Genomic DNA, 57,671 nt, shown 5'->3' on the forward strand with positions numbered 1-57,671 from the left:
CAGCGCCTCGGCCGCGATCGCGCGCACGCGATCCTCGTCGTCCAGCACCAGCACCGTGCGCCCCGCCACGGACATCGACGGGGGGGGCTGTGCCGGCTCCGCCGCCGTCGCCGCGACGCGCGCCGCACGCGGCAGGAATACGCTGACCACCGTCCCCTGCCCCTCGACGCTTTCGATCCGTACCCCGCCGCCCGATTGCTTGGCGAAGCCATAGACCTGCGCCAGCCCCAGTCCGGAACCCTTGCCGACCTCCTTGGTGGTGAAGAACGGCTCGAACACGCGTGCCAGCACCGCCTCCGACATGCCGGTGCCGGTATCGGTCACCGCGACGCGCACGTAGTCGCCGGGCGGCGGCTCCTCGGGGGATCCCGGCGCGTCGCAGGTGACGTTGGCGGTGGAGACGGTCAGCGTGCCGCCGCCGGGCATGGCGTCGCGCGCGTTGATCGCCAGGTTGAGGATGATCAGCTCGATCTGCGTCGGATCGACCAGCGCGGGCCACACTTCCGCGTCCAGCCGCGTCGCGATCGCGATCGACCGTCCCAGGGTGCTGGCCAGCAACTCGGTCAGCCCGCCGACCGTCTCGTTCAGGTCGACCACCTTGGCCTCCAGCCGCTGACGGCGCGAGAAGGCCAGCAATTGCGAGGTCAGCGTCGCGCCCCGCTCGGCGGCGATGCGGACATGCTCCAGCCGCTGCCGGACGCGTTCGTCCTGCGCGGCCGCGGTCAGCGCATCGACATTGCCCAGCACGACCGTCAGCAGATTGTTGAAATCGTGCGCGACGCCCGACGTCAATTGCCCGATCGCCTCCAGCCGCTGCATCTGGTGCAGCGTTTCCTCGACCCGCTCGCGTTCGGCGATCTGACGCGTCAGCTCGGCGGTCCGCTCCGCCACGCGCGCCTCCAGCCGCTCGCCCGCCAGATGCGCCTCGGTGACGTCGATCGCGCAGCTGGTATAGCCCTGGAAGGTCTCACCGACGAAACGCGGGCGCGCCTCGACGTGGAACCAGCGCTCCTCGCCATTATCGGTCATCAGCGGATAGTCGCCGTCCGCTCCGGCCGCGTGGCGCAACCACCCGTCCGCCTGCAGGGCGGATGGATCGTGGAAGCCCGGCCGCAGCAGATCCTGCCAGCCCCGTTCGACGATCCGTTCGACCGGCACGCCCAGGATCGTCTCGAACCCCTTGCTGGCGAAGGACACCCGCCCGTCCGGCTCGGTCATCCACACCAGCGCCGGCAGGCTGTCGGCGATCAGGCGGAACCGCTCCTCGCTCTCGCGGCGCGCCTCCGCCTGCAACTTGCGGGCGGTCACGTCGACCAGCGTGCCGATCACGCGGACGCAGCGATCCGCCTCGAAGATGCCGCGTCCCCGTGTCAGCAACCAGCGCATGTCCGCGCCGGCGGCCGGGAGCACGCGATATTCGACGTCGAAGCGCGCGCGCACCACCGGATCGATCGTCGCCTGGAACGACGCGCTCATCGCCGGACGGTCCTCGGGATGGATCAGGGTGACGAACCCGGCCAGCGACTGCGGCGACACGTCCGCCGGCAGATTCAGCATCGTCAGCCCGCGTTGCGAACAATGGAAGCGGTCGGCGCGCATGTCATAGTCCCACGTCGCCACCTCCCCGGCCTCGGTCGCCTGTTCCAGAAAGGCGCGGCTTCGCGCCAGCGCCACCTCGGCATGATGGCGCTCGGTGCGATCGATGCCCTCGATGAAGATCGAGGTCACGACATTCCGCTCGTCGACGATCGGCTGGCAGACGAAGTCGATCCAATAATCGCGCGTGACGCCGGGGGTGCCGGTCGGCAACCTGACGGGCATGTCGGTCCCATGGAACGGCTCGCGGGTGCGCACCACCTCGTCCAGCCGGGCGATGAAGCCCTGCGCCGCGACCTCCGGCAACACCTCGGCATAGCGTCGCCCGACCAGCGGACGGTCGCCGGTCATCCGGCGATAGGTCAGGTTGGCCAGCTCGATCACATAGTCCGGGACGCGCAGGACCGCGATGAAGCCCGGCGTATGATCGAACATCTGCCGCAGCCGGCCGCGCTCGTCCGCCAGCCGTTCGACGGTCTGCATCCGCTCCGTCATGTCGGAGATGATGCCCAGCACGCCGCCCACGCTGCCGTCGTCCAGCATCACCGCCGACAGCGACAGGTCGAAATGCAGCGCGATATGCTGCCCGTCACGCTCGATGTCGAACCGGCGGTTGCTGGCCGACAGCGTCTCGGAGGTTTCGAAGACGCGGTCGACCATCGCCGCGACCTCGGTCCAGGCGCGGTGCCAGCGCACGTCGGCGGGCTGCGCCAGCGCGGCGGGATGCCGGTCGTGCAACAGCGTGGAATAGGCGTCGTTATAGAAGACCAGCCGCTCCGCGCCCCAGAACAGCACGATCTGCGCTCCCGCCGGCAACAACAGGCGCAGCGTGTCGTGCAAGGCGCGCGGCCAGTGCTCCGGCGGGCCCAGCGGCGACCGCGACCAGTCTGCGTCCCGCAGCAGCCGTCCGACCTCTCCTCCACGCGCGAACGGCGATTCGGCCCGGGACGCGGAAGAAAATGGCAAGTTCATCGACAGCCGGTCTAATACAGGCTGCGAATTTGGAACAGTTGGCAAAGCCGGAATTTCATCGGTATCCCGGCGGTCATGAACCCGGCCTTCCGCTCCATTCACCACCACGGCCTCTTGCGGGTCGCCGCCGCGACACCGCTGGCGACCGTCGGTGATCCGGCCGCGAACGCGGCGGCGACGATCGCGATCGCGCGACAGGCGGATGAGGCGGCGGTCGATCTGGTCGTCTTTCCCGAACTGAACCTCAGCAGTTACGCCATCGACGACCTGCACCTGCAATCCGCCCTGCAGCGCGCGACCCTGCAGGCGGTGGCGGCGGTCGCGGCGGCGAGCGCCGATCTGCGCCCGGTGCTGCTGGTCGGCGCCGCACTGGAGCGTGGCGGCCGGCTGTACAATTGCGCCATCGCCATCGCGCGCGGCCGCGTGCTGGGCGTGGTGCCGAAGACCTTCCTCCCCAATTATCGCGAATATTACGAGAAGCGCTGGTTCGCGAGCGGCATGGGCCTCGCCGGCCTGACGATGGCGCTGAACGGCGAAGAAGTCCCGTTCGGCGCCGACCTGATCTTCGCCGCCAGCGACCTGCCGCACTTCGTCTTCCATGCGGAAATCTGCGAGGATTACTGGGCGCCCACCCCGCCCTCGACCCACGGCGCGCTGGCGGGGGCGCTGATCTGCGCGAACCTGTCCGCCTCCAACGTCGTTATCGGCAAGTCGCGGGAGCGGATGATGCTGTCCGCCTCGCAATCCGCGCGCGCCGCCTGCGCCTATGTCTATTCCGCCGCCGGGCCGGGGGAGAGCACCACCGACCTCGCATGGGATGGTCAGGGGACGATCCACGAACTCGGCGAACTGCTGGCGCAGTCGGAACGATTCTCGCACGACCCCGGTCTGATCATCGCCGACGTGGATGCCGAACGGCTGGTGCAGGAACGGCTGCGCAACGGCACCTTCAATGACGCCGCGATCCACGCCGGTCACCCTGAAACCCGCTTCCGCCGCATCGCCTTCGCGCACCGGCCCGACTTCGCCGACGTCGGCCTCCACCGCGAGCTACGCCGCTTCCCGTTCGTACCCAACACGCCCGGCAAGCTGGACGAGGATTGCTACGAAGCCTTCAACATTCAGGTCGAGGGGATCGCCAAGCGCCTCGTCGCCGCGCGCGCGAAGCGACTGGTGATCGGCGTGTCGGGCGGGCTGGACAGCACCCATGCGCTGATCGTCGCCGCCAAGGCGCTCGACCGGCTCGACCGCCCACGCACCGACATCCTCGGCATCACCATGCCAGGCTTCGCGACCAGCGAGGGGACGAAGGGCAATGCGTGGAAGCTGATGCGCGCGCTCGGCATCACCGCCGAGGAGATCGACATCCGCCCCGCCGCGACGCGGATGCTGGAGGACATGGGCCATCCGTTCGGGCGCGGCGAGCCGGTCTATGACGTCACGTTCGAGAATGTGCAGGCGGGGCTGCGCACCGATTATCTGTTCCGCATCGCCAACCAGCGCGACGGGATCGTCGTCGGCACCGGCGACCTCAGCGAACTGGCGCTCGGCTGGTGCACCTATGGCGTCGGCGACCAGATGAGCCATTACGCCGTCAACGCGGGCGTGCCCAAGACGCTGATCCAGTTCCTGATCCGCTGGGCGATCGGCACCGATCAATATGATCGCGAAACCGACGCGGTGCTGGAAGCGATCCTGGGTCAGGAGATCAGCCCCGAACTGGTCCCCGGCGAGGAGATGCAGAGCACCGAGAGCAAGATCGGTCCATACGCGCTCAACGACTTCTTCGCGCATTACGTGATCCGCCACGGCCTCGCGCCCTCGAAGATCGCCTTCCTCGCCTGGCACGCATGGCACGACGCCAGCGCGGGCCGCTGGCCGCTCGGTTATCCGGAGACGGCCCGCACCGCCTATGATCTGGAGACGATCAGGACGTGGCTGGAACGCTTTCTCGTGCGCTTCTTCCAGACCAGCCAGTTCAAGCGGTCGGCGATCCCCAACGGGCCGAAGGTATCGGCCGGCGGCGCACTGTCCCCACGCGGCGACTGGCGCGCGCCCTCTGACGGCACGGCTGCGGCGTGGCTGGCGGAACTGGCGGTCAATGGCCCCTGACCAGCGATCTGTCCTACGGCACGCGACCGGTGATATGATCCGTTCGGCTCTTTGACATCGTCGGTCTCAACATTCGCCTTGCCCCCGCTATCGTCTCAACATTCGCAACATTCGCGTCGGCACGGACACAGCGCCGCGCTCACCCGTTCGGGCGAAAACCCTCGGGAGAACAGCGAAATGGACGACCAAGGCACCACGCGCCGCACGATCCTGGGCGGGGCGGCCGCCGCCGCCGGACTCGGCCTCGCGCCGGGCGCCGCCGCCGCGCAGACCGGCACCGCCGCCCCCGCACAGCTTCGCGACCCGCGCACCAAATACACCAGCCAGCCCTTCCCCGAACAACGCCAGCCTTGGCCCGCGCTTCAGGGCAAGATGACCCCGCGCCCCGACAGCGGCGAAACCAGCTATCGCGGCTCGGGGCGGCTCGCCGGCCGCAAGGCGCTGGTGACGGGCGGCGACAGCGGCATCGGCCGCGCCGCCGCGATCGCCTTCGCCCGCGAGGGCGCGGACGTGGCGATCAACTACTATCCCACCGAGGAACCCGACGCGCGAGAGGTCAAGGCGCTGATCGAACAGGCCGGGCGCAAGGCGGTGCTGCTCCCCGCCGACATCCGCACCGAAAAGGCGTGCACGAAGCTGGTGACGGACGCGGTGCGGCAATTGGGCGGGCTGGACCTGCTGGTCAACAACGCCGCCTATCAGCAAAGCAAGGCCGACATTTCGGAGATTACCGACGAACAGATGGTCCGCACCTTCGAGACGAACATCTTCGCCATGTTCCGCATCTGCAAGGCCGCGATCCCGTCGATGCCGGCCGGGTCGGTCATCATCAACACCGGCTCGGTCAACAGCTACGATCCCGGTGAGGAGTTGCTCGATTACGCCAGCACCAAGGGCGCGATCCTGATCTTCACCAAGGGGCTGGCCAAGCAGCTCGCGAAGAAAGGCATTCGCGTCAACATGGTCGCGCCCGGTCCGATCTGGACGCCGTTGCAGGTCGCGGGCGGCCAATTGCCGGGCACGATGGGCGAGTTCGGGCAGTACACGCCGCTCGGCCGCGCGGGCCAGCCGGCGGAACTGGCGCCGCTGTACGTCGCGCTGGCGGAGGACGGCACCAGCTTCTCCACCGGCACCGCCGTCGGTGCGCATGGCGGCAAGGGTAATCCGTAACCCCCCGCCCTTGCCGTCATTCCCGCGCAGGCGGGAATCCAGAACCTCTGACGTGCCGGCTCACGCGGAAACCTGCGCGTCTGGATCCCCGCCTGCGCGGGGATGACGGTAAGGCCAACCTGACTGACCCACATCAAGCCGCTGGTTTTTCTTCGGAACGCCCTCACCCGACCAGCCATTGACCGCGCGACAGGAAAGGAGCCGACATGGCCGATGACGCCCCTCTTGCCGCCACCAAGAACGACAAGCCGACCGGGCTCGCCGCGCGCGCGGTGACGATCAATTTGCCCGTCGACGAGGTCTATTCCCGCTTCCGCGACTTCGCTGCCTGGCCCTCCTTCATGGAGAATGTCGTCCGCATCGACGTGCTGGACGAGCGCCGCTCGCACTGGGTGGTGAAGGCGCCCATGAAGGGCAGCGTCGAATGGGACGCACGCATCACCGAGGAAGTGCCGGGAAAATCGCTCGCCTGGGAAAGCGAACCGGGTGCGGAGGTGCCCAATCGCGGCCATGTCACCTTCCGCGACGCCGGTGCGCGCGGGACGGTGGTGGTCGTAACCATCGACTATGATCCGCCCGGCGGCGTGATCGGCAAGGTGATCGCCAAGATGTTCCAGCGCGAGCCCGCCATTCAGGCGCGCCGCGACCTGCGCCGCTTCAAGCAATTGCTGGAAACCGGCGAGATCGCCACCCCGGCGATGAACGCGAAACAATTCGAGGAGATGGGGCTGTGAAAGCCATCGCCTGGCACGGCAAGCATGACGTGCGCGTCGACACCGTCGACGATCCCGGCATCGTCAATCCGCGCGACTGCATCATCAAGGTGACGTCCACCGCGATCTGCGGCTCGGACCTCCACCTGTACGACGGCTACATCCCGACAATGCAGTCGGGCGACATCCTGGGCCATGAATTTATGGGCGAGGTGGTCGAGGTCGGCGCGAAATCGACGCTGAAGAAGGGCCAGCGCGTCGTCGTTCCCTTCACCATCTCGTGCGGCAGCTGCTATCATTGCACGAAGCAGCAATTCTCCGCCTGCGACAACGGCCTGCCCGCCGACAATCAGGATATCGCGCAGGAACTCTATGGCCAGCCGATGGCCGGGCTGTTCGGCTACAGCCACATGACCGGCGGCTATGCGGGCGGGCAGGCGGAATATGTCCGCGTGCCGTTCAGCGACGTCGGCCCGATCGTCATTCCCGACGGCGTCGAGGACGAGAAGGTGCTGTTCCTGTCGGACATCCTGCCGACCGGCTGGATGGCGGCGGAGAATGCCGACATCGAACCGGGCGATACGGTCGCCGTCTGGGGCTGCGGCCCGGTCGGACTGTTCGCGATCCAGTCGGCGTTCCTGCTGGGAGCCGAGCGCGTGATCGCGATCGACCATTTCCCCAACCGCCTGAAACTGGCGGCGAAGTTCGGCGCAGAGACGATCAATTTCGAGGAAAGCGCGGTCTATGAGGCGCTGATGGTGATGACCGGCGGGATCGGCCCCGACGCGGTGATCGACAGCGTCGGGCTGGAAGCACACGGCTTCTTCGTCGACAACGTTCTCGACCAGATCAAGGTCTCGACCTTCACCGGCACCGACCGCGCGCACGCCAATCGTCAGGCGATCATCGCCTGCCGCAAGGGCGGTCGCGTGTCGATGCCGGCGGTCTATGGCGGGTTCGTCGACAAATGGCCGCTGGGCGCGTTCATGGAAAAGGGCCTGACGCTCAAGACCGGGCAAACCCACGTCCAGCGCTACCTCAAGCCGCTGCTGACCGCGATCCTCGAGGAGAAGATCGACACGACCTTCCTCATCTCGCACCGCCTGCCGCTGGAACAGGGGCCGGAGGGGTATCGCATGTTCCACGACGAGCAGAACGAGGTGACGAAGATCGTGCTGAAACCGGGGATGTAAGCGTTCTCGCCGCTCACGCACCGTTCGTCCTGAGGAGAGGCTGAGCTTGTCGAAGCCTCGTCTCGAAGGACCGATGCTTCGAGACGGCCTTTCGACAGGCTCAATGCCTCCTCAGCACGAACGGATCAGCAAAAGGATTAGGTTATGCCCAACCCCTTCGCCATCATCACCGGCGCCTCGACCGGCATCGGCTTCGAACTCGCCACGCTCGCGGCGCAGAACGGCTACGACATCCTGGTCGTCGCCGACGAACCGCTGATCGACGCCGCCGCTGCCGACTTCAAACAATTCGGCACACAGGTGCAGTCGGTCGAAGCCGATCTCTCCACGATCGAGGGCGTCGACACATTGCTCGCCGCTGCCGGAGACCGCCCGATCGACCTGCTCTGCGCTAATGCCGGCAAGGGGCTGGGCCGCGCGTTCCTAGATCAGGATGTCGCCGACTGGCGGCGCGTGGTCGACACCAACATCACCGGCACGCTCTATCTGCTCCAGAAGGTGCTGCGCCAGATGACCGAGCGGCATCAGGGCAAGGTGCTGGTCACCGGTTCGATCGCCGGGTTCATCCCGGGAAGCTTCCAGGCGGTCTACAACGGCACCAAGGCGTTCGTGGACTCCTTCACCGATGCCTTGCGCGACGAATTGAAGGATCATGAGGGGATCACCCTCACCACGCTGATGCCCGGCCCGGTCGATACCGAATTCTTCGACCGTGCCGACATGATGGACACCGATGTCGGCACCTCCGATACGAAGTCCGATCCGGCCAAGGTGGCGCAGGACGGCTGGGACGCGCTGATGGCGGGCAAGCATTCGATCGTCTCGGGCTGGAAGAACAAGCTGCAGGTCGCCGCCGCGCATATCCTGCCGCCGGAAGTGACCGCGCACCAGCACCGCAACATGGCCGAACCGGGCACCGCGAAGAAGTAGGCCCGGCGCTCAATCGCCCGCGAACGTCCATCCCGAGACGGCGCGTTCGCGGTCGTTGATCAGCAGCGCGCGGCCGCCCGGCGGCGCGGAGCGCTGCGGACAATCGGCACGGTGGCAGGCGCGACAGCCGGGCCCGACCGGCGTCGCCGGCCCGGTGAGATCCAGCCCCCGGGCAGCGGCCAGACCGCCCGCCACCTCCGCCGGCACCCCGAGTGCGAGCGCGAAGGCGCTCTCGACCCGGTTCGCCCCCGCCCCGACCGCCGCACCCGTCACCGCTGCCGCCATCGTGAACCAGCGCGTGCCGTCCTCCAGTTCCAGCACCTGCGGCACGACGCTGCCCGATCGATCGAAGGCATGGTGGATCCGCCAGAGCGGGCACCGTCCCTCGCCCGCGAGCAGCGGCGTATTGCTGGCGCCGGTGAAGCGCTTCGACGCCTGACCGGAGCGGTCGATGCGCAACAGGAAGAACGGCAACCCCCGTGCCCCGACGCGCTGCAAGGTGGTCAGCCGGTGCGCGACCTGCTCCAGCCCCGCGCCGAACCGGCGTTGCAGCACCTCCAGATCATAGCCGCTGGCCTCGCACGCGCGCATGAATCGGGCGTAGGGCATCATCACGGCGGCAGCGAAATAGCTGGCGAGGTGCCGGCGGAACAATCGCTCCGCCACCCGGTCCAGTGCGGCCCCCCGCGCGAGCGCGTCGATCTCGGTACGCGCCTCCAGCAGCCCGCATTGCACCGCCAGCGCAAAGGTCCGCGACCATGGCGCGAGCCGCTCGGCGAGTTGCAATTGCCGGGCGTGCAGGTCGAGCCGACGGAGTTGGCCGGGCAGCGCCTCGACCGGCAGGATGCGGATCGCCAGTCCGTGCCGGACGCGCAGCCGCTCCACCAGCGCCCCGTACAGGTCCGCGCCGACCAGCCGGAGTTCGTCGGCCAGCGCCTCGGCCGCGGCGTCCAGATCGGGAAAGTGGTTGCGCCAGCGCTCGATCTCGCGACGCACCGTCGCCGCCGGATCGTCCGGCAGCGGCGCGGTCGCCCCGCCACCGCCGGCGCCGCGATCGAAGGCGCGCGCGAACGCCTCCGCACCGCCGGGCGCGGCGGCCAGCCATTCCTCCACCTCGCTCCGATCGACCTCCAGATCGGCGAAAAGCGGATCCGCCAGCCGTCGACGGATCGCCTCCGCCCCGCCACCGGGCTCACCCGCCGCCAGCACGCGCGGATCGAAGTCGAACCGGTCGGCGAGCGTCACCAGCAGCCCGGCGGGGATCGCGCGCTGGTTGCGCTCGATCAGGTTCAGATAGCTGGGCGAAATCGCGAGCAGTTCGGCCATCGCCGCCTGCGTCATTCCGTGGCGACGCCGCAGCCGACGCACCGCATGTCCCGCGAACAATTTGTCCCGGCTCATCCTCGCCTTCTGTCAAGAACTTTACAGAACGACACCCTTTACCATGCCGCAACGGACGGCACGACATCAATCTTCCGTGATTTTGTGACGAAACACGCAATCGCGCTCGTACGATGACGGCATCACCCCAGCAGCGAAGGAGCCGTCATCATGCCGAACACCGAACCGCAACGCAGCCGCGCGGTCTTCTCGACCGAGGATTTCGGGCTGATGAAGGAGGCGGTCGCCCACTACGTCCGGCAGATCGCCGACGACCCGCGTTCGTCCAAATTCTCCAGCCTGTACCACCGTCTCGGCCGACTGGGCTGACCCGCACGCGCACGAAGGAAGGATCGGTCATGAGCTATCAGGACACCGTCATCGCCGCCGACCGGCTGGTGACGCGAGGCGGCCCGGCGTGGGACGGCATCCGGCCGGAAGCGGTGGCGCGGATGCGGTTGCAGAATCGCTTCCGGACCGGGCTGGACATCGCACGGCATACCGCGGCGGTGATGCGCCGCGACATGGCCGCCTATGACGCCGATCCGGCGGCCTACACCCAGTCGCTGGGCTGCTGGCACGGTTTCATCGCACAACAGAAGATCATCAGCATCCGCAAGCATTTCGGCACCACCAGGGGGCGGTACCTGTACCTGTCGGGCTGGATGGTCGCCGCGCTGCGCAGCGAATTCGGCCCGCTGCCCGACCAGTCGATGCATGAAAAGACCAGCGTCCCGGCGCTGATCGAGGAGTTGTACACCTTCCTCAAACAGGCCGACGCCCGCGAACTGGGCCTGATGTTCCGCGACATCGACAAGGCACGCGCCAGCGGCAACGAAGTGGAGGCGCAGCGGCTGATCCATGCGGTCGACCAGTATGAAAGCCACGTCGTTCCGATCATCGCCGACATCGACGCCGGTTTCGGCAATGCCGAGGCGACCTACCTGCTGGCCAGGAAGATGATCGAGGCGGGCGCCTGTGCGCTCCAGATCGAGAATCAGGTGTCCGACGAGAAGCAGTGCGGGCATCAGGACGGCAAGGTCACGGTGCCGCACGAGGACTTCCTCGCGAAGATCCGTGCGTGCCGCTACGCTTTCCTCGAACTCGGCGTCGATGACGGAATCATCGTCGCCCGGACGGACTCGCTGGGCGCGGGGCTGACCAAGCAGATCGCCTATTCGCGCGAACCCGGCGACCTGGGCGACCAGTATAACGCGTTCCTCGATGCCGAACCGGTGGAGAATGCCGGGCGCGGTGACGTGCTGATCGAACGCGACGGGCAGCTGCTGCGTCCGAAACGGCTGGCATCGAACCTGTTCCAGTTCCGCGCCGGTACCGGCGAGGATCGGTGCGTCCTCGATTGCGTCACCGCGCTGCGCAACGGCGCGGACCTGCTGTGGATCGAAACCGAGCGCCCCGACATCGCGCAGATCGCCGGGATGGTCGACCGCATCCGTGCGGAGGTGCCCGACGCGAAGCTGATCTACAACAACTCGCCCAGCTTCAACTGGACGCTCAACTTCCGCCAGCAGGCCTACGACCGCTGGGCAGCGGAAGGGCGCGACGTCGCGGGCTACGATCGCGCGCGCCTGATGGATGCGGCCTATGACGACAGCGAACTGGCGGCGGAGGCCGACGAGCGCATCCGCACGTTCCAGCGCGATGCCGCCGCGCGCGCCGGCATCTTCCACCATCTCATCACGCTGCCGACCTATCACACCGCGGCGCTCAGCACCGATCTGCTCGCCCGCGATTATTTCGGCGAACAGGGCATGCTCGGCTATGTGCGGGGCGTGCAGCGGCGCGAGATCCGCGAAGGGATCGCCTGCGTCCGGCACCAGAATATGTCGGGCAGCGACATCGGCGACGATCACAAGGACTATTTCGCCGGGGAGGCGGCACTGAAGGCGGGCGGAATCCACAACACCATGAACCAGTTCGCCGCCTGACGCTCCCGCGGCCCGGCTTCCACCCCGATCCGTCGCATTGTAATATTACTGCCGTTGCATGATGCGGCGCGGCATGAGAGTAGCCGGAGACCTTCGAGGGAGATGGACTATGAAGAAGTTTCTGATGGCGGCCGCGGTCGCCTCGCTCGCCACCGTTCCGGCGGTTGCGGCTCCGGTGAATTCGGCTGCCAGCCTGTCGGTCGCCAAGGCGGCGCGCGCGTCGGCTCCGACCGCGAAGAAGAACGAACTGGCCGGTGGCGGTCTGATCGTCGCCGCCGTCGCGGCTGCCGCGGTGATCGCGGGCATCGTCATCATCGCTGACGATGGCGACAACTCGGACAGCAACTAAGCTGTTGTGAGCCACGGAAAAGGGGGCAGCGACGCCAGCGTCGCCGCCCCCTTTTTCATGCCCGGAACGAACCGGGTCAGCCGGTGACGGAGGCCGGCGCACAATGCTCTGTCCCGGCCGGAGCATCGGTGACGAAGATGCCCCGCTTCGCCAGCCGCCGTCCCCAGCGCTCGCTGGCGGTCCATTGCACGATCAGCGGTGACAACAGCAGCCCGGCCGTGACCGGGGACAGCCAGAGCGCGGCGGTCGGCATAAGCGGCGACAGCGCCAGCAGGACGATGCCGAGCACCATGTGCCAGCGATAGCGCGGCAGGATCGCCGCCATCGCCAGACTGTCGCCCCGCCGGTTCTGCGGTTGCCACTCGGCCTTGCGCTGGCGCGTGATGCCGATCAGGTCGATCGTCTGCGTGACCGCGATCGCGGGGGCGGCCAGCGTCGACAGCGGCACGTCGATCAGGATCGAGCGCAGAATACCCCAGCCGCCGCCCAGCGACCGCCGCCGCCGCGCATCCGCCAGCGCATGGATCACCCCCAGCAGCTTCGGCCCGAACAACAGCGCCAGCGTCGTTCCCAGCACGATGCCGGACGGATCGCCGGACATCAGCCCCGCCTCCCCGCGCACCGCCTGCGCGACGCTGACCACGATCAGCAGCAGCCACAACGGCGATGCCAGATAGCCGGCCGCGCCCAGCAGCAGTTGCAGCCGGTTGACCCAATGGAAGCCGGACGCGCCGAGCAGCCCCAGATGCTGGAGATTGCCCTGCGCCCAGCGCCGGTCGCGCACGGCCGCGTCGATCAGCGTCGGCGGATATTCCTCGAACGTCTCTTCGGTCATCACCATATGGACGCGCCAGCCGCGCCGTCGCAGCAGTGCCGCCTCCACCACGTCATGGCTCATGATCGTGCCGCCGAACGGCGGTTGCCCCGGCAGTGCCGGCAATCCGCAACTCTCGGCGAAGGCACGAATGCGGATCAGCGCGTTATGCCCCCAGAAGGTCGCCTCCGCGCCCGACCACCATACCAGCCCCGCCGTGGCGGCCGGGCCGTAGATGCGGCTGGAGAATTGCATCCAGCGCTGGAACAAGGTCGTCGCGCCGATCACCTGCGGCACCGTCTGGAGCAGCGCCACCGCCGGACGCCGGTCCATGATCTGCGCCATGCCGACGATCGTGTCGCCGCCCATCAGGCTGTCGGCGTCGAGCATCAGCATATAGTCATAGGCGCCGCCATGCGCGCGCAGCCAGTCGGCGATATTGCCCGGCTTGCGCCCGATATTCTCGCTGCGCCGCCGGTAGTAGATCGCGCAGGCGCTGCGCGCCGCCAGCACCCGCCATGCCGCGACTTCCTCCGCCTCGTGTCCGGCGCCGGAATCGCTCAGGATGAAGATGTCGAACGCCCGCTCGGTGCCCGCCCGTGCCAGTGCGTCGGCCATTGTCGCCAGCCGCCCGCACACCTCGCCGATATCCTCATTGTGGACCGGCATCAGGATCGCGGTGCGGCCCTGCAACGGTTCCGACCAGCGCGGCATCGGCGTGAAGCCGGGGTGCAGCCCGGTGGCGAGCACGATGTATCCGACCACCGCATTGACGAACCCGAACGCCAGCAACGCGAACAGCGGGAAGAACACCGTCAGCAACAGCATGTCGCTGACCGCCAGACCGTCCTCCAGCACCGATTCCTTCAGCGTGGTCGACGCCGCGAGCGCCAGCGCCAGCGTGAGCAGCACCAGGATCGCGCGCCGTGCGAACAGGTCGGTGGACGATCCGATCGCCCCGTCGAACGGCTCCGGCGCGCGGCCAGGCGGCGGCGGCCCGTCGAACCGCTGCTCGGGCATGTCGATCGGCGCGGCCGCCGGCAGGCGCGGCGGCGTGTCGGTCATGCGCCGTACAGCGGCAGGAGCAACGTCTCGCTGAGCGCCGCGTCACCCCGCTTCAGGTACAGCCGCACATCGGCCGGGCCGTTGCCCTCCGGCGCGATATCGGCGGTGACACGCCAGCGATTGCGCTGCCCGACAACCGGATAGGCGGCGCTTTCCAGCACTTTGCCGCGCGTCACCCCGATGTCGGCGCGTACCCCGCTGTCGCGGGTCAACCCCGCCAGATTGTCGCCGGCGACATCCACGACCAGCTTCACCGCGCCCGCCGTCACCGGTCCGCCGGGGCGCCCGGCGCTACCGATCCACGTATCGACGACATGTGCCACATTCGCGAGACTGGGATCGTCCGATCCCCAGGTCAGCCGGTAATCGAACGCCAGCCGCTCCCCGGCCTGCACCGGCCGGGCCGGCGTCCAGAAGCACACCACATTGTCGGTCGTCTCGCCGCCGGTAGGGAAGGCGTAGAGCATCACGCGGCCGTCGCCCCACTGCCCCTTCGGCTCGATCCAGAGGTTGGCGCGGCGATCATAGAACGCCCCGTCGTCCTGATAATGGTCGAACTGGCGATCGCGCTGGAGCAGCCCGAACGCCCGCACGTCATCGGCGGCGAAGCTGTCGGTCGTCGGCTGCGCCGGATTGCGCAGCGGGCGCCAGATGCGCTCGCCACCGGCGGTCCACATCGCCAGTCCGTCGGAGTCATGGATTTCGGGACGCCAGTCGCTGGCCCCTTTCTGACTACGATCGTCGTACCAGAACATGCTGGTCGCCGGCGCGATGCCCAACCGCGCGACCGGCCGGCGCAGGAACAGCACCGACGATACGTCCTGCACCACGGCCCCCGGGTGCCGCGACACGAACCGGAACGCGCCCGTCAGGCTTTCCCCATCCAGCAGGGCGTAGATCGTATAGCCGCCCCCGCCGATCGCCTCGATCCAGAAGTGCGTGAAGGTCGGAAACTGTTCCTTCTCCAGCCCCGTATCGACCGCGATCCCGCGCGCGGACAGGCCATATTGGTCCTGCGACCCCGCCGACCGGAAATAGGACGCGCCCATATACGCCAGCCAGTCGCTCTCGCGGCCCGGCTCCATCACGCGGAACCCCGCAAAGCCCGGCGCCGGAGTGACGCCGGGCTTCGTTTCGAACAGCGCAGGCGTGTAATCGACCGGCGTCGCGCGTCCGTTCTCGACGATGTTGAGCGTCACCGGCACCGGCGCATATTTGCCGAGCGGGAACGGGCGGATGCCCCCCGCCAGCGTCCTGTCGGGGCGATAGCGGATGCCGCCGACCGCATCGTAATCGAGCGCCTCGGCCGCCTTCACCGGCTGCGGCGCGCGATACGGCTGCTTCGCCAGCGCCTGCGCCTGCTGCTGGAGCAGCACCCAGGAAAAGGGCGCGGCGACGCCGGTGCGGGGCCGGGCCTTCGCCAGTGCCGGCCATAGCGCCGCCGCGCCCGTCGCCAGCATCGCATCTCGTCGACTGAAGTTCGTCATGGCTGCGAAACCAGTTACGCGGCCGATTGTTGCAGCGCAAAAGCCACGCGATAACCCGGCGCGCTGCCGGGACGGTCAGATCGATACCGCCGCCCTGATATGCGGCTGCGCTTCATAGCCGCGCAGCACGAAATCCTCCGGCGCATAGGCGTCGATCGAGGCCGGCCGCCGCGCGATCTCCAGTCGCGGCAGCGCGGTGGGCGTCCGCGCGAGCTGCATCTCGGCCTGTTCCAGATGGTTCAGGTACAGGTGGCAATCGCCGCCAGTCCAGATGAAGTCGCCGACTTCCAGGTCGCATTGCTGCGCCAGCATGTGGGTCAGCAGCGCGTAGCTGGCGATATTGAACGGCACGCCCAGGAAGATGTCGGCCGACCGCTGATAGAGTTGCAGCGACAGTTTGCCATTGGCGACATGCGTCTGGAACAGGCAATGGCACGGCGACAGCGCCATGGCGTGCAGTTCGCCGGGGTTCCAGGCGGTCACGATCTGCCGTCGCGACGCCGGCTTCGTGCGGATTTCCTCCACCAATGCCGTGATCTGGTCGATATGCCGCCCGTCCGCCGCCACCCAGTCGCGCCATTGCTTGCCGTATACGGGGCCGAGATCGCCGTCGGCATCCGCCCATTCGTCCCAGATGCTGACCTTGCGCTCCTGCAACCAGCGCACGTTGGTATCGCCGCGCAGGAACCACAACAGCTCGACGATGATCGAGCGCAGGTGGAGCTTCTTGGTCGTCAGGACCGGAAAGCCCTGCGCCAGGTCGAAGCGCATCTGATGCCCGAAAACGCTGAGCGTCCCGGTGCCGGTCCGGTCGTCCTGCCGCGCGCCCGAATCGAGCACGCGGCGCATGAGGTCGAGATATTGCTGCACGGGCGCGGTGGTAGCGCGAAGGGAGAGCGACTGCCACCAGCGTAACGCGCCGCCAGCCACGTTACCGTTTCCCTCGGGGTGGCAGGGAATCCGGAACCGTTACCGTCCGATCATTACATACCGAATTCCTATCTGCGCAACAGGAAGGGATCATGATATAGGCCGTTGCGCCGGACAGAAAATCCAGGGCGGCGAGCATGGAAAACACTACAAGGGATGCCGTTAAACATTGGTTTCGGCGGGTTTTCTTTGCATTTCTTGGCATCGCCGCGTTCGACGCCTTAGGCATCACGCTGGAGAACGTTGCGAGGATACCGTTCGATACGACCTACAAGATCACCTGCGCAGGTGTCTGCCTCTTATTCGTCGCAAAATGCATTCAGGAATATCCGGACCAGCGATGGCCCCGCATCGCGTTTGGGCTGGCAGCGGCGATCAATATGCTACTGCTGGTCACGATACTTGCCGATGAACCCGCATCGCGGGGAGAGATCGTGCTCTTTGCCCTGCCGGACGTCGCCATCGTCATGGCTCTTCGCGCGATCTCATATCCTGTTTCCAATGAGCACGAACGCGCCGTACGACAACAATTGATCGTCGGGGCAATATTGGCGGCCTTCGTCAGCCTGCTGCTTCTCGGTACTGCCTTCATTCCCGACAGACGCCCCGATCGATCGACGACGCACGTAACGCTGCCTCGAAATTAAACGACTTTTACCTCGCGCCCATCCGGCACGCCACAATATCCGCGGGATCGGGTCGTCGCCCCGCCGCCCGGAACGTCGCCAGGTATCCGCCTGCCGAGCGCAACTCGCGGAACCCGACCTGCGCATATCCCACCGCCTCGAACTCGCAGCGCAGCAGGCGCGGCGGGGTGCCGTGGTTCTCGGTCGTGCGATCGGCATCGACCACCACGACCAGCCCGTCGCGGCGCAGCGACGGCCGCATCCGCCAGAGGAATTCGTAAGGCTGCGCGATCTCATGATACATGTGCACCATGAAGATCCGGTCGAAGCTGTTGGCCGGCAGCCGCGGATCGGCCGGCATCCCCAGCCGCACGCTGACATTGTCGAGCCGCTCGCGCGCGACGCGGTCCGCCAGCGCGTCGCGCACCGCCGGGACGATGTCCTCGGCCAGCACGCGTCCGTTCTTGCCGACCCGCGCGGCGAGGCGGATCGTGTAATAGCCCTCGCCCGCGCCCAGATCGGCGACGGTCATGCCCGGCCGGATATCGGCCAGGTCCATCACCCGCCCCGCCTCGCCCAGCCGGTCGCGCGCCTCCTCCGTCGACCAGCGCGGCGACACGATGCTGGCGATCGGGCGATCGGCGGCCGGGAACGGCCCCGGCTCCTTGGCCTGCCGCTTGATCAGCGGCTGCGACCCGTCGCACCCCGCCAGCAGCAGGACCGCCAGCGCCGTCAGCGCGAGGGGCGCGCGCGGCGGCACTTAGTCGACGTCTTCCACGACCACCGCCTCGCCGGTCACGCGCTGCGACAGCGCCGCCGCCATGAATTCGTCGAGGTCGCCGTCCAGTACGTCGCCCGGCGCCGTGCTGGTGGTGCCGGTGCGCAGGTCCTTCACCAGCTGATAGGGCTGGAGCACATAGCTGCGGATCTGGTGGCCCCAGCCGATGTCGGTCTTGCTGGCGTTCTCGGCGTTCGCCGCCGCCTCGCGCTCCGCCAGCTCCCGCTCGTACAGGCGCGCGCGGAGCTGGTTGTACGCCTCGGCCTTGTTCTTGTGCTGCGACCGCTGGTTCTGGCACTGCACGACGATGCCGGTCGGCAGGTGCGTGATGCGCACCGCGGAGTCGGTGGTGTTGATGTGCTGACCGCCCGCGCCCGATGCGCGATAGGTGTCGATGCGCAGTTCGCTCTCGTTGATCTCGACCTCGATATTGTCGTCGATCACCGGATAGACCCACACGCTTGAAAAGCTGGTGTGGCGGCGCGCGGCGGAATCATAGGGGCTGATCCGCACCAGCCGGTGCACGCCCGATTCCACCTTGGCATAGCCGTACGCGTTCTCGCCCTTGATCAGCAGCGTCGCGCTCTTGATCCCGGCCTGCTCGCCCGCGTGGTAGTCGATCAGCTCGACCTTCATGCCGCGCCGCTCGGCCCAGCGCGTGTACATGCGCTGCAGCATCCCGGCCCAGTCCTGGCTCTCTGTCCCGCCCGCGCCCGCGTTGATCTCCAGATAGGTGTCGTTGGCATCCGCCTCACCGGCCAGCAGCGCCTTCACCTTGTCGGCCTGCGCACGCTCGGCGAGCGTCTTGAGCGCCGCGACACCCTCGTCAGCCATTTCGGCGTCGCCCTCGGCCTCGGCCATCTCGATCAGCTCGGCGGTATCGGACAGTTCGCGCTCGATATCGCGGGTCGCGGTGATCGCCTCGTCCAGCCGGCGACGCTCGCGCATGACCGCCTGCGCCTCCTTGGGGTTGTTCCACAGCGCCTGATCCTCGACGCGCGCGTTCAGCTCGTCCAGCCGCCGCAGCGCGCGATCCCAGTCGAGGAACCGGCGCAACAGCGCCAGCGCCTCGTTGATGCTATCGACATGGGCCTGCGCTTCGGCGCGCATAACATTACTCCAAGGTCACGTCATTCCAGCGACTGCTGGAATCTCGTGCGGCACAAGCGTCGCTTCGTAACCGGGAGATCCCGGTTTGCGCCGGGATGACGAAAATTATTGAGACGACGACTTAGTAGATGCCCCCCTGCCTCTGCAAGAAGTCGCTATCGTTCGCGGTCGCGCGCGTCGCGCTGGCGCTGGGACGCGCGCTGGGCGCGGCGGCGGGGCCGCCACGGCGGGCGCGGCGCGCCTCGCTCTGCGGCTTGAACGCTTCCCAGATCACGGCCGGCTTGGGATCGTTGTCGGTCGGGAAGGTGCCGAACACCGGGCGTCCCGACGCGCGGTCGATGCGCACCATGCGGATCCCCGGCGGCGCGCGGAACGGCAGCGCGGGCAGCCCCTCATAGGCCTTCAGCGCCCATTCCTTGAACACCGGCACCGCCACCGTCCCGCCCTGCGCATAGCCGCCCAGGCTGCGCGGGCTGTCGAAGCCCATGTAGAGCCCGGCGATCATCTGCGGCGTGCCGCCGATGAACCACACGTCCGTCGGGCCGTTGTTGGTGCCGGTCTTGCCGAACATCGGGCGGTTCAGGTCGCGCAGGCCCGTCGCGGTGCCGCGCTGGATCACGCCCTCGGTGATATGCACCATCTGATAGGCGCTCATCGCGTCCAGCACCTGCCGCCCGCCGCTCTGCGGACGCGGCATCGCGCGCCCGTTCCAGTCGGGCAGGTTGCAGCCGTCGCACGCGCGCCAGTTCTCGGGCCAGATCACCGCGCCATGCCGGTCCTGCACCACGTCGATCAGCGACGGATCATGCCACCGCCCCCAGTTCGCGAGCACGCCGTACGCATTGACCATCTTCGTCACGGTCGTCTCGCCCGCGCCCAGCGCATAGGACAGGTACGGCGCATAATCGCCAACGCCCATCGCCTTGATGAGCTTCACCACGCGCCCCATGCCGGTCTGCGCGGCGGTGCGGACCGTCATCAGGTTGCGCGACTGTTCGATGCCCCAGCGCATCGTGTGCGGCCCCGCCCCGCGCATGTTGCCGAAGTTGCGGAAGCATTTCCTGCCCAGCCGCGCGCCTTGATCGACGCAGAACGGGCCGTCGATGATGATCGACGCCGGGGTCATGCCGTTCTCCAGCGCGGCGGAATAGACGATCGGCTTGATCGTCGAGCCGGGCTGGCGGAACGCCTGCGTCGCGCGGTTGAACGACTGGACGCTCGATTCGAATCCGCCCTGCATCGCCAGGATACGCCCGGTCGCGGGCTCCTGCACCACGAACCCGCCGGAGATGCGCGGGACCGAGCGCAGCGCGAAGCGCCCCGCCCCGGCGGGTGCCACCGCGATGATGTCACCCGGCTTGATCGCGGTGAAGGCGCTGGCGGTGCCGCCGCGCACCGGCATCTGCGCGGCGGCGCGCGCCATCGTGCCGGTCGATCCGTCCGCGAAGCCCAGCCGCCATGCGTCGCCCCCTCCGTCACTGGTCCGCGCGATCGCGATCGCCGCGCGCCAGTCGGCATAATCGAGCATGATGTTGGTGCCGATCAACGGCCCCTGCCACGCCTCGCCGTCGATTTCGACATGCCTGAGCGGCCCCGACCAGCCACGCCCCGCGTCATACCGCAACAACCCGTTGCGCAACGCCTCGGCGGCGTAACGCTGGATATCCTTGTCCAGCGAGGTGCGCACCCAAAGCCCGCCGCCATAGACGCTGTGCGGCCCGTCCTCGACCTGCTCGCCGAACTTGTCGATCAGCTGCCGGCGCACCTCCTCGACGAAATAGCCGCCGACGCGCTCGAACTTCGGCGTGCGCCGCGTGATCGCGCCGATCGGCTCGGCGGCGGCGGCCCGCGCCTGGGCGGCGGTCACGAAGCCGTTGCTGACCATCTCGCGCAGCACATAATTGCGCCGGTCGAGCGCGCGCTGCGTGTCGCGGAACGGATCGTAATTGGACGGCCCCTTGGGCAGGATCGCCAGATAGGCGAGCTGCCCCAGCGTCAGCTCGCCCAGTTCCTTGTCGAAATAGGCGTGGCTCGCCGCCTCGACGCCATAGGCGTTGCGACCCAGGAAGATCTGGTTGAGATACAGTTCGATGATCTGCTGCTTGGTCAGCGTCTCCTCGATCTTGTACGCCAGCAACGCCTCGCGGATCTTGCGAGTCGGGGAATATTCGTTGCCGATCAGCAGGTTCTTGGCGACCTGCTGCGTGATCGTCGATCCGCCGCGCGCGCGCTGGCCGGTGCCGAACTTGCGCGCGTAATCGAACACCGCGCCCGCCAGCCCGGGGAAGTCGACACCGTGGTGCTCGAAAAAGGTCTTGTCCTCCGCCGCCAGGAACGCCTTCACCAGCAGCGGGGGATATTCGTTGTACGCCAGCTCGACGCGCCGTTCGCGCGCGTAGGTATAGATCGGCGTGCCGTCACTCCCGCGCACGTTGGTCGGCAGCGGCGGCTCATACGCCTTCAGCTTCTCGACCGACGGCAGGTCGCGCGCGAACACCAGCCAGAAGACGCCCAGCGCGACCGCGAGCAGCCCGAGCAGATAGACGCCCCAGCGCACCCACCACCGCCGCCAGAGCGCACGGGGCGAAAGGCGCCGGTCGGGCACGGCAACGGTCGGGTCGGAAGCCATATCGGGCCCAGCGTGTACGGTCTCACCCGTCAAACGGCAACGCCGGTCAGGCGCTTGCGAAGAACTTCGTGCCGACCACGCCGACGATGATGAGCGCGATGAACCCCATCTGCACCGGGTTCAGCTTCTCGCCGAACAGGATCACGCCGAAGATCGTGACGCCGACCGCACCCAGCCCGGTCCAGACCGCATAGGCCGTGCCCGCCGGCAGTCCGCGCATCGCCAGCGCCAGCAACCCCATGTTGACGAAGCTGAGCGTGATCGGCACCGCCGATGCGATCCAGCTTCCTTGCGTCGCTGCCCATTTCAGGCTCAGCGCCCAGACGATTTCGGTGATCACGGCGACGCCGAGGATGAGCCACGCCATGTGGACATCTCCTTGATTGCGGGCTCGGAACGGAGAAGCGCGGCAGCCGGAAACCCGTAAGAGGCGCGCGCGGCGGTGGCCGATACGGCCCCGAAGACGCCCTGTCCAGTCCGACCGCCTATCGCCGCCATTCGTCCATCAGGAACAGCTTCACCTTCGCGGCCATGTCCGGCGTCATCTCGCCCAGCGCGCCGCGCGCCGTTGGCGGCAGATGCGCCACGGCGTCATGCCCGGCCCCGAACACATAATGGTCGAACCACGCACGCCACACCTCCCGCTCCCGCTCCGGCAGGTCGCGGATGTTCATGATCGCATGCATCAGCGTCTTGAACGGCGACCCCTGCCAGTCGCGCCCGTGAAGCTCCCACCAGTAATTGACCAGCACGTTCACCGCATCCAGCGCCTCGACCTGATGCCACCACATATAGGGTATGTAGGCCGCGTCGCCCGGTTCCAGCTCGGCCTCCTGCGCCGTCGCCATCGCCTCGGCGAAGCGCGGGTAGCGCGCCAGGTCCGGATCGCGCAGGTCGACCATGCTGACCGGCGGCCCCGCGAACGTGAAGTCGAACGGCCCGACATACAGGTTGCGGACCTGCTCGGGCGGAAAGAAGGTGAAGCGCCGGTGCCCGCCGACCACGACGGCCACATTTTCCGACATGTCGAAATGGGTGGAGACGGTGGCGCGGTTGCCGATCCACAGCCGCGCGACCGCGTCCTCGCCCGGCAGGTCGAGCACGTGATCGCGCGCGAAGTCGGGGCAGTGCTCGGACATCCGCACCGCGCCGGCATAGAAGCTCGGCGGCGCGGGCTCGTCCTTCGCCCGCAACAACACCTCCAGTACCTCGCGGAGCGGCGCCAGCCGCTGCTGGTAGTTCACCCCGCGCAGATCGTCCTGATACCAGAAGCGCCCCTTGATCTGCGGCGGTCCCAGAAAGGTCGTGACCGGCCGCCCGACATCCGTCGCGGCGATCGTCGCGCACAGCGCCTCCGCCGAACGGCACCCGGCCTGCACCGCCGGCCAGGCGCGCGCGACGCCGCGCAGGATCGCCGGGCGGCGCAGCGGCACGATCTGCTCCCGGAACGTCGCGCGATCGACATTCCGCCACTCGCGCACCGGGGCGAAGCTGTGCGTCATCGGATGGTCCGGCTCCCGCGGGCCGGGCGATGTCGCGCGGCCATGGCCGGACGCGTAGATCATCGTCGCGGGCAAGTCGATGATCCCGCAAGGGATTGTCACTCGTCAACTTTCGCCGGCAACCCCGCGCGCGCCCGGCGGTTCAGCCAGTCGAGGAGAAGCCGTGATGCTCGAACATGTCCCCCATTGGCTGGGCAGCCTGTTGCACAATGTCCGCGCCGGTCATTCCAAGCTGGTGATCGTGCAGGAGGGCGTGGTCACGAACGATGCGCGGCTCGACCTGTCCAGCCTCGCGTTCGCGGACGGCGGGCGGCTGCCGCCGCGCTTCACCGCCGATGGCGAAGGGGTGTCGCCGCCGCTCAGCTGGTCGGGCGTGCCCGACGGGACGGCGGCGCTGGCGCTGATCGTCGAGGATCCCGACGCCCCGACGCCCAATCCGCTGGTCCATGCCGTCGTCTGGAACATCGCCCCCGACACCAACGGCCTGCCGGAGGGCGCGATCGCGGCGGACGGGCCCGGATCGTTCGACGGGTCGGACGTCGGACGCAACAGCTATCGACAGGAAGGCTGGCTGCCGCCCGATCCGCCGACCGGGCACGGCAGCCACGATTACGTGTTCCAGCTCTTCGCGCTCCGCGAGGCCGCGCCGCTCGACATCAATCCGGGGCGCAGCGAGGTGCTGGCGGCGATCCGTGGCGCGGTGTTGGCGGCCGGTATGCTGGTCGGCACCTATTCGCGCGGCGAGGAAGCGCCGGTCGGCCCCGCCGGCGCGGCGCAGACCGCGTGACCGGCGACGCTCCGCTGTTGCGGCGCCCGCCCCGCGCGCTGGGCGCGGCGGGACTGTTGCCGCAGGTGGCGTGCGTCGTCGTCGGGCTGCTCGCGCCCGCCTGGGGCGGCCATGCGGTGATCGCGGGCGGCGTCTATGCGGCGGTGATCCTGTCCTTCCTGGGCGGGATGTGGTGGATGCAGGCGCTCTGCCGGGGAGAGCCGCGATGGTGGCCCTATGGGCTGGCGGTCGTGCCCAGCCTGATCGCATGGGCGGCGCTGCTGCCGTGGCTGGCCGGATCGGCGGCGGGGCGCTGGCCGCTGGTGGCGCTGGCGGCGGCGTTGCTGGTCAGCCCGGCCGGCGACCGCTCGATCGGCTCGTTCGCGGGTGACGTGCCCGCATGGCGGCGGCTGCGCCACCTGTTGTCGGGCGGGCTCGGCGCGATGACGTTGTTGCTGGCGACCCTGCCCGCCGCCGCCTGACCGCTACAGGTTCGCCTGTTCCTCGAACGACAGATCCGCGTCGGGCGGGTAATAGAGGCTGGCGCATTCGTCGCGCAGGCACCCGCCCTCGATCACGATATCCTCGCGATAGGCGTCGGCGATGAACGACAGGGTGTCGATGTGCTTCGCCTCGAAGTACATCGGATGCACGTCCTCGCGCCCCGCCCCGTACACGACGCGCCCGACCTTCGACCAGATCGACGCCATCGTGCACATCCCGCACGGCTGGAGCGTGGAATAGAGCGTCGCGCCGCGCAGCTCCAGTTCGCCGCTCGCCTCGCACCCGCGCCGGATCGCCATCATCTCGGCGTGCGCGGTGGCGTCGGGCAGTTCCTCGGTCTGGTTGCGCTCGGCGGCGATCACCCGGCCGTCGCGCACGATCACCGAGCCGAGCGGCGCGTCGGCCGGGTCGGAGCCCTTCGAGCGCGCCACCTCGATCGCAAGGCGCATCCAGCGTTCGTCGTCTTCGGTCATCGCGCCTCAACGCCGCCGCGCGCCGATCGGTCCCGCAGGTCGTACACCGCACCCGGTTCCCCCGCGACGAAGCGGTCGGCGGCGATCCCGGCGGCCGCGAGCGCCGTGGCCAGCCGCTCGCGCGGTTCCTCGCGCGGCTCGTCGGTCAGCTGGAACGTGCCCCAGTGGATGCCGACCGCGCGCGCGGCACCGACCTCGTCGAAGATCCGCACCGCCTCGTCCGGGTCGACATGCTGCGCCGCCATGAACCAGCGCGGGGCATAGGCGCCGATCGGGATCAGCGCCGCGTCGGGCGCGCCCAGCCGCGCGCGCACGTCCGCGAAGATCCGTCCGTCGCCATAAGCGGTGTCCCCCGCGAACCAGAGCGTGCCGGCCGGCGTGTCCAGATAATGCCCGCTCCACAACATCATGCGCGTATCGCTGGGCCAGCGGTTCGACCAGTGGATGGCGGGCGTCAGCGTGCTCGACACGCCGGGCGCCAGCGCCAGCCGCCGCCACCAGTCGCCCGCCACGCAGCGCGCCCCCGGCACGGCGCGGCGCACCACCACGTCATTGCCCAGCGGCATCGCCATCAGCGGCGCATCGCGCGCGTGCAGGCGGCGGAGCGTCGCCACGTCCATATGGTCGTAATGCGCATGGCTGATCAGCACGACATGGATCGGCGGCAGGTCATCGAAGGCGATGCCGGGCGCCGTCACGCGCTGCGGCCCGGCGAAGCGGAACGGGCTGGCGCGCCGCGACCAGACGGGATCGGTCAGGATGTTGACGCCCGCCGCCTGGATCAGCGTCGAGGCATGGCCGACCATCGTGACGCGCAGCCCGTCCACCGACGCCGCCGGCCGCGCCGGTGTCACCGGCACCGATCGCGGCCATCGCGCCGCGCCGCCCGCCAGCTTCCAGCGCATGATCGCGCCAAGGCCGCGATCGGTGCCGGCCTGGCCGGGGTTGAAGAAGCGGGTGCCGTCGAAATGGTCGCCCGGCGGCCCCTGATAATATCGGTTGCGTGTCATCGCCCCCTCCAACGCCGCAGCGCCGCTGCGGGGCTCAGACGCGCAGATACCAGCCGCGCCAGTCCATATAGGCGATCGGCCACCACACCAGCGCGACGAAGACCGCGACCGGCGCCAGCGCCGCCACCTGCGTGCCGACGACCGGCGCCAGCCAGCGGAACGGCAGCTGCATCGCATCGCCGGTCAGGATCAGCGACGCGACTTCGTGCAGGACATAGGCGGCGATCGCGTTGCGTCCGAAGCTGCCGAAGAAATCGCCCGTGCGCGCCGGCCGGTCGTCTCGGTCGAACCACGCGTGGAAGGCCCCGAGCAGCAGCACGGTGATGCCGGTCGACAGCAGTACGAAGCTGCTGGTCCACAGCCCCTTCACGATCGGGAACACCAGCCCCCACGCCAGCCCGACGACGATCCCGGCCAGCCCCGCGCCCGCCAGCCGCTGCGCCGCCCGCCGCACCGGCAGCCCGCGCCGCAGGTAATCGCCCGCCAGCGTCCCCAGCAGCCCCTGCGCGATCGCGGGCAGGGTGCCGAGCACGCCTTCGGGGTCGAACCCCGCCGGCCCCTTCACGTACCGCCACGATCCGAGCACCGCGCGATCGACCCAGGAGACGAAATTGCGTCCCGGCACCCAGAGGTCGGTCGCGCCGCCGCCCGGCACCGGCACCAGGCACAATCCCCAATATCCGACCAGCAGCACGCCCGCCAGGATCGCCCGCGCGCGCGTGCCCATGCGCGGATAGAGCAAGGCGCACACCGCGAAGACGATGCCGATCCGCTGCAATACGCCGGGCAGGCGCGGCGGACCGAACCGCGTGAAATCCGCCAGGAAGAACATATGGCCCAGCAACAGCCCGATCAGGATCAGCCGCGCCGCCCGCGCGATCACGCGCCGCGTCGCCGCCGCGCCGGCCGCATCGCCGCGCGCCGACACCGCGATCGACACGCCCACCATCGTCAGGAACGCCGGAAACACCGTGTCGGCCAGCGTGAAGCCCGCCCATTCGGCATGGAGCAACGTCGGGAACACCGGCCCGTCCAGCCGCTGCACCCCCGCCGTGGCGTTCACGGTGATCATTCCCGCGACGGTGACGCCGCGCAGCAGGTCCAGCGATCGAAGGCGGCGTCCGGCCCGATCGGGCGCATCGCGCGGACCTGTCGCCAGCGGCCCCGTCGGTGGATCGATCGTCGCGGCCCCGTCCATTCCGTCGTTCCCCTTGCCCCCTTCGCGCCGCGACGCCGCGCTCCATGGCCGTAATAAACACCCGGGACCCGTCGTCCGCCAATGAAATCGGCCGACGCGTCATGTGCGACGCGCGGCGTGGGGGCGGCGCGGAGCGCGCGGAATGGGGCCGGCCGCGCGCGCCGGCCGCGCCGCCCGGATGGACGGGGGCGGCGACCAGCCCGCCCCCCTGTTCACCTCAGTTGGTCGCGATCCGCAGCGTGGCCATCACCCGCCGCCCCGGCATCACCACCTCGTCCTTGTTCAGCGCGGTGGCCAGCCGCTGGACATCGTTGGTCAGATTCTGCCCGACCAGCGCCAGTTCGACGTTCGGATGGCTGGCGAACGGCCGCACCGCCAATTGCCCGTCGAGCGCGACATAGCCGGGCGTCGCGGTGTCGAACGCGCCATATTTGTTCTGCCGCCCGGCGTAGATCAGGTTGAACCCGGCATCCAGCTTCTCGCCCTGCCAGTTCAGCCCGCCGCCGACCCGATACGGCGGGATGCGCGGCACGTTGCTGCCGTCGTCCAGCGTGGCGCGGGTATAGTCGGCCAGCACGTTGAAGCGATAGACGCCGTGCGCGGTGTGGACCAGGTCGTAGCTTGCCTCGCCTTCCACGCCCCGGAAATGCGCCCCCTGCTGCCGATAGTTCAGCTCGCGCAGGTCGCCGTCGCCGCCGATGGCGCAGGTGCCGTCGTCGTCGCAGGTGCGGCCGGTCAGGTCGCCGTAGATATAGTTCCTGAACCAGCTGCTGTAGATGCTGCCGTCGAAGCGGAATCCGCCGGACCGGACGCGCAGCGTTCCCTCCAGCGAATTGGCGCGCTCGATGCGCAATCGCGGATCGCCGGTCTCGAACGTGTTCGGCCCGTCATGCCCGCCGCGCGCGAACAATTCGGTCAGCGCCGGCGCCCGCCCGGTGCTGGAAAAGGTCGCGCCGATCTTGATCGCGGGCGACAGCTGGTACAGCGCGCCGATCGCCCCGCTGAGCGGCGTGTACTCGGCGGTCGTGAGCGCCCCCGACGCCGGGGTGCCGCGCAGCCGCACCTGCTCGATCCGGCCGCTCGCCTCCAGGTGCAGGCGATCGCCGAGCCGCGTGTCGGTGAACAGATAGCCCGCCACGCTCTCCATTGTCGCCGGGAACAGGTAGGAACTGTCCTGCCCCACCGCCGAGAAGTCGCGGTGCTGGTACTCGACCCCCAGCGCGGAATTGTCGACGAAGCCGATGCGGTTCAGCAGCAACTCGGCGCGGCCGTTATATTCCTTGTTGCGGAACGTGGTGTCGATCGTCCCGTCCGGCTCCTTCTCGTCATGCGCGTAATGGGCGTAGCTGCCGTCGACGTTCAGCCGTTGCAGCAATCCCGACCCCAGCGCGAACGACGATCGCGTCATCACCTTGGTCTGACGCATGTCGATATAGGTGGTGTCGCTCGGGATGCCGTATTTGGCATCATATTGCGTCACCGCCGCACCGACATGGCTGTCATGATCGTCGCCGAAGAAGTACGATCCGCCCAGCGACCCGCCATAACCGCGGAAGAAGGAATTCTGCTGCACGCCCAGCGGCGTGTCATAATCCCCCGCGTGGCGGCCGAAGGCATCGGCGTGGAGCGCGAAATCGCCCACCGCCGCATCGACCAGCCCCGCACCCTGATACAGGTCGGACACGCTGCCATAGGTGCCGTCCAGCTCCGCCGAGATCGGCTTGTCGGGAAAGGCGGTCGGCACGCGGTTGTTGAGCACGTTGACCACGCCGCCGATCGCCTGACTTCCGTACCGCAGCGTACCCGCGCCACGCACCACCTCGATGCTGCGCGCCGCCAGCGGGTCGATCGGAATGCCGTGGTCGGGGCCGATATCCGACACGTCGGAGCCGCTGGTGCCGTCCTCCAGAATGCGGACGCGGGTGGCGTCCATGCCACGGATGATCGGGCGGCTCGCCCCGGTGGCGAAGCCGGTGGCGGCGATGCCGGGCACGCGCGACAGTGCGTCGGCCACGCTCGCCCCGCCCTGCCGCAGGATGTCCTCGTTATCGACCTTGGCGGCGATCGCCGGGGTGTCGTCCCGGTCGTGCTCGATCGGGGAGGCGGTGACGATGATGTCGCGCGACGCGCCGTCGCGATTGGATGGCGCATCCTCGGCAACGGCGCACGTGGGCAGGAACGCGGCAAGCGCCGCGCTGGCGAACAGGAAGGGTCGCATCGGAAAATCTCCGGTGATGTCTCGCAAGGGTCGCGGCGCGCTGCCCTCACCGGCACCACGCGACGCGGATCGTCAGGGATGCGGGACGCTGGCCGGCGGGGCGCGGCTGCGCCAGAAATGCGCGCGCACGATCGGCGCGGCGACGATGGTCATCGGTGCGATGACCACGGCCGCGGCGGCGACCGGCGGCACCAGCCGCACGGCGGCGGGTGGTACGACCGGGTCGGTCGCGGCGGCGGCGGCGCACAGCGCGCACGCCTCCTCGATCGTCGCCGAGACGCCCGTGCCGGCGGCGCGTCCTTCGATCGCGGGGCGATCGGGCGGATGACGATGCGTCTGGAGGACGAAGCCGTCATAGACGAGCGACCACAGCACCAGCAGTGCGAACAGCACCGTGGCCGGGGTGGAGCGTTGCGTCGGGGCGGAGCCGCGTGTCACGATCGCGTCGGACACCGCCGTCCCTTTCTGCAAGCTGAACCGCCGTCGCCTTGCCACTGGACCGGAACGGACGGGAACGGCATCCTGCGGAAATGAAAAGCGATAACGATGCCCAGGGCGGTCCGATCATGCGCCGCGCGCGTGAGGTCGCGACCGGGTTTGCCGATGTCGGGCTGAGTCATGCCGAGGAAATGCTGCGGCGCCTGTCGCCCGAGGGCCGCGAACAGGCGCGCCGCGAACGCGAGGCGCGCGCCCGGCGACAGCGGCGGTTGCTGGTCCGGCTCGTGCTGGCGGCGGTGGCGACGCTGCTCGCCTGGGCGATGTTGAGCGCGCTGGTCGCACCCGGCGCGGCGCTGGCCGTGGCGGCCGCGGTGATGCTGCTGCTGACCATGCTGATCTTCATGCGCGCCGCCCCGGCGGTGCCCGGGCGCGAGGCGCTGGCCGAGGCCGCGCTGCCCGCGCTGGCGGAGGAAGCGGCGGTCTGGATCGCCGCCCAGCGGCGGGGCCTGCCCGCGCCGGCGGTGGCGCTGACCGACACGATGAACGGCCGGCTGGAGGAGCTGGCGCCGCGCCTCGACCGGCTCGATCCGCGCAGCCCGGCGGCGGATGCCGTCCGCAAGCTGATCGCGGTCGAGCTGCCGGATCTGGTCGAAAGCTGGCGCAGCGTCCCGCCGTCGATGCGGCGGACGCCCGGTGCGGACGGACGCAGCGCCGACGATCACCTGACCAACGGCCTTCGCCTGATCGACACCGAACTGGAGCGCGCGAACGAACAACTGGCGCAGGGATCGCGCGACTCGATCGCGGTGCACGGCCGCTATCTGGAGCTGAAATACGATCCCGATCAGGGTCGGCGCGGGCCTTGACGACTCCGATCCACGCGGTTCAGGGAACGCGCATAGGACGGTGTCGCTCATCGCGCGCCAAGGAGGGATCGCAGACCGTATGAACCGTTTCGACTGGGCCGATCCCTTCCTGCTCGACGCGCAGCTCGACGATGAGGAGCGGATGATCCGCGACAGCGCGCGCGCCTATGCGCAGGACCGCCTCGCCCCGCGCGTCATCGATGCCTTCGCCGACGAGCATACCGATCCCGAGATATTCCGCGAAATGGGCGCGCTGGGGCTGCTCGGCCCGACGATCCCGGCCGAATATGGCGGCGTCGGTGCGGGCTATGTCAGCTACGGGCTGGTCGCGCGCGAGGTGGAGCGGATCGACTCCGGCTACCGCTCGATGATGAGCGTGCAGTCCAGCCTGGTGATGTACCCGATCCACGCCTACGGCTCCGAGGAACAGCGCCGCACGTACTTGCCCAAACTGGCGAGCGGCGAATATATCGGCTGCTTCGGCCTGACCGAGCCGGATGCCGGCTCCGACCCCGGCGGCATGACGACCCGCGCGCGCAAGGTCGATGGCGGCTATATCCTGTCCGGCGCCAAGACCTGGATCTCCAACGCGCCGATCGCCGACGTCTTCGTCGTCTGGGCGAAGTCGGACGCGCATGGCGGTGCCATCCGCGGGTTCGTGCTTGAGAAGGGCATGAAAGGACTGAGCGCCCCCAAGATCGGGGGGAAATTGTCCCTACGCACCAGCATAACCGGCATGATTCAGATGGACGAGGTGGAGCTGCGCGAGGACGCCTTGCTGCCGAATGTCGAGGGGCTGAAGGGACCGTTCGGCTGCCTCAACCGCGCGCGCTACGGCATCAGCTGGGGCGCGATGGGCGCGGCGGAATTCTGTTTCCACGCCGCGCGCCAATATGGCTTGGATCGCAAGCAGTTCGGCCGCCCGCTCGCCGCCACGCAGCTCTACCAGAAGAAGCTGGCCGATATGGAGACCGAGATCGCGCTCGGGCTGCAGGCCAGCCTGCGCGTCGGACGGTTGCTGGACGAGGGCAATTACGCGCCGGAGATGATCTCGATCATCAAGCGCAACAATGTCGGCAAGGCGCTGGATATCGCCCGCGTCGCGCGCGACATGCACGGCGGCAACGGCATTTCGGGCGAATATCAGGTCATGCGCCATGCGATGAACCTAGAGACGGTCAACACCTATGAAGGCGCGCATGACGTCCATGCGCTGATCCTGGGCCGCGCGATCACCGGCATCGCCGCCTTCTGAGGCAAGCGGCGCGCGGTCGTCATTCCCGACCGCGCGCCCTCGCCTCACCGGACCGCTACCGTGGCGGCCGGCACGTTCCAGCCCGTCAGCGTGACGTGCGGCGTCCCCGTGGCCATGGCGGGATAGCGGATCGCGATCGTCCGCCGCTCGCCGGGCAGCAGCGACACGTAATTGTCGTCGTAGAAGGCCGGCAGGATGCGCTGCCCCTTCGCATCGACCAATGTCAGCTTGGCGTTCAGCGCAGGTATCGCGGTATCGTTGGCCAGCGTCACCCGCACCACGCGGTCGCCGCCCTCCACCCCACCGGCGGTCGCGCTGGCGGTCAGCGCGGCGGGGGCGAGCGTGTCGAGCGCGCGATACGCATCCTCGTCACGCCCGCGCCAGTAGAAGTTCTCCGATACCGGCGTACCGTCCGCTCCCAGCAGCGACAGCTTGACCAGCACCATCGGGTTCGCCGCGAACAGCCCGTCCAGCGGCACCGCCGCCAGCGGCGTCGCGCGGTTCGCGAGCGCATCCACCGGCGTATCGCGCGCGAAAAGCTCGCGATTGTCGAGCCCGACGACCTTCACCCGCGCGGTCAACGCCTTCGCATCGGCCTGCGTCGTGTTGAGGACGACCAGCTCGTTGCCCGGCAGGTTCAACTGGACGTGGAGCGGCTCGACCGCCTTCTTCGCGCCGTAATAGGACGCCTGCGTGTCATAGTCCCACGAATAGATCTGCCACGCGTTCGACGGCCACGCCGGATGCGTCATCCACAACAGGCGCCCGGAGTTCTTCGTCCACAAATGGCCCAGGAACCCCTCATACATCGCCTTGTGCGTTTCGAGGTTCATCATCTGCGCCTTGCGCTCGAAATCGGCGAAGCTGGTGCCCGGGCCGTACATGCGCGACAGCGCGGCCATGAACGTCTTGGTGTCGCCGTTCCCCGCGAAATGCCAGTCGTGATAGGCGAGCACGTCGCCGAGCGGCCAGCGATCCCCGGCGGGAACATAGCTGGCGATCGACTCCGCGGTCGACAGTGACGGCGTGCCCGTCTCGACCGAGAAGCCGGTCGCCAGATCGGTGAAATAGCCGACCGGCGCGCGATAATTGTACGGACCGGAGCCTTGCAGATTGACGACGTTCGAACTGCCGGTGAACCAGCGCGTGCCGTCCAGGTCGAACACCGCCTTCGCCAGTCCCTCGTTCAGCGTCGGATAGGGCACGCCCTCGTTGCGGCCGAACCACAGGATGATCGACGGATGGTTGCGATAGCGCGCGATCGTGTCGCGCGCGTTGGCGAGGAACAGCGCCGCATCCTCCGGCTCGACCTGGAAATTCTGCGTCGATTGCCAGAAGTCGTTGAGGACCATCATGCCGTTCTCGTCGGCGAGATCGAAGAACTCCTCCTCGTTGTTGTTGCCCATCCAGTTGCGGATGATGTTCATATGCGCCTCGCGCTGGAGGCGGAAATAGGGGGCGAGGCGGTCGTAGCTGACGCGCTTCATCGCGTCGTCCATCCCCCAATTGCCGCCGCGCGCCGCAATCCGCACGCCGTTGACGCGGATCGTCAGATGCGGCTCGGGCAGCGTCTCGGTGATCGCGGTGACGGCGGGCGAGCGCTCGCCCGCCGGGGTCAGCGATTCCGCCCAGCCGGTCGGGGTCTGCTTGATCGCGGCATGGCGGACATCGATCAGCGGCGTGCCCGCCAGTCCGCCATCGGTGGTCTGGACGTTGACCCGGCGCAGCGCGCCCGCCGCGTCGAACAGCGACAGGTCGTAGCTGACCTCGCGGATGCCGAAGCGCGCCTTGCGCTCGTCCGATACCCCGCGCGCATCGGCGACCTGATAGGTCACGTCATACAGATGCGGCGCGCCATAGCCGTTGGGCCACCACAGCTTCGGGTTGGCGACGGTCAGCTGGCGGAACTCGGACGGGGCGAAGCGCACCTCGCTATGCCCGGCGGGGGCGGTCACCTGCTTCTCGACAGTCACGCCCTCGAACGCGACGCGCACCGTGACCGGGGCGGCGGCCCCGGCGTTATCGAGCGGCACGGTGATATAGACGTCGGCGCGATCGGTGCGCGGCAGCGGCAGGTCGGTCACGACATGCGGGTCACCGATCCGCACCGCGCCGGTCGCGACCAGCTCGACCGGGCGCCACAGGCCGGTGTTGCGGTCGCGGATGCCGGGGATCCAGTCCCAGCCCTCGGTCGCGACGAAGGTCGGGCCGTCGATCGCCAGCTGCCCGCCATTCTCGCCGACGCCGCCCGCGACCGATTGCTCGTGCGGGATTCCGGGGTGCGGCGGGGGCGAGACCCGCACCGCGATGACGTTCTCGCCCGCGACCGGTGTGTAATCGAACTGCCCCCGGATGAACGCGCCGTGCGTCTCGCCCAGCCGCTGCCCATTCACCCAGATTTCGGCGTCATAGTTGATGCCGCCGAACACCAGCGTCAGCCGCTTGCCGGCCGCCTCGGCCGGAACGGTGAAGCGGGTGCGATACCAATAATCCTGCCGCGCGAGGCTTTCGGGAATTTTGAGGTTGTTCAGCCCGTAATAGGGATCGGGATAGACGCCGCGATCGACCAGGGTCTGAAGCACCGTGCCCGGCACGGTCGCCGGCCGCCACGTGCCGGTCGGCGATCCGGCACGCGAGAGCGTCGCGCCATCGCCCTTCACGTCGGGCGCGGCGGCGAGCGTCCAGCCGTTCACCTGCCAGCGGTTGGCGGCCAGCGGCTGCATGACGGGGGCAGTCGGCAGCGGCTTGGCGACCGGGGCGCTGTACGCATCGCCGTCGCGACTGTTGGGCAGCGTCCAGGCATCCTGCTGCGTGGTCAGGCCGATGTTGGCCTGCTTTTGAAAGGGCCAGCCGACGCCGACGTCGGTCATCTGGACCAGCGCCATGTCGGGGCGCGCACGGACGATCGCGGCGACCTGCTTCGCGGTCAGCGCGCCCGCCTCGACACGGGCGTCGACGAGCTGCCCACCCAGATGCGGGACGCCCGGTATCGCGGGAGCGATGGCGATCCGTGGCGCGACCGCCGTGGCGCGCGCGCCGCCGCCGCCGACGCGGCGACCGTCGAGATAGAGCGTGACGCGCGTTCCGTCCGACACGGCGGCGACGTGATGCCAGCCCTTCGGCAACGTCGCACCGCGCACCAGCGTATCGCCATCGCGCAGCGCGACGCGGCCATCGTCGAGAAGCAGGGTGCGCGACGCACTCGCGTCGCCGATCCGCATCAGCGTCACGTCGCCCGTTCGCGCGTCATCGGCCTGCACCCAGGTCGCGATCGTATAGGGCGCGCCGGCCGCCACCAGCGCATCGGCCCGGTCGAGCGGACGCTCGATGCCGATCCCGCCCTCAAGGAAGCGCGCATTGTACGGCCCGCTGTTGCCGATCTGCTGCGCGGCGACCGGGCCGCAAGCCAGCATCGTCCCCGCCAGCAGCAGCCCGGCGGACGTGAATGTCGCACGCATGGTCCAAATTCCCTTGTTCGTCATCGTCATGCCTGAATATCGGCGGGCAGCAGCAGGTGCCCGAACGCCAGCAACGCCGCGCCGATCGCGGGCGAGTCCTCGGCCAGCGCGGCGGTGCGGATCGGCGCCAGCACCGGTGCGTGGCGCCCTTCGTGCTGCATCAGCGTCGCGGTCGCGCAGGCCAGCTGCTCGACCAGCGCGACCGGCAGGCGTCCGCCGACCAGCACCGCCCCGGGATTGAGCAGGCAACTGACCGCGATCAGCGGCTGGACCAGCGCCGCCGCCGCTCGCGACACCCAATCCTGCGCGACCCCGACGACGCGGGGATCGTCGAGATCGAGCGTGTCGATCCCCGCGTCCCGGAGCGCGCGGTTGAGCCCCGCCAGCGACACGATCTCCTGCAGGGGCACGCGGCGTCCGTCGCGGTCCTCGACCATCAGGAAACCGATCTCGCCGCTGCGCCCGTTCGCGCCGCGATCGTAGAAGGAATTGACCACCACACCGCCGCCCAGCCCGAAGGTGATGAGCAGGTAAAAGAAGCTGGCGTGCTGCTGCCCCAGCCCGAACTGCATCTCCCCGATCGCCGCCGCCGCCGCGTCATTCTCGACCGTGACCGGCAGATGGAGCGGATCGGCGAAGAGCGAGGCGACATCGTGCGTCGACCAGCGATCATAATCGGCGGGGCGGCCCGGCAGGTCGATCCGGCCAAGATCGTCGGGCAACGCGACCCCGATGCCGCTGAGCACGTCGGGTGCGATCCCGCCACGCCGCAGCAACTCGCCGACGTGCTCGCGGTAGAAGGCGCGGACGTCATCGGGAGTCGGGAAGGCGGTTTCGCGGCTGATCCGCGCGCGCAACGTACCCTCGAAATCGACCGCCACCATCGTCAGGTGGTCGCGGTCGATATTGACCCCGATCGCATAGGCACCGGCCGCGTTGACGACCAGCCGCGTCGCGGGCTGCCCGCGCCCGCCGCGCCGCTGCCCGGCGCTGGCCAACAGTCCCTCGTCGAGCAGGCGGTTGGTGATGTTCGAGATGGTCGCGGGCGTCAGCCCCGTGACCTCGGCGATCTCGGCACGGGTCGCGGTGCCCGCGACGCGGATCGCGTGGAGCACGACGCGCTGGTTGTGGAGCCCGGCATGTTCGATGTTCGCGCCGCTCAGCCGCGATTGCGGGGCGAGCGTCACGCGACACCCGCATGGACGCGCGCCAGGAACGCGGCATGCGGCTCGGCATGGGCCAGCGTCCCGTCGATCGCGGCGCGCATCCGCGTCAGGCTGTCGCGCAGATCGGCATCGGCGACATGATCGGCCAGCGGGCTGTAGCGCGCTGGCAAATCGTCGAACCCGGCGTACATGCTGAGCCAGCTCGCGTCCTGGAACGTGTCCCATTCGCGGCGCACGAATTCGCCCGCCGCGCGCCACGCATCCAGCTTGGCGCGCAGGCCATCGGTCGGCGGGATCGCGCGGACATGATCCCAGAAGGGTTCGCCGATCCGCTGATTGCCGCTGTAATGGAGCATCAGGAAGTCGCGGATCCGCTCGAATTCCAGCACCGACTGGTTGTTGTAGGTGGCGGCCAGACGCGGGTCGCACGCGCGATCGGGGAACAGCGGGATCAACCGTTCCAACCCCGACTGGATAAGCGTGATGCTGGTCGATTCCAGCGGTTCGAGGAACCCCGACGACAGGCCCAGCCCGATGACGTTGCGCTCCCAGAAGCGCGCGCGATGCCCGGCGGTAAAGCGGATGCGATTGGGCTCCGCCAGCGCCTCTCCCTCCAGCGCGGCGAGCAGCCCGTCCTCCGCATCGGCGTCGTCGATGAAGTCCGAGCAATAGACATGGCCGTTGCCGACCCGGTGGCGCAGCGGAATGTGCCACCGCCATCCCGCCTCGGTCGCGGTCGCGGTGGTGAAGGGGCGGTGGACCTGCGCGGCCGTGCACGGGATCGCCACCGCGCGGTCGCACGGCAGCCAGTGTCGCCAGTCGACGAACGGCACGTCCAGCGCGTCGCCCAGCAACAGGCTGCGGAAACCGGAACAGTCGATCCACAGATCGCCCTCGACCCGCGCGCCGCTGTCGAGCGTCACGGCGGTGACGCGCCCGTCTTCACCATGGCGCGCGACGTCGGTGATCCGCGCGTCGATGTGCGCGACCTTGTTGGCCAGTGCGAGGCGTTTCAGGAGGGCCGCGAACTTCGACGCGTCGAAATGGACCGCGAAATTGAACACGCCCAGATCGTTGGCGGGCCGGTCGACCGGCGGCAGGAACAGCCCGCGCTCCGCCAGCTGCGTGGCAAGGCAATAGGTGCCGAGCGGGGTGGTATCGCCCGCCGCCCGCAGCTTGAGCCAGTAATGATGGAAGGCGACACCGTGCGCGCCGACCCCGTACAGCCCGAACGGGTGGAAGAAGTCGTGCCCGCGCGCCTTCCAGTCGGCGAAGCGGATGCCGTATTTGATCGTCGCCTCGGTTTCGCGCAGCACATCGGCCTCGCCCAGATCGATCGCGGCGAAGAAGTCGCGGATCGCCGGAACGGTCGCCTCGCCGACGCCGATCGTCCCGATCGCCGAACTTTCGACGACCGTGATCGACAGCCGCAGATGCGCCAGCCGCCGCGCGAGGAACGTCGCGGCCATCCAGCCCGCCGTCCCCCCGCCGACGATCACGATCGACCGTATCGGATCACGCATCTGAGTTTTCGCCTCCCCCAACGATCCCTCACCGCCCGTCATGGCGAACGCGGCGAAATCGTTACGATGCCATAGCCTCTTCCGTCATCCCGGCGAAGGCCGGGATCCACGGCACCGCGAAAGCCGAAGCCGATAACGGTGCGGAGCCGTGGACCCCGGCTTGCGCCGGGGTGACGATCGAGCGCGGCGCCGTCACGCTGTCCCGTCGCAAACGGGGCCATCAATCGGCGATGGCCCCTTCATCGACCCGATCAGAAGCGCGCGCGCACCCCGGCGATGAAGCGGCGCTCGTAGATGTTCTCGTTGAACACCTGATCTGTCCAGGTCAGGTAATAGCGCTCGGTCTCGCCGGTCAGGTTCGATGCCTGGCCGTAGATCGTGATGTTCGGCGTCACGTCGTAGGAGATCGAGGCGTCGAGATAGTTGGTCGGCATCTGATATTGCGCCAGACCGGTGATGCCGCTGTAGTTGGACGATACCAGACGCTTCGAGCGATAATTGTACGCGACACGCGCCTGCAAACCGTACTTCTCGAACCACAAGGCGGCGTTCGCCTGATGCTTCGAATTGTCCTGGAACGGCTGGTTGTTGCCGGCCAGATCGACGAGGCCTGCGTCGCCCAGCGACAGCGTGTAATTGGCATCGACGCCAAAACCGCCGAAGAAGCCGTCGACGCCGTAATCGGCCAGCGACTGCCGTGCCGAGGCTTCGATGCCCTTCAGCGTGCCGCCTTCACCCTGCGCCAGCGTGTTGGTGACGACCGGGCGACGGATCACGCCGTCATTGTCGGGGATGTCGTTGCGGATCTCGGTCGTGCGGGTGATGAAGCTGTCGACCGCGATGTAGAATGCGCCGACCGCGACCAGGCTGGAGCGGCCGGTATAATATTCGAAGCTCGCCTCGACATTGGTCGCGCGCCACGGGTTCAGGTTCGGGTTGCCCTCCGACGTGGCGGTCTGCGCCTCGAAGCGCGCCGGAGTGATCGTGGTGTTGATCGCATAGCCGACGTTCAGGCCCCCGCCCCACTGCTGGAAATCAAGCAGCGTCATCGTCTTCGAGAAAGCGGCGCGCGCGCGCAGCTTGCTGGTCAGATCGAAGGCGATGTTGATCGACGGCAGGAAGTCGGTGAACGACCGCTCGGTGCGCAGATCACCCGCGTCCACGCCCGAGACGCCATAGGGCTGCGGCGCGCCGACGATGTTCTGGCGGACGTTCAGGCGCGTGTTGACGACCTGCAACCCGCCGTTGGCGCGGAACGGCAGACCGGCCAGCTCGCCCTCGCCCGACACCTGCGCATAGCCCGAAATCTGGCGCGTGTTGACGTCGAACGACAGCGCCGGGTTCACCAGGTTCTGGCTGCCCGGATAGAATTTGTTCTGCCACGCCTCGCTATTGTCCATCGCCTTGGGATCAAGGACGTAGAGATTCGGCGCCCCCTGCGCCGGCAGCGCATATTGCTTGATCAGCCCGGCAAAGATCGGGTCGGTGGCCTGCCGCGTCAGACCAGCGGTGTAGGCGACGCCCGCCGCGTCGCGGACCGAGCACTTGTTGTCGTTCAGGTTGACGTCGAACGCCTTCCACTTGACCAGGCAGCCGGCCGCCGGATTGCCGGCGTTGTCGCGATTGCCGGCGTAGAAGGGCGAGACGCGGTCGAAGGTGAACTGGTCGACGCTGCGCTCGCCATAGCGCGCGCCGAACGACAGCTTCACCTGATCGTTCGCCTGCCATTCGGCATCGGCGCGCAACGCCCAGATGTCGCCGTTCTGATACTGGTTGCCCTCCGACGAGATCGTCTTCAGCCCGTAGCGCGAAGGGTCGGACGCCTGCGCCAGGAACGCCGGCGAGAAGCCGAAGACCGGCGCGCCGCTCGAATAATCGACCGTCGCGGTCTGGCTGTAGATCGAATAGCCGGTCGGGTTGAACTTGACGTCGCCGCCCGGATAATTGCCGTCACCGTTATACGCCCATTGCCGCCCGTTGGTCAGGCTGAACTGCGTGTACGACTGGTCGCGGTTGCGCGATGCCTTGCCATAGATGCCGCGCACCGTCGCCTTGAACGTCTCGGAAGGCTTCCAGTCGAGTTGCAGATTGTAGTTCTGCGACTCGCTCTTGGTGCGGAACGTCTCGGCATAGCTGTCGAAGTTCGGCAGGCTGTAGGTATATTCCTGCACGGTGTTGACGTTGCGGCCCTGATAGACCGCACCGGTGTCGCGCGACTTGGTCGGCAGGAACGGCGACGACAGCCAGTCGACGTTCTGGAACTGGAAACCGGCGGTGCGGTCATATTGCGTCTGGCGCGTGTAGAAGGCGTCGGCGGTCAGTTGCAGCGCGTCGTTGATCTCGAACTGCAACGACGCGTTCGCGCCGAAGCGCTGACGGTCCGTGACGCGGTTCCAGGCGGTGTGCGACTGCGGCGTGATGAATGCGTCATTGGCATCACCATCGCCGTTGACGTCGTAACCGACGATCGCACCCGAACTGTCGCGGACCGCCTTGCCACGGCTGACGCCGTTGTTGCCGACCGCAAAGTCGCCGGGGTTGGTGGCGCTTCCGCTCTCGTTGCGCAACGCGACGCCGTAATCCTGGAGCCCACGAAAGCTGTTGCCGAGCGTCAGGTCGCTGTACGCCGCCGACACCAGCAGGCCGACACGCTCGCCGTGGAAGGCGATCAGGCCGTTGGCGGACGGGTTCAGCTTCTTCGTGCGGTCGCCATATTGCCCTTCGGCGGCGGCGGAGAAGGTCAGCCCGCGCTTTAGGTCGAACGGACGGCGCGTCAGCAGGTCGACGGTGCCCGACAGGCCCGCCTGCTGGAGCGAGGCGGTCGGCGACTTGAACACGGTCGCGCCCGAAAAGAGCTGCGACGGAATGTCGGTGAAGTTCGGCTGCACGGTCGTGACCGAGTTCGCGCCGAGGAATTGCTCGCCGTTCAGCAGCGTCGTCACCTGCGGCAGGCCGCGGATGTTGACCGCAGCACCTTCACCCGCATCACGGCGGATCTGCACGCCCGCGATACGCTGGAGCGAGTCGGAAATGGTGACGTCGGGCAGCTTGCCGATGTCCTGCGCGCTGATCGCCTCGACCACGCTGTCCGCGTTGCGCTTCACCTCGATCGCGCGCGCCTGCGAGGCGCGGATGCCGGTGACGACGATATCGCTGGCCGCGTCATCGGCCTGCGTCGGCGCGGCGACCTGATCGGCGGAGGTGGCGACGGCGTCCGGAGCAGCGGTCTGGGCGGAGGCGTCGGCCGTCATGACGACCAGCGCGAATGGCGAAACGGCGCCCAGCATCGCGCGGCGCGCAGTGACCTTGATCATCAACCTCTCCCCTCTTCATTCCTGAAAGCGCGTTTTATTAAATCACGCATCTTTATTTATTCAACTTGGGTACGGCCCTGTCAAGGCGGGCAGAGGACACGCCCGCCGCCTTTTCGCTTTTTCAGCGCAATTTCAATGCTTCATTTGGTCAGGTCGGCTACTCGCCGATGAACACGACTCCGGGCAAGCGCAAGGCGACTGTCGCCGGTCCCAGCGTGCCGTCCGTTCGCAACGGCAATTGCGTGATCGTGCCCGCGCGCTGGTTCGCAACCAGCATGTCCCTACCACGCAACCGGAAGAAGCGTGGCCAGTGCCCGCCACAGCCGGCGTGCTGGAGCAGTCGCAGGCCGCCATCCGGTGCGACCGCATAGACTGCGATACTGTCATGCCCCCGGTTCGACACATAAAGGCGCGTGACCGTCGGGTTCAGCGCGATGTGCGCGCCATACGACGTACCGTGAAAATCCGCCGGGAGCGTCGACAGCACGGCCCGTTCCACGAACTCCCCATCCGGCCCCGCGTCCAAGATCGTGACGGTATTCGCCAGTTCGGTCACCAGATAGGCGACCGGCAGACGCGGGTGGCGAGCCAGGTGGCGCGGGCCGGAACCGGCCGGTGCGCGATAGGCGATCGAGGTACGGGCGATCCGCCCGGTGCGCGCATCGCGGTGATGCGCGAATACCGCATCCGCACCCAGATCGACCGAATGGAGGATCGCGCCGTCGTTCGTGAAGCCCACCCAGTGCGCGTGCGGCCCCGCCTGTCGCTCGACATTCGGGCCACGCCCGGTGTGCGCGACGATCTGCGCGGCGCCCCGCGGCATTCCACTGCCGCGATCCAGCGACCACAAGGCGACGCTGCCGCTCGAATAATTGGCGACCGCCAGCGCGCGACCGTCCGGGGCAAGCGCGGCGTGGCAGGGGTCAGCGCCGCCGGTCGACAGGCCGGCGAGCCTGCGAAATCGCGCGTCGTAGACCCCGAGCCCGCCCTCGGCCCGTTCGTCGAGCAGGTAGCGCAGCCGCCCGCCGGGGCGCGTCACGCCGAACGACACGTTACGGATCGCGGCGTCGGCGGAACCCGCGCGCCAGTGTCCGCCGCCATCGATCAGCGGCACCAGCCCGGCCCCGCCTTCATTGGCGTAAGTGCCGGCAAACAGGCCCGCGCCTTCCGCCGCGTGAGCGGCGCGTCCCGCCGACAGACCGGCGGCGAGGAGGCCGCCCAGGACAAGGCGGCGGCGGGGCAGCGGCGGGGAACGATCGTGCATTCCCCCTTTCGACGCCGCCGGCCCGCCGCCGTCAAGGGGGCGCATGGTCGCGGATCGCACCTTGCATCGCACTCAATTTGATATATATGTGATATCATATTTAGGGAGGAACGTTGTGGAACAGGGGAGTCTCACTCGCTCGCACGAACGGCGCGCGGCAACGACCAGCGGCTTTCCGTTGCTGGCCATCGCCGTCCTGCTGATCGCCACGGCGCTGGTCTTCATCGTCCGGCTCGCGACCGAAGTGGATGGGCCGATCCTGTCCCCGGTTCCGGCGCTCTGCGCGCTCGGCGCCGTGTTCGTCGCCGCCGGCTTCTACATGCTGCAACCCAATCAGGCGGCGGCGATCACGCTGTTCGGCAGCTATGCCGGCACCGACCGTACGCCGGGCCTGCGCTGGACGCTGCCGTGGCTGCTTCGTCGCAAGGTTTCGGTGCGCGCCAACAACGTCATCTCGGAACGGATCAAGGTCAACGACCTGCGCGGCAATCCGATCGAGATGGCGGCGCAGGTGGTCTGGCGCGTCGTCGACACGGCGCAGGCGCTGTTCGACGTCGACGACTACAAGGCGTTCGTCAACGTCCAGATCGAGGCGGCGGTGCGCACGATCGGCTCTCGCTATCCCTATGACGATTACGCGCATCAGGAGGTGACGCTGCGCGGCAACCACGACACGGTCGGCGCGGAACTGCGGGCCGAACTGATCGCGCGTCTCTCGGTCGCGGGGATCACCGTGGACGAGTGCGGCTTCACGCATCTGGCCTATGCGCAGGAGATCGCGGGCGCGATGCTGCGCCGGCAACAGGCGCAGGCGGTGGTCGCGGCGCGCACGACGCTGGTGGAGGGTGCGGTGGGGATGGTGGAACTCGCGCTGGACCAATTGTCGGCCAAGAACGTCGTCGAGCTGGACGACGAGCGGCGTGCGGCGATGGTGTCGAACCTGATGGTGGTGCTCTGCGGCGAGCGCGATACCCAGCCTGTCGTCAACGCCGGCTCGCTTTACCAGTAACGCGATGGCGCCCCCTCCCCGCAAGGCGTTTCCGCTGCGTCTCGACCCCGCGCTGCACGCCGCGATCGAGCGCTCGGCGGCCGGCGACCTGCGCAGCGTCAACGCGCAGGTCGAATGCCTGCTGCGCGAGGCACTGGCGCGGCGGGGCGTGAAGCTCGATGCGCCCACCCCCGCGCGCCGTGGGCGCCCGCCCCGGGACGGCGCGGACGACGCGTGACGAAGGGTTGACCCGTCACCGGTGTAGCGGCGAACGTACGCCGCACGCTCCGACGGAAGGATTCCTCCTCTACATGTTCCTCGACAAGGATCACATCGGGCGGTCGCGCCCGTGACGCTGCTCGCGGTGCTCGCCGCGGTCGGCCTGCTGGTGCTGCTGATCGCGGCTGGCAAGCTGCATCCGTTCGTGGCCTTCCTGCTGTCCGCGATCGTCGCCGCGCTGCTGCTCGGCCGGCCGCCCGCGACGATCGCCGGCAGCATAACGCGCGGGATCGGGGACATGCTGGGCTCGCTGACCGCGATCCTGTGCCTGGGCGCGATGTTCGGACGGATCGTTGCCGACAGCGGCGCGGCGCAGCGGATCGCCGATACGCTGATCGGCATCGCCGGCCCGCGCCGGATCACGCTCGCGCTCGCCGCCGCCGGCTTCCTGGTCGGCATTCCGCTGTTCTACAATGTCGGCTTCGTGCTGATGGTGCCGCTGATCGTGTCGGTCGTGCACCGGGCGCGCATGCCGACGATCTATCTGGCGATCCCGATGCTGTCGGGGCTGTCGATCGCGCACGGCTTCCTGCCGCCCCACCCCTCGCCCACCGCGCTGGTCGGGCAGTTCGGGGCGGATATGGGCCGTACCCTGCTTTACGGCCTCATCGTCGGCATCCCGACCTTGCTGGTGGCTGGGCCACTGTTCGCGCGGACGCTGAAAGGCATCCATGCCCGGCCCGTGATCGCGGTGCCATCCGCCGACGACGCTCAGGCGCAGCTGCCCGGCACGTTCGTCAGCTTCGCGGTGGCGCTCACCCCGGTGATCCTGTTGGCCGGCGCGACGCTCGTGACGTCCGTCGGGGGGCTGTCCGCCGATACGCTCGCCGTGGCCGCGATCGCGGGCGATGCGAACGTCGTCATGCTGGTCGCGCTGCTGCTCGCACTCGTCGTGCTGGGCATTGCGCAGGGCCGCGACCGCGCCGCGCTGTCGGCCGGCTCCGCCGATGCGGTGAAGGACATCGCCGGCATCCTGCTGATCGTGGCGGGGGCCGGCGCGCTGAAGCAGGTCTTCGTCGATGGCGGCGCCGCGACCGCGCTCGCCGGCTGGCTGGGCGGTCTGCACGTGCCGCCGCTGCTGCTCGGCTGGGGAATCGCGATGGTGATCCGCGTCGCGCTCGGCTCCGCGACCGTCGCCGGGCTGACCGCCGCCGGGATCGTTCAGCCGCTACTCGCCACCACCGGGGTCGATCCGTCGCTGATGGTGCTGGCGATCGGCGCGGGCAGCCTGATGTGCAGCCACGTCAACGACTCCGGTTTCTGGATGTTCAAGGAGTATTTCGGCCTGGGCCTGTCGGACACGTTCCGGTCGTGGTCGGTCATGGAGACGCTGGTCGGCGTCTTCGGCCTGTTGTTCACGATGCTGCTCAGCCTGGTCGTCTAGGCTGCCCGGGGCCGGCGCGACGCCTGCCCCGGACCGCGCCGTCAGAACTTGGCGCGGACGCCGAAATTGTAGCGTGCGCCGGTATCCTGCCGCAGCAGGAACCGTTCCTCGATCGCCGACCATTCGTTGACATACTGGTTGGTGACGTTGACGCCCTGCAGATACACCTGGAAATTGGGTGTCAGGTCATAGGACAGGCTGAAGTCGAGTTGTCCGTAGGCGGAGCGGTTGCGGGGCCGCGACTGGCTGTCGCGACAGTTGCGCAGATAGTCCGACCGCCAGTTGTACGACACGCGCGCCGACACGCCGTATTTCTCGTAGAAGACGCTGCCGTTCGCGGAATGCGGCGACAGACCGTTGTAACCGCACGGATAATCGGCAAGCGTCTGGTCGCGCTGCGCGCTGCTGGCGACGTAGGTATAGTTGCCGGTCACGCCGAAGCCGGACGCGAAACCACCCAGCGCATCCAGCGAATATTGCCCGCCGACCTCGATGCCCTTGATCGTCCCGGTCTGCCCGTTGCGGGTGCGCGTGTCCTGGAACACGCGCCCGAAACGATCGACGGGCAGGGTCTGCAACTCTAGGAAATCAGAGAGATCCTTGTAGAATCCGCCGATACTCAGATAGCTGACGCGCGAGATATACCATTCCAGCGACACATCGTAATTGGTCGACCGGAACGGCAGCAGGTTCGGGTTGCCGCCCGACGACAAGGGCACCGAAATGCGACCGCCGAAGTCGTTGTTGACCCCCAGATCGGTCAGGGTCGGCCGCGTGATCGTCTGTGAAAATGCGGCGCGCGCGATGAGGTTCTCGGCGACATTGTACTTGATATTGGCAGACGGCAGCGCGTTCACGTAACCGTTGCGCACCGACACCGCGGTCGCCGGCCCATACGTATATTGCAGCGTGTCGTCGCCCGGCGTGTTGGCGATGCCGGTGACGGGCGTGTTGAACCCCGACGACAGCACATCGGTGCGGACGACGCGGACGCCGGCGTTGCCCGACCAGCGCTCCCCGCCGAACTGCATGCTGACATAGGCGGCGGTCAGCCGTTCGCGGACGTTGACGGTGCCGCGCAATTGCTCGCGCACCCCGAACGGGCCACCCTGCAACGCCAGCACCTGCCGCGCGAACGCCGCCTGCTGTTCGGGCGTCCGACCGTTGGTCGGGATGGCCAGCGTCGCGGGATCGTTGAGATAGTCCAGGAACGCGCCGGCATCGAATTCGAAAACCGAAGGCGGGATCTGCTGCCCGTCGCCGACCAGCTTGCCCCATTCGTAATCCTGCAACAGCCCGGCGGGGATCGGCACCTGATAACCGCAATAGGTGCAGCTGGAATCGCTGTTGTTGAACGAGCGGTTGATCTTCTTCCGCTCGGTATAGGACACGCCCATCGACACGGTCTTCAGCACCGAATCGTCGATGTCCCACTTGCCGTCGAGGTGGAACTCCGACCCGCGATCGCGCGAGCGATTGTTGTCAATCCCCATGTAATGGAGCCGCATCCGGTCCGGGTCGTTGATGATGTCGTTGTCGTAGGAGATGGCCGGCAGCCCGTTCCCGCCGTCCAGCGTGAACTGATAGGTGTAGGGCAGCAACGCCCCGATCACGAGATACTGGTTCGGCGACGCGCGATTGGCGCCCGTCATCGACGCATCGAAGCGCAGTTCGACATTGTCGGCCGGCGTCCACTTGACGTTGCCGCCGATCTGATAGCTGTCGGACAGGCGATTGGTCAGGTTGAAGACGTGATCGACCTTCGCATTGACGCCGTTGTTGGTCAGACGACCGGCATTGTCGGCCAGGAATTGCGGGTTCTGCGCGATGAAGTCGCGCCCGATCATGCTCAGCTCGGTCGCGGTGCCATTTCCGTCGAAGGCCGGCAGGTAATAAGGCGCGGCCATGAAGTTATCGAGCCGGCGGACCGTGCCGGACACGTCGAACTTGGAATAGATGCCGTCGATCGTCATTTCCAGCGTGTCGGTCGGCCGGTACTGGATCGATCCGGACACGTTGATCCGCTCGCGCGACTGCTGCGCGCGCTGGTAATAGAGGCTTTGCGGCACGTTGACGTTGCCCTGCACCGGATAGCGCGGATCCGATCCGGTCAGCAGCGTCGGGGTGCCGCCGATGTTCGATACGATATCCGGCCGCCCGTTGATCCAGCCGTCGATCGCGATCGTATCGATCTGGTTCAGCCGCTTGGTATAGGACCCCGCCAGCAGGATCCCGAACGTCTTGTCGGGATTGGCGTAGGAGACGGTCGCCGCCACATCCGGCGACGCCTTTTCGCGCAACGTGTCGTAGATGCCGCCGATCTGCGCGGTCGCGTGCAGCCCGCTGCGTCCGGACAGGGCGCGCGCGGTGACGATGTTGACGGTCGCGCCGATCCCGCCTTCCTGAAGCTCCGGCACCGGCGACTTGTAGACGTCGGTGCGCTGGATCATGTTGGACGACAGCACGTCGAACGAAAATTCACGCCCCGCATTGTCGGTCGCCATGACGCGTCCGTTGACCAGCACGGTGTTGAACTCCGGCCCCAGGCCGCGCACCGTGATGAATTGTCCCTCACCGCCCGAACGATCGATCGCCACGCCGGTGATGCGCTGGAGCGACTCGGCGATATTGGCGTCGGGAAACTTGCCGACGTCGACCGCGGTGATCGAATCGACGATCTGGTTCGCGTCGCGCTTTACCTGCGCGGACGAGCTGAGGCTGGCGCGGATGCCGGTGACGACGATATCCTCGCCCGCCGCCGCCCCCGCCGTCGGGGGTGCCTCCTGCGGTGCGGTCTCGGTCGCGGGGGCGGTCGTGGTACCCGGCCCGACCGGCACCGGCGAGATGCTTTGCGCCAGCGCCATGGACGGCAACGAACAGCCCGCGCCCAGCGCGGCCAGAATCCACCACGATCTCATCTCTCTCTCCCGTTCTGTTGTCTTTTTACGACCGTCCGTGGAGAGATCGGCGCCCGACAGGCCCTGTTACCCACCTCTCCACGGGGCGAGCGGAGCGACAGCAAGGCTTACCTTCAATATTTTTGCGGCAGATTAACTGTTTAGCGGGATGAAGCTCGTGTGGCGGCGCGCATCGCCGCATGGGCCGGACGATCCCGACCGACCGATGCCGGCTCAGGTGGTCGGCACCGCCGGGTCGAACAACCGGCAGTCGGCGCGTGCGGTACCCGACAGCCGCGCATCGTTGCGCAGCGAATAGGCGGTGCGCTGACGCACGTTGAACGCCACCAGCCGCCGGATCTGCGGCGTGCGCACCACCGCGGTGACGAGGCTGATCGGGGCGAGCGGCTGATAGGTATAGACCACCTCGACCACCATCACCGCCGTCCCGGGCGCGGCGGCGATCTGGTTGGCGGCGGCGCCCATCCCGTCGATAATCGATGCGCCCTCGACCGCGCCGTGATCGGCGTTCGTGGTGTCGTCCAGATTGGTGACCGGCTGCCCGGCGCTATCGCGCGGCACGCCGTAGGAAGAGGTCGCCGCCAGCGCGCCCACGCACCGCTGCCAGCGGATCCACTGGCGATAACCGTCGGGGTTGCCCGGGCTCACCGGCCCCTTGCCGTTCGTGCCGGTGGTGGTCGTGCGCTGCTCCAGATCGGACAGGATGATCCGCCCGTTCCTGGCCAGTCCCAGCGGCTCGCCCATCTTCAGCGCGCCGATCATCACCTCCGCCACGTCGGATTCGTCGATCGTCGTGCGCACGCGTCCGGCATTGTCGGCCACCGCCATCGCGATCTGCGACACGCGCAGGTTGGCGGACGCGTAATTGCCCAGTTCGACCCCGCCCAGCCCGAGCATCAGCACGACCGGCGCGGTGATCGCGAACTCGGTCAGCGCGACCCCGCGCTGCGCCCGCGCCAGCCGCACCCATGCGCCGCGAAGGGGGATCAGCCGCATACCGTCGCCGGCTCCGGCTGCGCGGCATAGGGCTGGTTCTTCAACATGGTCGACGCGGTGATCCGGCTGACGCCGTCCCATCCGAGCAGCCGGCTCATCGGCAGGATCTCGGGAAAGGTGACGGTCGCGACATAGACCACGATGTCGTCGGACCCGCCCGTGCCCGCCCGCGCGGCATCGGCATCCCACACGCCATTGCCGTTGATGTCGGTGAAACAGTCGCCGGGGTTGTAGCGTCCCAGCGGCGCGGTGTCGGTGGTGATCGGTTCCGGCCGGGCGACCTGCCGGAACTTGCCGTAACTGGAAGGGACGACGAACACCGTCGCCTTCGGCGCGATCGGCGCGACGTTGTCCTTCAGCATCGTGGTGAGCTGTTGGGTCGTCGTGCTGGTGCCGACGGTCACGCGCCGCGCGGCCCGGTCCAGCCCGTCCTGCACCTGCTGGATGACATACTGGCGGTATCCCAGGTCGACCAGCGCGCACATGATCGTGATCGCGGGCAGGGCCACGATCGCGAACTCCACCGCCGCCGCGCCGCGCCGGTCGGCGCGCAGCCGTGCGCCCAGCCGCGTCATTGCGTCAGCCTCAGCGCGCCGATGTTCTTGCCGATCTCGACGAACCTGGCGAGCAGCGCCGCCTGATCGGCGGAGGTCGACGCCTGGCTGGGGGTGCTGGCGCAATTGGTCAGTGACGAATCCAGCGACGTGGCGAAGCCGATGACCCAGACCGAATAGCCCATCGACTTGGCGCGCGCGCAGAGCAGGTTGAACCGCTGCTTGTGGCGGGCGAGCTGGTCGTCCTGATTGGAATTGTTGCCGCCCGGCGTAACCCGCGCGTCGATCCGCTCGATACCATAGGAACTGTAGAGCGCGTCGTACCCGGTTTCGAACAGGCCGTCGGTCATGAAGATGATGTACTTCTTGACCGGCATCGTATTGTACGTGTCGGGGTTGCTCGGGCCGAAGATGCCGCCCGACGATGCCCAGCGCGCGCCCCACATCATGCCGTTGTCGTGATAGGTGCCGCCATCGGGGTTGAGCGTCGCCAGATAGTCCCGCAATCCGTCGCGGCTCCACGACTTCATCGGCGCAGCCTCCGCCGGGCAGGCGGATTGCGGCCTGGTCCCCTCGTTCCTGTACATGCCGATGTAGTAATTGGCATACTCGACCTCGGGCCAGTACGGCTTCCAGCGTGACGCGTCGTCGCTGGGAATGCGATCGATGTCGAGGTCCAGCGCACCGGCCGGTATGACGGCGTCGGTGCTGCCCATGCGGACCGTCTGCCGCTCTTCGACACAGCCCCTCCACGCCGTCGGGCGCGCTCCGCCCGCGACCGGGGTCAGGCCGTATTGGCCGCCGCTGGTCCCCACCAAAGCGTTGACGTCCACCGTGCCACCGGCGACGAAGTCCGAAATGTCGTAGGTGTTCGCCGGATAGATGAAGTAGGTGCACCTGCCCCGGCGCGAATCATAGCTGCCGTAATAGCTGTTGCAGGTGTTCTCGCTGGTATAATCGGCGACCACCTGCCGCGTGCGATAGGTCGCGGTATTCGATACCATGAAGCTCGGATTTGCCGCGCGGATCGCCTTGCCGACGTTCACCGCGCTGGCATAGGGCACCACGCCATAGCGCAGCCGCATCCCCGCCGCATCGAGCTGCGTCTGTACGGGCTTGAGTTGATCGTACAGCGCCAGCACCGCGTTGCGCAGCGCGTCGATCTTGCTGACCGTGTCGCTGGAGGTCGCGGTCTGGGCCATCGATCCGGTCGTGTCGAGGACCAGAACGATATCGGTGTTCACGAAATCCTGCGACGCGTTGCACGTCACGTTGACCGGCAGGCTGGTGTAACCGAACATCCGCATGATCGAGGTCGGCACCGTGGTCGCCGCCTTGATGACGACGGTGGTCTTGGAATCGGTCGTGCTGGTGATCGACGGCGCGAACGGCGCGGAGCCGAGGAAACCCTGCCGGAAGTTGAAATTGAAGAACTTCGCCGCCTCCGCGCGCACCGTGTCGTCGACCGCGCCGTTCGTCATCGCGCGCCGTCCCGCCAGCACCGCGGCGTCGCACGCGACCTGCATCTGCTTGCGCGCGACATAGCCCGTGCCGAGGTCCACCGCCGATCCGACCAGCGCCACCAGCGGAATCAGCAGCATCACCCACAACATCATCACGTTGCCGCGTCGGTCCCGCGCCAGCCGCACGGCCGTGCGCGGCACGGCACGACGCGCGCGCGATGGCTGACCGGCGGTGCGATCCTGACGACTCATGCGACCGCTGTAGGAAGACTTCCTTAAAAACCTTTCACCCGGCGTAAATCGACCGCAGGCGTGCCGACGCCGGTTGACGGCGCGCCGCCGCGCGGGACATCACGGGCGGACAGAGGGCGCCCGCGGACGGCGCGGCCGCGGGGAGGGCAAGACATGACGTTGCAGACGATCGATCTGGTCGTGGTGATCGGCTACGCGATCGGCATCTTCGTCCTCGCGCAATGGGTCAGCCGCGACAAGGCGGGCGAGACCAAGGACACCTCGGACTATTTTCTGGCGTCCAAGGCGCTGCCGTGGTGGGCGGTCGGCGCATCGCTGATCGCGGCCAACATCTCCGCCGAACAGATCGTCGGCATGGCCGGATCGGGCTATGCGATCGGGCTGGCGATCGCTTCCTACGAATGGATGGCGGGCGCCACGCTGCTGATCGTCGGCAAGTTCTTCCTGCCGATCTTCCTCCACAACCGCATCTACACGATGCCGCAGTTCCTGGAGCAGCGCTACGGCGGGTCGATCCGCACGATCATGGCGGTGTTCTGGCTGGCGCTGTACATCTTCGTGAACCTGACCTCGATCATCTGGCTCGGCTCGATCGCGGTGAACCAGGTGGCGGGCATCGACCAGAATATCGCGCTGGTCGGGCTCGGCGCGTTCGCGGTGCTGTATCAGCTGCGCGGCGGGCTGAAGGCGGTGGCGCTGACCGATATCGTGCAGGTGACGCTGCTGGTGCTGGGCGGGCTGATGGTCTCCGCGCTGACCCTGAAGGCGATCGGCGGCGCAGGCGGGATCGTCGGCGGCTTTACCGAGCTGACGCGCCGGGTGCCCGACCATTTCGACATGATCCTGTCCCCGGACAATCCGCACTACAAGGAACTGCCCGGGCTGGCGGTGCTGATCGGCGGCATGTGGATCGCCAACCTCAGCTATTGGGGGTTCAACCAGTATATCATCCAGCGCGCGCTGGCGGCGAAAAGCCTGCCCGAGGCACAGAAGGGGATCGTGTTCGCCGCGTTCCTGAAGCTGCTGATGCCGCTGGTGATCGTGCTGCCGGGGATCGCGGCGGTGGTGCTCGCCCCCGATCTCGCCAAGCCGGATCAGGCCTATCCGGCGATGCTCCGGCTGTTACCGCCGGGATTGCTGGGGCTGGTGTTCGCGGCGCTGATCGCGGCGATCATCGCCTCCACCGCGTCGAAGATCAATGCGATCGCGACGATCTTCACGCTCGATCTCTATGCCAAGCGCTTCCCCGCACCGACCGCGGCCGAGGACGGTAAAGCCGATCCGGCGGGCGAGCGGCGGCTGGTGCTGGTCGGCCGCATCGCCGCCTGCGTGTCGATCGTGATCGCGATGCTGACCGCGCGTCCGCTGATCGGCCAGTCGGATCAGGCGTTCCAGTTCATCCAGGAATTCTCCGGCTTCTTCACGCCCGGCATCACCGTCATCTTCCTGCTGGGGCTGTTCTGGAAGCGCGCCAACGAGGCCGGGGCGATCGGCGCGGCGGTGGCGTCGGTGGTGCTGTCCTATGTGCTGCGCGCGGCGCTGCCCGACTTGCCGTTCCTCAACCGCATGAGCCTGGTGTTCGCGCTCAGCCTGGCGCTGGCGATCGCGCTGTCGCTGCTGGTCCGCTCGCGCGCCGACGCCAATCGCGTCACGGTGCAGGGTGTGGATTTCCGCACCACCACCGGCTTCAACGCCGCCAGCCTCGGCCTCGTCCTGATCCTCGTCGCGCTCTACGCCACATGGTGGTGATCGCGAGCCGACGTCGGATCGATCCGCGCTGACACCGGTCGAGGGGGCGTCCGCCCGCGCCGGCCCTGCCCTGCCCTGCCCTGGCCGCCTTATCGGTGCCGGCAACGCGTATAGCGCCGGGCGCCTGATCGCGCTGGCGCTGCCCGTCGTTTATGCTTATCGGGCGCTCGCGCGACTAACCGGCGGCGCTGCGACGACGTCAAGGCGGGCGGCGTTTTCAGCGAGAATCGACACGCCGGCCACCGATCGCACGCCAGGCCGTCATCAGCCGGGCATCGCCAAGCGCCTTATGCCGGAGTAATGGCAACCGCGCGACCGATATCCTGCGCTTCATCTTCGTTTCATCATCCGATTCACCCCTAGCCAGCAATAATGATCCCGCTTGCGCATTTCCGCGGCACTGCTATTTGAATGTCCGAGTAATGGGCGCCGCCAGAGCGCTCGTCTCGTGGAACGCTCCACATGCGAAAGGGGAGGATCACCATGGCATCCAGATTACTTTTTCTCGCGTCCGTGTCGGCGGCGTCGCTGTTGGCGACCGACCCCGCACTGGCGCAAACCGCTGCCGCACAGGGCGCTAGCGAGGCGACGCAGCCCGCGACGCAGGAACAGGCGGCCGACGATATCGTTGTCACCGGCGTCCGCGCCGCGATCGTCGGCGCGATCAACCGCCGCCGCGAGTCCACGCAGATCGTCGACTCGGTCGTCGCCGAGGACGTCGGCAAATTGCCTGACAATAACGTCGTCGAGGCGCTGCAGCGCGTCACCGGCGTGCAGGTCACCGATCGCGGTCAGGGCGAGGCCGCCGGTATCCAGATTCGCGGCCTTCCCGACGCATTGACGACGCTGAACGGCCGCAAGATCTTTTCGACCTCGGGTCAGGCGTTCGCGCTTCAGGACATTTCGGCGAACCTCATCAAGCGCGTCGACATCTTCAAGACGCGCGCGGCCGACCAGATCGAAACCGGGCTGGCGGGCCAGGTCGATGTCGTGACGCGCCGGCCGTTCGATTTCGACGGTTTCGCGCTCTCCGGTCTGGCGCGCGGCATCTACGATCAGGAAGCCGACAAGATCAATCCCAACGCCGCCTTGCTCATCAGCAACCGGTGGGAAACGGGGATCGGCGACATCGGCCTGCTGGTGAACGGCAGCTACAATCGCTACGATTTCCGTACCATGTCGGCGACGGCGGGCGCGTTCGTGCCGTTTGCGACGATGAACCCGCCGGCGGGCAGCGGGCTGACCCCGTTCCAGCGCATCTTCGGCGGTTGGAAGCCGGGCAACGAGACCGGCCTGCCGACCGCGCCGGGCTCGACCCTGCCGATCAACGGCGTCGCCACGCCTTATTATCTGTCGCGCGACGCGGTCTTCAGCTCCGACCTGTACGGTCGGCGCGAGCGGCCGTCGGGCAATATCGCGTTGCAATGGGCGCCGAACAGCAGTTCGGTCTACACCGCCGAAATGTACTATGCCGGGTATCGCGGCGAGACGTTCAACAGCCTGCAATTCAGCTTCGTCGACTTCTGGGACAATCCGCAGGCGCCGATGCTGTACAACGGCACGAACATCGTGAAGTCGCGCGTCGCCAACAACGTCTATGGCTTCAACAGCGCGGATTACGGACGCAGCAAGACCGACAGCTTCGTCTATGCGCTGAACGGCAAGTGGAACGTCGGCGCGAACGGCGGGATCGTCGCCGACGTCGCCTATCAGACCAGCACCAACACCAACGCCTTCTTCGCGATGCGCACCGATCGCGTGGCCAAGCAGATCACGGCCGACTTCAACGCGGGGGGCGGCATTCCGTCCTATCATTTCGACAATGACGCGTTGCTCGCCGATCCGAAGGTGTGGAACGTCGCTCAATTGTATGACAATAGCGGGCGCGACAAGGGCAGCGCGATCACCGCGACGCTCGACGGCTTCTACGCCTTCGACGACGGCTTCCTCCGCAAGATCCAGGCCGGCTTCCGCTTCGACGATCGCCGGGCGTCCAGCGAGATTCGCACCGCCGACGCCAACGGACTCAACCGCCCGCTGTCGGGTTTTCCGGCGGAAGCGACCTTCACGAACAGCAACTTCTTCGAAGGGCGCGGCGACGTGCCGCGCAGCTGGGTGGCGGCGAACGGCTATTACAACTACGCCCATGCCGACGAGATCCGCACGCTCTATGGCCTGAAAACCTCGGACCAGCTCACGCTGACCAAGACCTTCGACGTCGACGAGATTTCGCTCGCCGCCTATGTTCAGGCCGACGCGCAGGTATCGATCTTCGGCCGACCGCTGAAGCTGCAGGGCGGTTTCCGCTACGTCACCTACGATACCGACGCGACCTTCATCGACCGCTTCAACAACGGTGCGGTGTCGCGCGCCTCGCCGGGTTCGGACCGTTTCCTGCCCAGCTTCACCGCCCGCTATGAAGTGACGCCGAACCTGCGCGCACGCTTCAACTATGGCGAAACGCTGCGTCGGCCCGATTTCAGCGCGATCAACCCGAACTATTCGCTGACGGGCGATCTGACCAACGTCGGCTATGGCAGCGGCTCGGCCGGAACGGCGAATCTGAAGCCGACCACGTCGAAGAACTACGACCTTGCGCTGGAATGGTATTTCGAGCGGAGCAGCGCGATCACCCTCACCGGCTTCCGCCGCGAGATCGAGGGGCTGGTGGTGCCGGTCAGCCAGCTGGAATTCATCCCCAACAACGGCATCGTCGCGGGCGCGACCGACAATTTCGTCATCAGCCGCCCGGCCAACGCCTCGAACGGCGTGCTGAAGGGGCTGGAACTGGGCGTCACCTATTTCCCCAGCTACCTGCCGTCGATCCTCAAGGGGCTCGGCTTCCAGGGCAGCCTGACGGTGCTCGATTCCAACCAGAACGTGCCGATCTTCGACATCAACGGGCGGCAGACGGGCGAGCAGCGTTCCGGCTTCTTCGGCGTGTCGGACGTGTCGTACAATGCGACGGTCGCCTATGATAACGGCCCGATCGGCGCGCGCCTGTCCTATGTCTATCGCAACGCGTGGCAGGCCCGGTACGAGGCGCGGCTGTTCGCCAATCCGCTGGGCGTGTGGCGGCGCGCGGAACGCAGCCTCGACTTCCAGCTGACCGCGCGCGTGACGCCGCGGCTCGGCCTGACGTTCGACGCGGTGAACCTGACGCGCACGAAGCAGCAGGAATATTATCGCTTCGACAATGTCGGCGACAAGGACCGCTTCAACCTCGGCACGGTGCTGATCCCGCGCACCTTCGCGGTCGGCCTTCGCTACAGCTTCGACTGATCTTTCCGGGGCGGTCCCGGCGACCGCCCCGTCCCCCTCTTTCGCAAAGGACATTGCCCGTGAAGCATCTTCCGACGCTCGCGCTGCTGCTGCTGGCCTCGTGCGGGTCGGGCGACGGCGACCTCTCCGCCTCGCCCGCGCCGTCGACCAGCCCGACGCCCACTCCCTCCCCCACGCCGTCGCCGACCGCCAGCCCGACCCCGACCTCGATGGTCGCGCTGACCGGCAACATCGCCCCCGCGCACGACCCGGCGATCCTGAAGGACGGCAACACCTATTATCTGTTCACCACCGGTAACAACGGCGATGCCGAGGGGCTGCTCGCGTTGCGCACCTCGACCGACCTGAAGGACTGGACGCTGCGCGGCGGCAGCTACACCGCGCTGCCCGCCTGGACCGCGACGGCCGTTCCCGGCTCGACCGGCATGTGGGCGCCGGACATCTCGAAGGTGGGCAACCAGTACCGCCTCTATTACTCGATCTCGACCTTCGGGAAGAACCAGTCGGCGATCGGCCTCGCCACCGCGACGGTGATCGACCCGACCAAGCCCGCCGCCAACTGGGTCGATCAGGGGCCGGTGATCCAGTCGACGACCAGCGACAATTACAATGCGATCGATCCGATGGCGTTCACCGATGCCGATGGCCGGGCATGGATGACCTTCGGCAGCTTCTGGTCGGGGATCAAGCTGATCCAGCTCGACCCCGCGACGGGGCTCCGGCTGGCCAATGATCCCGCGCCGCGTGCGCTGGCCTCGCGCCCGTCGCCCGGCGCGATCGAGGCGCCGTACATCGTCCGCCATGGCGGCTATTACTACCTGTTCGCCTCGTTCGACTCCTGCTGCCAGGGTGCCAACAGCACCTACAACACCGTCGTCGGCCGCTCGGCGACGGTCGACGGCCCGTATGTCGATCGCGACGGCAAGGCGATGCTGCAGGGCGGCGGGACGCAGGTGCTCAGCAACGGTCAGGGCACCGGCAGCCGCTTCGTCGGGCGCGGGCACGTCGCGATCCTCCAGCAGAGCGACGGCGACTATATCGTCTATCA

At 67.9% G+C, this 57,671-nt stretch carries 43 protein-coding genes (1 of these 43 running past the window's edge); 19 read left to right on the forward strand and 24 right to left on the reverse strand.

Annotated features, from left to right (window positions below):
* Positions 1–2,436, reverse strand: a 2,436-nt coding sequence (locus NS334_RS15075) for a PAS domain-containing protein (protein ID WP_058756782.1), incomplete at its 3' end; no start/stop codon positions are given.
* A gap of 207 nt (positions 2,437–2,643) precedes the next feature.
* Between NS334_RS15075 and NS334_RS15080 the strand changes: the two genes are divergently transcribed.
* From NS334_RS15080 to NS334_RS15100, 5 genes are all read left to right on the forward strand, one after another.
* Positions 2,644–4,680 carry an NAD(+) synthase gene (locus NS334_RS15080; RefSeq protein WP_058756783.1) on the forward strand — a complete coding sequence of 679 codons (2,037 nt, stop codon included), beginning with the start codon at positions 2,644–2,646 and terminating at the stop codon, positions 4,678–4,680.
* A gap of 177 nt (positions 4,681–4,857) precedes the next feature.
* Positions 4,858–5,850 (forward strand): SDR family oxidoreductase, encoded by a 993-nt coding sequence (locus NS334_RS15085; RefSeq protein ID WP_058756784.1) that lies wholly within the window; start codon positions 4,858–4,860, stop codon positions 5,848–5,850.
* Positions 5,851–6,056: 206 nt separating this feature from the next.
* Positions 6,057–6,584: an SRPBCC family protein gene (locus NS334_RS15090; RefSeq protein WP_058756785.1), complete on the forward strand. Its 528-nt coding sequence runs from the start codon at positions 6,057–6,059 to the stop codon at positions 6,582–6,584.
* Positions 6,581–7,756, forward strand: coding sequence for a zinc-dependent alcohol dehydrogenase (locus NS334_RS15095; protein ID WP_058756786.1), 1,176 nt, complete (start codon positions 6,581–6,583; stop codon positions 7,754–7,756). The genes NS334_RS15090 and NS334_RS15095 overlap by 4 nt, the downstream gene beginning before the upstream one ends.
* 144 nt (positions 7,757–7,900) lie before the next feature.
* Complete coding sequence (locus NS334_RS15100) at positions 7,901–8,686, forward strand: SDR family NAD(P)-dependent oxidoreductase (protein ID WP_058756787.1); 786 nt, start codon at positions 7,901–7,903, stop codon at positions 8,684–8,686.
* A 9-nt stretch (positions 8,687–8,695) separates the two neighbouring features.
* Here the strand turns inward: NS334_RS15100 and NS334_RS15105 are convergent, their stop codons facing one another.
* Positions 8,696–10,087 (reverse strand): helix-turn-helix domain-containing protein, encoded by a 1,392-nt coding sequence (locus tag NS334_RS15105; protein ID WP_058756788.1) that lies wholly within the window; start codon positions 10,085–10,087, stop codon positions 8,696–8,698.
* Between the two features lie 150 nt (positions 10,088–10,237).
* Here NS334_RS15105 and NS334_RS18725 point away from each other — a divergent pair, with 150 nt between their 5' ends.
* The 3 genes from NS334_RS18725 (at position 10,238) to NS334_RS15115 (ending at position 12,364) form a co-directional block, all read left to right on the forward strand.
* Entirely contained in the window at positions 10,238–10,396 is a 159-nt protein-coding gene (locus NS334_RS18725; protein WP_193753120.1) for a hypothetical protein, read from the forward strand.
* Positions 10,397–10,425: 29 nt separating this feature from the next.
* Positions 10,426–12,015 (forward strand): isocitrate lyase, encoded by a 1,590-nt coding sequence (locus NS334_RS15110; RefSeq protein WP_058756789.1) that lies wholly within the window; start codon positions 10,426–10,428, stop codon positions 12,013–12,015.
* 109 nt (positions 12,016–12,124) lie between these two features.
* Positions 12,125–12,364 carry a hypothetical protein gene (locus NS334_RS15115; protein WP_241491983.1) on the forward strand — a complete coding sequence of 80 codons (240 nt, stop codon included), beginning with the start codon at positions 12,125–12,127 and terminating at the stop codon, positions 12,362–12,364.
* A gap of 76 nt (positions 12,365–12,440) precedes the next feature.
* Here NS334_RS15115 and mdoH read toward each other — a convergent pair whose 3' ends face one another.
* From mdoH to NS334_RS15130, 3 genes are all read right to left on the reverse strand, one after another.
* On the reverse strand, positions 12,441–14,243 hold the full coding sequence (mdoH, locus tag NS334_RS15120; RefSeq protein ID WP_058756790.1) for a glucans biosynthesis glucosyltransferase MdoH: 1,803 nt from the start codon (positions 14,241–14,243) through the stop codon (positions 12,441–12,443).
* Positions 14,240–15,730: a glucan biosynthesis protein gene (locus NS334_RS15125; protein WP_058756791.1), complete on the reverse strand. Its 1,491-nt coding sequence runs from the start codon at positions 15,728–15,730 to the stop codon at positions 14,240–14,242. The genes mdoH and NS334_RS15125 overlap by 4 nt, the downstream gene beginning before the upstream one ends.
* A 75-nt stretch (positions 15,731–15,805) precedes the next feature.
* Positions 15,806–16,600, reverse strand: a complete 795-nt coding sequence (locus tag NS334_RS15130; RefSeq protein WP_083500523.1) for a thymidylate synthase — start codon at positions 16,598–16,600, stop codon at positions 15,806–15,808.
* 197 nt (positions 16,601–16,797) lie between these two features.
* On the opposite strand from NS334_RS15130, the gene NS334_RS15135 reads away from it, so the two are divergent.
* Complete coding sequence (locus NS334_RS15135) at positions 16,798–17,307, forward strand: hypothetical protein (protein ID WP_058756792.1); 510 nt, start codon at positions 16,798–16,800, stop codon at positions 17,305–17,307.
* A gap of 7 nt (positions 17,308–17,314) precedes the next feature.
* Here NS334_RS15135 and NS334_RS15140 read toward each other — a convergent pair whose 3' ends face one another.
* The 5 genes from NS334_RS15140 to NS334_RS15160 form a co-directional block, all read right to left on the reverse strand.
* On the reverse strand, positions 17,315–18,046 hold the full coding sequence (locus NS334_RS15140) for a class I SAM-dependent methyltransferase (RefSeq protein ID WP_058756793.1): 732 nt from the start codon (positions 18,044–18,046) through the stop codon (positions 17,315–17,317).
* On the reverse strand, positions 18,047–19,174 hold the full coding sequence (gene prfB, locus NS334_RS15145; protein ID WP_058756794.1) for a peptide chain release factor 2: 1,128 nt from the start codon (positions 19,172–19,174) through the stop codon (positions 18,047–18,049).
* A gap of 121 nt (positions 19,175–19,295) precedes the next feature.
* Entirely contained in the window at positions 19,296–21,803 is a 2,508-nt protein-coding gene (locus NS334_RS15150) for a penicillin-binding protein 1A (protein WP_058756795.1), read from the reverse strand.
* 46 nt (positions 21,804–21,849) lie between these two features.
* Positions 21,850–22,170, reverse strand: coding sequence for a DMT family transporter (locus tag NS334_RS15155; protein WP_058756796.1), 321 nt, complete (start codon positions 22,168–22,170; stop codon positions 21,850–21,852).
* A gap of 118 nt (positions 22,171–22,288) precedes the next feature.
* Complete coding sequence (locus NS334_RS15160; RefSeq protein WP_058756797.1) at positions 22,289–23,368, reverse strand: cupin-like domain-containing protein; 1,080 nt, start codon at positions 23,366–23,368, stop codon at positions 22,289–22,291.
* Between the two features lie 103 nt (positions 23,369–23,471).
* On the opposite strand from NS334_RS15160, the gene NS334_RS15165 reads away from it, so the two are divergent.
* The gene (locus tag NS334_RS15165) at positions 23,472–24,092 is read left to right on the forward strand and encodes a YbhB/YbcL family Raf kinase inhibitor-like protein (RefSeq protein WP_058756798.1); all 621 of its coding nucleotides are present in this window, start codon (positions 23,472–23,474) and stop codon (positions 24,090–24,092) included.
* Positions 24,089–24,553, forward strand: a complete 465-nt coding sequence (locus NS334_RS15170; protein ID WP_058756799.1) for a DUF3429 domain-containing protein — start codon at positions 24,089–24,091, stop codon at positions 24,551–24,553. The genes NS334_RS15165 and NS334_RS15170 overlap by 4 nt, the downstream gene beginning before the upstream one ends.
* 3 nt (positions 24,554–24,556) lie before the next feature.
* On the opposite strand, the gene NS334_RS15175 is transcribed toward NS334_RS15170, so the two are convergent.
* The 5 genes from NS334_RS15175 to NS334_RS15195 all read right to left on the reverse strand — a co-directional run bounded on the left by NS334_RS15175 (position 24,557) and on the right by NS334_RS15195 (position 29,945).
* On the reverse strand, positions 24,557–25,048 hold the full coding sequence (locus tag NS334_RS15175; protein WP_058756800.1) for a nucleoside deaminase: 492 nt from the start codon (positions 25,046–25,048) through the stop codon (positions 24,557–24,559).
* Complete coding sequence (locus NS334_RS15180) at positions 25,045–26,058, reverse strand: MBL fold metallo-hydrolase (RefSeq protein WP_058756801.1); 1,014 nt, start codon at positions 26,056–26,058, stop codon at positions 25,045–25,047. Before NS334_RS15180 ends, NS334_RS15175 begins: the two co-directional genes overlap by 4 nt.
* A 34-nt stretch (positions 26,059–26,092) precedes the next feature.
* Positions 26,093–27,256, reverse strand: a complete 1,164-nt coding sequence (locus tag NS334_RS15185; protein ID WP_058756802.1) for an acyltransferase family protein — start codon at positions 27,254–27,256, stop codon at positions 26,093–26,095.
* 217 nt (positions 27,257–27,473) lie between these two features.
* Positions 27,474–29,474, reverse strand: a complete 2,001-nt coding sequence (locus tag NS334_RS15190; protein ID WP_058756803.1) for a TonB-dependent receptor — start codon at positions 29,472–29,474, stop codon at positions 27,474–27,476.
* 72 nt (positions 29,475–29,546) lie between these two features.
* The gene (locus tag NS334_RS15195) at positions 29,547–29,945 is read right to left on the reverse strand and encodes a hypothetical protein (RefSeq protein WP_058756804.1); all 399 of its coding nucleotides are present in this window, start codon (positions 29,943–29,945) and stop codon (positions 29,547–29,549) included.
* 95 nt (positions 29,946–30,040) lie between these two features.
* Here NS334_RS15195 and NS334_RS15200 point away from each other — a divergent pair, with 95 nt between their 5' ends.
* Both NS334_RS15200 and NS334_RS15205 read left to right on the forward strand, forming a co-directional pair.
* On the forward strand, positions 30,041–30,778 hold the full coding sequence (locus NS334_RS15200) for a hypothetical protein (protein WP_193753121.1): 738 nt from the start codon (positions 30,041–30,043) through the stop codon (positions 30,776–30,778).
* Positions 30,779–30,857: 79 nt separating this feature from the next.
* Positions 30,858–32,033 carry an acyl-CoA dehydrogenase gene (locus tag NS334_RS15205; protein WP_058756806.1) on the forward strand — a complete coding sequence of 392 codons (1,176 nt, stop codon included), beginning with the start codon at positions 30,858–30,860 and terminating at the stop codon, positions 32,031–32,033.
* A gap of 44 nt (positions 32,034–32,077) precedes the next feature.
* Here NS334_RS15205 and NS334_RS15210 read toward each other — a convergent pair whose 3' ends face one another.
* The 5 genes from NS334_RS15210 to NS334_RS15230 all read right to left on the reverse strand — a co-directional run bounded on the left by NS334_RS15210 (position 32,078) and on the right by NS334_RS15230 (position 42,758).
* The gene (locus tag NS334_RS15210) at positions 32,078–35,491 is read right to left on the reverse strand and encodes a glycosyl hydrolase 2 galactose-binding domain-containing protein (protein WP_083500529.1); all 3,414 of its coding nucleotides are present in this window, start codon (positions 35,489–35,491) and stop codon (positions 32,078–32,080) included.
* Between the two features lie 26 nt (positions 35,492–35,517).
* Entirely contained in the window at positions 35,518–36,678 is a 1,161-nt protein-coding gene (locus tag NS334_RS15215; protein ID WP_058756807.1) for an ROK family transcriptional regulator, read from the reverse strand.
* Positions 36,675–38,180, reverse strand: a complete 1,506-nt coding sequence (locus NS334_RS15220; protein ID WP_058756808.1) for a tryptophan halogenase family protein — start codon at positions 38,178–38,180, stop codon at positions 36,675–36,677. The genes NS334_RS15215 and NS334_RS15220 overlap by 4 nt, the downstream gene beginning before the upstream one ends.
* A gap of 251 nt (positions 38,181–38,431) precedes the next feature.
* The gene (locus NS334_RS15225; protein WP_241491984.1) at positions 38,432–41,494 is read right to left on the reverse strand and encodes a TonB-dependent receptor; all 3,063 of its coding nucleotides are present in this window, start codon (positions 41,492–41,494) and stop codon (positions 38,432–38,434) included.
* A 157-nt stretch (positions 41,495–41,651) separates the two neighbouring features.
* Positions 41,652–42,758, reverse strand: coding sequence for a lactonase family protein (locus NS334_RS15230; protein ID WP_058756810.1), 1,107 nt, complete (start codon positions 42,756–42,758; stop codon positions 41,652–41,654).
* Between the two features lie 223 nt (positions 42,759–42,981).
* Here NS334_RS15230 and NS334_RS15235 point away from each other — a divergent pair, with 223 nt between their 5' ends.
* The 3 genes from NS334_RS15235 to NS334_RS15245 all read left to right on the forward strand — a co-directional run bounded on the left by NS334_RS15235 (position 42,982) and on the right by NS334_RS15245 (position 45,409).
* The gene (locus NS334_RS15235) at positions 42,982–43,767 is read left to right on the forward strand and encodes an SPFH domain-containing protein (RefSeq protein WP_428835061.1); all 786 of its coding nucleotides are present in this window, start codon (positions 42,982–42,984) and stop codon (positions 43,765–43,767) included.
* Between the two features lie 4 nt (positions 43,768–43,771).
* Positions 43,772–43,984: a hypothetical protein gene (locus NS334_RS15240; protein WP_058756812.1), complete on the forward strand. Its 213-nt coding sequence runs from the start codon at positions 43,772–43,774 to the stop codon at positions 43,982–43,984.
* Positions 43,985–44,095: 111 nt separating this feature from the next.
* On the forward strand, positions 44,096–45,409 hold the full coding sequence (locus tag NS334_RS15245) for a gluconate:H+ symporter (RefSeq protein ID WP_058756813.1): 1,314 nt from the start codon (positions 44,096–44,098) through the stop codon (positions 45,407–45,409).
* 41 nt (positions 45,410–45,450) lie between these two features.
* On the opposite strand, the gene NS334_RS15250 is transcribed toward NS334_RS15245, so the two are convergent.
* The 4 genes from NS334_RS15250 to NS334_RS15265 form a co-directional block, all read right to left on the reverse strand.
* Entirely contained in the window at positions 45,451–48,327 is a 2,877-nt protein-coding gene (locus tag NS334_RS15250) for a TonB-dependent receptor (RefSeq protein WP_083500525.1), read from the reverse strand.
* 213 nt (positions 48,328–48,540) lie between these two features.
* The gene (locus NS334_RS15255) at positions 48,541–49,323 is read right to left on the reverse strand and encodes a TadE/TadG family type IV pilus assembly protein (protein ID WP_058756815.1); all 783 of its coding nucleotides are present in this window, start codon (positions 49,321–49,323) and stop codon (positions 48,541–48,543) included.
* A complete protein-coding gene (locus NS334_RS15260) occupies positions 49,314–49,898 on the reverse strand; it encodes a TadE/TadG family type IV pilus assembly protein (protein ID WP_058756816.1) in 585 nt (194 codons plus the stop codon). Before NS334_RS15260 ends, NS334_RS15255 begins: the two co-directional genes overlap by 10 nt.
* Positions 49,895–51,541, reverse strand: a complete 1,647-nt coding sequence (locus tag NS334_RS15265) for a pilus assembly protein (RefSeq protein ID WP_058756817.1) — start codon at positions 51,539–51,541, stop codon at positions 49,895–49,897. The genes NS334_RS15260 and NS334_RS15265 overlap by 4 nt, the downstream gene beginning before the upstream one ends.
* Positions 51,542–51,745: 204 nt before the next feature.
* Here NS334_RS15265 and NS334_RS15270 point away from each other — a divergent pair, with 204 nt between their 5' ends.
* From NS334_RS15270 to NS334_RS15280, 3 genes are all read left to right on the forward strand, one after another.
* A complete protein-coding gene (locus NS334_RS15270) occupies positions 51,746–53,341 on the forward strand; it encodes a sodium:solute symporter family transporter (protein WP_058756818.1) in 1,596 nt (531 codons plus the stop codon).
* Positions 53,342–53,824: 483 nt separating this feature from the next.
* Entirely contained in the window at positions 53,825–56,623 is a 2,799-nt protein-coding gene (locus NS334_RS15275; protein WP_058756819.1) for a TonB-dependent receptor, read from the forward strand.
* Between the two features lie 59 nt (positions 56,624–56,682).
* A protein-coding gene (locus tag NS334_RS15280; RefSeq protein ID WP_058756820.1) for an arabinan endo-1,5-alpha-L-arabinosidase crosses the window boundary here: on the forward strand, positions 56,683–57,671 show its 5' portion. Its footprint extends 85 nt past the window's final position; 989 of the gene's 1,074 nt are visible here — the first part of the coding sequence; the start codon lies at positions 56,683–56,685; the stop codon falls past the right edge of the window.

The sequence above is a fragment of the Sphingomonas endophytica genome, assembly GCF_001476895.1.
GTDB lineage: Bacteria > Pseudomonadota > Alphaproteobacteria > Sphingomonadales > Sphingomonadaceae > Sphingomonas > Sphingomonas endophytica_A.

Excerpts from the sequence above, each read along its gene's own strand:
- NS334_RS15105 (WP_058756788.1), bottom strand. The coding sequence starts at position 10,087 with ATGAGCCGGGACAAATTGTTCGCGGGACATGCGGTGCGTCGGCTGCGG.
- NS334_RS18725 (WP_193753120.1), top strand. The coding sequence starts at position 10,238 with ATGCCGAACACCGAACCGCAACGCAGCCGCGCGGTCTTCTCGACCGAG.
- NS334_RS15155 (WP_058756796.1), bottom strand. The coding sequence starts at position 22,170 with ATGGCGTGGCTCATCCTCGGCGTCGCCGTGATCACCGAAATCGTCTGG.
- NS334_RS15185 (WP_058756802.1), bottom strand. The coding sequence starts at position 27,256 with ATGGACGGGGCCGCGACGATCGATCCACCGACGGGGCCGCTGGCGACA.
- NS334_RS15250 (WP_083500525.1), bottom strand. The coding sequence starts at position 48,327 with ATGAGATCGTGGTGGATTCTGGCCGCGCTGGGCGCGGGCTGTTCGTTG.
- NS334_RS15125 (WP_058756791.1), bottom strand. The coding sequence starts at position 15,730 with ATGACGAACTTCAGTCGACGAGATGCGATGCTGGCGACGGGCGCGGCG.
- NS334_RS15220 (WP_058756808.1), bottom strand. The coding sequence starts at position 38,180 with ATGCGTGATCCGATACGGTCGATCGTGATCGTCGGCGGGGGGACGGCG.
- NS334_RS15160 (WP_058756797.1), bottom strand. The coding sequence starts at position 23,368 with ATGATCTACGCGTCCGGCCATGGCCGCGCGACATCGCCCGGCCCGCGG.
- NS334_RS15270 (WP_058756818.1), top strand. The coding sequence starts at position 51,746 with ATGACGTTGCAGACGATCGATCTGGTCGTGGTGATCGGCTACGCGATC.
- NS334_RS15240 (WP_058756812.1), top strand. The coding sequence starts at position 43,772 with ATGGCGCCCCCTCCCCGCAAGGCGTTTCCGCTGCGTCTCGACCCCGCG.
- NS334_RS15260 (WP_058756816.1), bottom strand. The coding sequence starts at position 49,898 with ATGACGCGGCTGGGCGCACGGCTGCGCGCCGACCGGCGCGGCGCGGCG.
- NS334_RS15100 (WP_058756787.1), top strand. The coding sequence starts at position 7,901 with ATGCCCAACCCCTTCGCCATCATCACCGGCGCCTCGACCGGCATCGGC.
- NS334_RS15205 (WP_058756806.1), top strand. The coding sequence starts at position 30,858 with ATGAACCGTTTCGACTGGGCCGATCCCTTCCTGCTCGACGCGCAGCTC.
- NS334_RS15175 (WP_058756800.1), bottom strand. The coding sequence starts at position 25,048 with ATGACCGAAGACGACGAACGCTGGATGCGCCTTGCGATCGAGGTGGCG.
- NS334_RS15085 (WP_058756784.1), top strand. The coding sequence starts at position 4,858 with ATGGACGACCAAGGCACCACGCGCCGCACGATCCTGGGCGGGGCGGCC.
- NS334_RS15255 (WP_058756815.1), bottom strand. The coding sequence starts at position 49,323 with ATGCGGCTGATCCCCCTTCGCGGCGCATGGGTGCGGCTGGCGCGGGCG.
- NS334_RS15225 (WP_241491984.1), bottom strand. The coding sequence starts at position 41,494 with ATGATCAAGGTCACTGCGCGCCGCGCGATGCTGGGCGCCGTTTCGCCA.
- NS334_RS15165 (WP_058756798.1), top strand. The coding sequence starts at position 23,472 with ATGCTCGAACATGTCCCCCATTGGCTGGGCAGCCTGTTGCACAATGTC.
- NS334_RS15090 (WP_058756785.1), top strand. The coding sequence starts at position 6,057 with ATGGCCGATGACGCCCCTCTTGCCGCCACCAAGAACGACAAGCCGACC.
- NS334_RS15110 (WP_058756789.1), top strand. The coding sequence starts at position 10,426 with ATGAGCTATCAGGACACCGTCATCGCCGCCGACCGGCTGGTGACGCGA.
- NS334_RS15200 (WP_193753121.1), top strand. The coding sequence starts at position 30,041 with ATGCGCCGCGCGCGTGAGGTCGCGACCGGGTTTGCCGATGTCGGGCTG.
- NS334_RS15210 (WP_083500529.1), bottom strand. The coding sequence starts at position 35,491 with ATGCGTGCGACATTCACGTCCGCCGGGCTGCTGCTGGCGGGGACGATG.
- mdoH (WP_058756790.1), bottom strand. The coding sequence starts at position 14,243 with ATGACCGACACGCCGCCGCGCCTGCCGGCGGCCGCGCCGATCGACATG.
- NS334_RS15190 (WP_058756803.1), bottom strand. The coding sequence starts at position 29,474 with ATGCGACCCTTCCTGTTCGCCAGCGCGGCGCTTGCCGCGTTCCTGCCC.
- prfB (WP_058756794.1), bottom strand. The coding sequence starts at position 19,174 with ATGCGCGCCGAAGCGCAGGCCCATGTCGATAGCATCAACGAGGCGCTG.
- NS334_RS15230 (WP_058756810.1), bottom strand. The coding sequence starts at position 42,758 with ATGCACGATCGTTCCCCGCCGCTGCCCCGCCGCCGCCTTGTCCTGGGC.
- NS334_RS15080 (WP_058756783.1), top strand. The coding sequence starts at position 2,644 with ATGAACCCGGCCTTCCGCTCCATTCACCACCACGGCCTCTTGCGGGTC.
- NS334_RS15275 (WP_058756819.1), top strand. The coding sequence starts at position 53,825 with ATGGCATCCAGATTACTTTTTCTCGCGTCCGTGTCGGCGGCGTCGCTG.
- NS334_RS15115 (WP_241491983.1), top strand. The coding sequence starts at position 12,125 with ATGAAGAAGTTTCTGATGGCGGCCGCGGTCGCCTCGCTCGCCACCGTT.
- NS334_RS15180 (WP_058756801.1), bottom strand. The coding sequence starts at position 26,058 with ATGACACGCAACCGATATTATCAGGGGCCGCCGGGCGACCATTTCGAC.
- NS334_RS15135 (WP_058756792.1), top strand. The coding sequence starts at position 16,798 with ATGGAAAACACTACAAGGGATGCCGTTAAACATTGGTTTCGGCGGGTT.
- NS334_RS15150 (WP_058756795.1), bottom strand. The coding sequence starts at position 21,803 with ATGGCTTCCGACCCGACCGTTGCCGTGCCCGACCGGCGCCTTTCGCCC.